Source organism: Kytococcus sp. Marseille-QA3725, assembly GCF_054950055.1.
In genome coordinates, this window is sequence record NZ_JBUCLA010000002.1 from 561864 (window position 1) to 617481 (window position 55618).

53 protein-coding genes and 3 pseudogenes (2 of these 56 only partly in view) are annotated in these 55618 nt (G+C 71.8%); 34 read left to right on the plus strand and 22 right to left on the minus strand.

What is annotated here, in order from left to right; translation table 11 throughout:
• On the minus strand, positions 1 to 186 hold the beginning of the coding sequence (locus tag ACY8FT_RS10735) for an HNH endonuclease signature motif containing protein (protein WP_462418884.1). Its footprint begins 1338 nt before the window's first position; 186 of the gene's 1524 nt are visible here — the first part of the coding sequence; the start codon lies at positions 184 to 186; the stop codon falls past the left edge of the window.
• Positions 187 to 341: 155 nt separating this feature from the next.
• Here ACY8FT_RS10735 and ACY8FT_RS10740 point away from each other — a divergent pair, with 155 nt between their 5' ends.
• The 4 genes from ACY8FT_RS10740 (at position 342) to ACY8FT_RS10755 (ending at position 4958) form a co-directional block, all read left to right on the plus strand.
• A complete protein-coding gene (locus ACY8FT_RS10740) occupies positions 342 to 803 on the plus strand; it encodes a GNAT family N-acetyltransferase (protein ID WP_462418885.1) in 462 nt (153 codons plus the stop codon).
• A 109-nt stretch (positions 804 to 912) separates the two neighbouring features.
• The gene (locus tag ACY8FT_RS10745; protein ID WP_462418886.1) at positions 913 to 1647 is read left to right on the plus strand and encodes a DUF6318 family protein; all 735 of its coding nucleotides are present in this window, start codon (positions 913 to 915) and stop codon (positions 1645 to 1647) included.
• Between the two features lie 298 nt (positions 1648 to 1945).
• Positions 1946 to 2509: a hypothetical protein gene (locus tag ACY8FT_RS10750; protein ID WP_462418887.1), complete on the plus strand. Its 564-nt coding sequence runs from the start codon at positions 1946 to 1948 to the stop codon at positions 2507 to 2509.
• 85 nt (positions 2510 to 2594) lie between these two features.
• Positions 2595 to 4958: an ATP-binding cassette domain-containing protein gene (locus ACY8FT_RS10755; protein ID WP_462418888.1), complete on the plus strand. Its 2364-nt coding sequence runs from the start codon at positions 2595 to 2597 to the stop codon at positions 4956 to 4958.
• A gap of 73 nt (positions 4959 to 5031) precedes the next feature.
• Here the strand turns inward: ACY8FT_RS10755 and ACY8FT_RS10760 are convergent, their stop codons facing one another.
• The gene (locus tag ACY8FT_RS10760) at positions 5032 to 5451 is read right to left on the minus strand and encodes a hypothetical protein (RefSeq protein WP_462418889.1); all 420 of its coding nucleotides are present in this window, start codon (positions 5449 to 5451) and stop codon (positions 5032 to 5034) included.
• A gap of 424 nt (positions 5452 to 5875) precedes the next feature.
• A complete protein-coding gene (locus tag ACY8FT_RS10765) occupies positions 5876 to 6676 on the minus strand; it encodes a VOC family protein (RefSeq protein WP_462418890.1) in 801 nt (266 codons plus the stop codon).
• 75 nt (positions 6677 to 6751) lie between these two features.
• On the opposite strand from ACY8FT_RS10765, the gene ACY8FT_RS10770 reads away from it, so the two are divergent.
• The 7 genes from ACY8FT_RS10770 to ACY8FT_RS10800 all read left to right on the plus strand — a co-directional run bounded on the left by ACY8FT_RS10770 (position 6752) and on the right by ACY8FT_RS10800 (position 12872).
• Positions 6752 to 7423, plus strand: coding sequence for a TetR/AcrR family transcriptional regulator (locus ACY8FT_RS10770; RefSeq protein WP_462418891.1), 672 nt, complete (start codon positions 6752 to 6754; stop codon positions 7421 to 7423).
• Positions 7424 to 7583: 160 nt separating this feature from the next.
• On the plus strand, positions 7584 to 8537 hold the full coding sequence (locus ACY8FT_RS10775; protein ID WP_462418892.1) for a GNAT family N-acetyltransferase: 954 nt from the start codon (positions 7584 to 7586) through the stop codon (positions 8535 to 8537).
• Positions 8538 to 8634: 97 nt separating this feature from the next.
• Complete coding sequence (locus ACY8FT_RS10780; RefSeq protein ID WP_462418893.1) at positions 8635 to 9906, plus strand: NAD(P)/FAD-dependent oxidoreductase; 1272 nt, start codon at positions 8635 to 8637, stop codon at positions 9904 to 9906.
• Positions 9907 to 9973: 67 nt separating this feature from the next.
• Positions 9974 to 10789, plus strand: coding sequence for an alpha/beta hydrolase family protein (locus tag ACY8FT_RS10785; RefSeq protein WP_462418894.1), 816 nt, complete (start codon positions 9974 to 9976; stop codon positions 10787 to 10789).
• Positions 10789 to 11259, plus strand: a complete 471-nt coding sequence (locus ACY8FT_RS10790) for a hypothetical protein (protein WP_462418895.1) — start codon at positions 10789 to 10791, stop codon at positions 11257 to 11259. The genes ACY8FT_RS10785 and ACY8FT_RS10790 overlap by 1 nt, the downstream gene beginning before the upstream one ends.
• Positions 11260 to 11358: 99 nt before the next feature.
• The gene (locus tag ACY8FT_RS10795; RefSeq protein WP_462418896.1) at positions 11359 to 11667 is read left to right on the plus strand and encodes a helix-turn-helix domain-containing protein; all 309 of its coding nucleotides are present in this window, start codon (positions 11359 to 11361) and stop codon (positions 11665 to 11667) included.
• On the plus strand, positions 11664 to 12872 hold the full coding sequence (locus ACY8FT_RS10800) for a type II toxin-antitoxin system HipA family toxin (protein ID WP_462418897.1): 1209 nt from the start codon (positions 11664 to 11666) through the stop codon (positions 12870 to 12872). The genes ACY8FT_RS10795 and ACY8FT_RS10800 overlap by 4 nt, the downstream gene beginning before the upstream one ends.
• A gap of 9 nt (positions 12873 to 12881) precedes the next feature.
• Here ACY8FT_RS10800 and ACY8FT_RS10805 read toward each other — a convergent pair whose 3' ends face one another.
• The 7 genes from ACY8FT_RS10805 to ACY8FT_RS10835 form a co-directional block, all read right to left on the minus strand.
• Positions 12882 to 14162 (minus strand): kynureninase, encoded by a 1281-nt coding sequence (locus ACY8FT_RS10805; protein WP_462418898.1) that lies wholly within the window; start codon positions 14160 to 14162, stop codon positions 12882 to 12884.
• Positions 14163 to 14229: 67 nt separating this feature from the next.
• Complete coding sequence (locus ACY8FT_RS10810; RefSeq protein WP_234994284.1) at positions 14230 to 14649, minus strand: type II toxin-antitoxin system VapC family toxin; 420 nt, start codon at positions 14647 to 14649, stop codon at positions 14230 to 14232.
• The gene (locus ACY8FT_RS10815; RefSeq protein ID WP_088818001.1) at positions 14646 to 14927 is read right to left on the minus strand and encodes an antitoxin; all 282 of its coding nucleotides are present in this window, start codon (positions 14925 to 14927) and stop codon (positions 14646 to 14648) included. The genes ACY8FT_RS10810 and ACY8FT_RS10815 overlap by 4 nt, the downstream gene beginning before the upstream one ends.
• Before the next feature lie 103 nt (positions 14928 to 15030).
• Positions 15031 to 15597: a hypothetical protein gene (locus ACY8FT_RS10820; RefSeq protein WP_088818000.1), complete on the minus strand. Its 567-nt coding sequence runs from the start codon at positions 15595 to 15597 to the stop codon at positions 15031 to 15033.
• Between the two features lie 94 nt (positions 15598 to 15691).
• Positions 15692 to 16678 (minus strand): IS481 family transposase, encoded by a 987-nt coding sequence (locus ACY8FT_RS10825; RefSeq protein ID WP_462418899.1) that lies wholly within the window; start codon positions 16676 to 16678, stop codon positions 15692 to 15694.
• An 86-nt stretch (positions 16679 to 16764) separates the two neighbouring features.
• Positions 16765 to 17418, minus strand: coding sequence for an NAD(P)-dependent oxidoreductase (locus ACY8FT_RS10830; protein WP_088817998.1), 654 nt, complete (start codon positions 17416 to 17418; stop codon positions 16765 to 16767).
• Complete coding sequence (locus ACY8FT_RS10835; RefSeq protein WP_031943896.1) at positions 17415 to 18314, minus strand: EamA family transporter; 900 nt, start codon at positions 18312 to 18314, stop codon at positions 17415 to 17417. Before ACY8FT_RS10835 ends, ACY8FT_RS10830 begins: the two co-directional genes overlap by 4 nt.
• 58 nt (positions 18315 to 18372) lie before the next feature.
• Here ACY8FT_RS10835 and ACY8FT_RS10840 point away from each other — a divergent pair.
• Both ACY8FT_RS10840 and ACY8FT_RS10845 read left to right on the plus strand, forming a co-directional pair.
• A pseudogene (locus ACY8FT_RS10840) lies at positions 18373 to 19176 on the plus strand (LysR family transcriptional regulator); the annotation flags it as partial.
• A 133-nt stretch (positions 19177 to 19309) separates the two neighbouring features.
• A pseudogene (locus ACY8FT_RS10845) lies at positions 19310 to 20573 on the plus strand (IS3 family transposase).
• Between the two features lie 181 nt (positions 20574 to 20754).
• Here the strand turns inward: ACY8FT_RS10845 and kynA are convergent.
• Entirely contained in the window at positions 20755 to 21600 is an 846-nt protein-coding gene (gene kynA, locus ACY8FT_RS10850) for a tryptophan 2,3-dioxygenase (RefSeq protein ID WP_462418900.1), read from the minus strand.
• Positions 21601 to 21995: 395 nt separating this feature from the next.
• Here kynA and ACY8FT_RS10855 point away from each other — a divergent pair, with 395 nt between their 5' ends.
• The 5 genes from ACY8FT_RS10855 (at position 21996) to ACY8FT_RS10875 (ending at position 26538) form a co-directional block, all read left to right on the plus strand.
• Complete coding sequence (locus tag ACY8FT_RS10855) at positions 21996 to 23009, plus strand: M50 family metallopeptidase (protein WP_462418901.1); 1014 nt, start codon at positions 21996 to 21998, stop codon at positions 23007 to 23009.
• A gap of 144 nt (positions 23010 to 23153) precedes the next feature.
• A complete protein-coding gene (locus tag ACY8FT_RS10860; protein ID WP_462418902.1) occupies positions 23154 to 24326 on the plus strand; it encodes a CE1758 family FMN-dependent luciferase-like monooxygenase in 1173 nt (390 codons plus the stop codon).
• On the plus strand, positions 24323 to 25012 hold the full coding sequence (locus ACY8FT_RS10865; RefSeq protein WP_462418903.1) for a CE1759 family FMN reductase: 690 nt from the start codon (positions 24323 to 24325) through the stop codon (positions 25010 to 25012). Before ACY8FT_RS10860 ends, ACY8FT_RS10865 begins: the two co-directional genes overlap by 4 nt.
• A gap of 135 nt (positions 25013 to 25147) precedes the next feature.
• A complete protein-coding gene (locus ACY8FT_RS10870; RefSeq protein ID WP_462418904.1) occupies positions 25148 to 25657 on the plus strand; it encodes a low molecular weight protein-tyrosine-phosphatase in 510 nt (169 codons plus the stop codon).
• Positions 25654 to 26538 (plus strand): fructosamine kinase family protein, encoded by an 885-nt coding sequence (locus ACY8FT_RS10875; protein ID WP_462418905.1) that lies wholly within the window; start codon positions 25654 to 25656, stop codon positions 26536 to 26538. The genes ACY8FT_RS10870 and ACY8FT_RS10875 overlap by 4 nt, the downstream gene beginning before the upstream one ends.
• A 131-nt stretch (positions 26539 to 26669) precedes the next feature.
• Here ACY8FT_RS10875 and ACY8FT_RS10880 read toward each other — a convergent pair whose 3' ends face one another.
• The 6 genes and pseudogenes from ACY8FT_RS10880 to ACY8FT_RS10905 all read right to left on the minus strand — a co-directional run.
• The gene (locus tag ACY8FT_RS10880) at positions 26670 to 28148 is read right to left on the minus strand and encodes a hypothetical protein (protein ID WP_462418906.1); all 1479 of its coding nucleotides are present in this window, start codon (positions 28146 to 28148) and stop codon (positions 26670 to 26672) included.
• A gap of 299 nt (positions 28149 to 28447) precedes the next feature.
• Complete coding sequence (locus tag ACY8FT_RS10885; RefSeq protein ID WP_462418907.1) at positions 28448 to 30271, minus strand: S8 family serine peptidase; 1824 nt, start codon at positions 30269 to 30271, stop codon at positions 28448 to 28450.
• A gap of 155 nt (positions 30272 to 30426) precedes the next feature.
• On the minus strand, positions 30427 to 32034 hold the full coding sequence (locus ACY8FT_RS10890; protein ID WP_462418908.1) for an alkaline phosphatase D family protein: 1608 nt from the start codon (positions 32032 to 32034) through the stop codon (positions 30427 to 30429).
• 102 nt (positions 32035 to 32136) lie between these two features.
• A complete protein-coding gene (locus ACY8FT_RS10895) occupies positions 32137 to 32553 on the minus strand; it encodes a phage holin family protein (RefSeq protein ID WP_462418909.1) in 417 nt (138 codons plus the stop codon).
• Positions 32554 to 32605: 52 nt separating this feature from the next.
• The gene (locus ACY8FT_RS10900) at positions 32606 to 32815 is read right to left on the minus strand and encodes a hypothetical protein (protein WP_462419100.1); all 210 of its coding nucleotides are present in this window, start codon (positions 32813 to 32815) and stop codon (positions 32606 to 32608) included.
• A gap of 40 nt (positions 32816 to 32855) precedes the next feature.
• Positions 32856 to 33263, minus strand: a pseudogene (locus ACY8FT_RS10905) (LysR substrate-binding domain-containing protein); the annotation flags it as partial.
• Here ACY8FT_RS10905 and hisC point away from each other — a divergent pair.
• From hisC to ACY8FT_RS10935, 6 genes are all read left to right on the plus strand, one after another.
• Entirely contained in the window at positions 33206 to 34315 is a 1110-nt protein-coding gene (hisC, locus tag ACY8FT_RS10910) for a histidinol-phosphate transaminase (protein WP_462418910.1), read from the plus strand. The pseudogene ACY8FT_RS10905 and the gene hisC sit on opposite strands and share 58 nt — an antisense overlap.
• Positions 34316 to 34433: 118 nt before the next feature.
• Positions 34434 to 35639, plus strand: a complete 1206-nt coding sequence (gene pdhA / locus ACY8FT_RS10915; RefSeq protein ID WP_462418911.1) for a pyruvate dehydrogenase (acetyl-transferring) E1 component subunit alpha — start codon at positions 34434 to 34436, stop codon at positions 35637 to 35639.
• Between the two features lie 4 nt (positions 35640 to 35643).
• On the plus strand, positions 35644 to 36633 hold the full coding sequence (locus ACY8FT_RS10920) for an alpha-ketoacid dehydrogenase subunit beta (RefSeq protein WP_462418912.1): 990 nt from the start codon (positions 35644 to 35646) through the stop codon (positions 36631 to 36633).
• A gap of 20 nt (positions 36634 to 36653) precedes the next feature.
• Positions 36654 to 38468, plus strand: a complete 1815-nt coding sequence (locus ACY8FT_RS10925; RefSeq protein ID WP_462418913.1) for a 2-oxo acid dehydrogenase subunit E2 — start codon at positions 36654 to 36656, stop codon at positions 38466 to 38468.
• 100 nt (positions 38469 to 38568) lie between these two features.
• Positions 38569 to 39054, plus strand: coding sequence for an NUDIX domain-containing protein (locus ACY8FT_RS10930; protein WP_462418914.1), 486 nt, complete (start codon positions 38569 to 38571; stop codon positions 39052 to 39054).
• Between the two features lie 43 nt (positions 39055 to 39097).
• Positions 39098 to 40330: an MFS transporter gene (locus ACY8FT_RS10935; protein ID WP_462418915.1), complete on the plus strand. Its 1233-nt coding sequence runs from the start codon at positions 39098 to 39100 to the stop codon at positions 40328 to 40330.
• A 399-nt stretch (positions 40331 to 40729) separates the two neighbouring features.
• On the opposite strand, the gene ACY8FT_RS10940 is transcribed toward ACY8FT_RS10935, so the two are convergent.
• The gene (locus ACY8FT_RS10940) at positions 40730 to 42079 is read right to left on the minus strand and encodes an MATE family efflux transporter (RefSeq protein ID WP_462418916.1); all 1350 of its coding nucleotides are present in this window, start codon (positions 42077 to 42079) and stop codon (positions 40730 to 40732) included.
• A 166-nt stretch (positions 42080 to 42245) separates the two neighbouring features.
• On the opposite strand from ACY8FT_RS10940, the gene ACY8FT_RS10945 reads away from it, so the two are divergent.
• From ACY8FT_RS10945 to ACY8FT_RS10960, 4 genes are read left to right on the plus strand one after another with little or no spacing between them, the layout of a single operon-like run.
• Positions 42246 to 43886, plus strand: coding sequence for a phenylacetate--CoA ligase family protein (locus tag ACY8FT_RS10945; RefSeq protein ID WP_462418917.1), 1641 nt, complete (start codon positions 42246 to 42248; stop codon positions 43884 to 43886).
• A complete protein-coding gene (locus tag ACY8FT_RS10950) occupies positions 43883 to 44362 on the plus strand; it encodes a DUF4188 domain-containing protein (RefSeq protein WP_462418918.1) in 480 nt (159 codons plus the stop codon). The genes ACY8FT_RS10945 and ACY8FT_RS10950 overlap by 4 nt, the downstream gene beginning before the upstream one ends.
• Entirely contained in the window at positions 44359 to 45471 is a 1113-nt protein-coding gene (locus ACY8FT_RS10955; RefSeq protein ID WP_462418919.1) for a hypothetical protein, read from the plus strand. The genes ACY8FT_RS10950 and ACY8FT_RS10955 overlap by 4 nt, the downstream gene beginning before the upstream one ends.
• Positions 45468 to 46487, plus strand: a complete 1020-nt coding sequence (locus ACY8FT_RS10960) for a nitroreductase family protein (protein WP_462418920.1) — start codon at positions 45468 to 45470, stop codon at positions 46485 to 46487. Before ACY8FT_RS10955 ends, ACY8FT_RS10960 begins: the two co-directional genes overlap by 4 nt.
• A 12-nt stretch (positions 46488 to 46499) precedes the next feature.
• On the opposite strand, the gene ACY8FT_RS10965 is transcribed toward ACY8FT_RS10960, so the two are convergent.
• Genes ACY8FT_RS10965 through ACY8FT_RS10975 form a run of 3 tightly spaced genes read right to left on the minus strand, consistent with a single transcriptional unit; the run spans position 46500 to position 48994 of the window.
• Positions 46500 to 47516: a sucrase ferredoxin gene (locus ACY8FT_RS10965; protein ID WP_462418921.1), complete on the minus strand. Its 1017-nt coding sequence runs from the start codon at positions 47514 to 47516 to the stop codon at positions 46500 to 46502.
• The gene (locus ACY8FT_RS10970) at positions 47513 to 48757 is read right to left on the minus strand and encodes a cupin domain-containing protein (RefSeq protein ID WP_462418922.1); all 1245 of its coding nucleotides are present in this window, start codon (positions 48755 to 48757) and stop codon (positions 47513 to 47515) included. The genes ACY8FT_RS10965 and ACY8FT_RS10970 overlap by 4 nt, the downstream gene beginning before the upstream one ends.
• Positions 48758 to 48994, minus strand: coding sequence for a hypothetical protein (locus tag ACY8FT_RS10975; RefSeq protein ID WP_462418923.1), 237 nt, complete (start codon positions 48992 to 48994; stop codon positions 48758 to 48760).
• Positions 48995 to 49402: 408 nt separating this feature from the next.
• Between ACY8FT_RS10975 and dnaB the strand changes: the two genes are divergently transcribed.
• The 5 genes from dnaB to ACY8FT_RS11000 all read left to right on the plus strand — a co-directional run bounded on the left by dnaB (position 49403) and on the right by ACY8FT_RS11000 (position 54055).
• Positions 49403 to 51751: a replicative DNA helicase gene (gene dnaB, locus ACY8FT_RS10980; RefSeq protein ID WP_462418924.1), complete on the plus strand. Its 2349-nt coding sequence runs from the start codon at positions 49403 to 49405 to the stop codon at positions 51749 to 51751.
• Positions 51752 to 51816: 65 nt separating this feature from the next.
• Entirely contained in the window at positions 51817 to 52050 is a 234-nt protein-coding gene (locus ACY8FT_RS10985) for a FitA-like ribbon-helix-helix domain-containing protein (protein ID WP_462418925.1), read from the plus strand.
• A complete protein-coding gene (locus tag ACY8FT_RS10990; protein ID WP_462418926.1) occupies positions 52047 to 52463 on the plus strand; it encodes a PIN domain-containing protein in 417 nt (138 codons plus the stop codon). The genes ACY8FT_RS10985 and ACY8FT_RS10990 overlap by 4 nt, the downstream gene beginning before the upstream one ends.
• Before the next feature lie 316 nt (positions 52464 to 52779).
• Positions 52780 to 52935 (plus strand): hypothetical protein, encoded by a 156-nt coding sequence (locus tag ACY8FT_RS10995; protein WP_462418927.1) that lies wholly within the window; start codon positions 52780 to 52782, stop codon positions 52933 to 52935.
• 22 nt (positions 52936 to 52957) lie between these two features.
• Positions 52958 to 54055, plus strand: coding sequence for a flavin-containing monooxygenase (locus tag ACY8FT_RS11000; protein WP_462418928.1), 1098 nt, complete (start codon positions 52958 to 52960; stop codon positions 54053 to 54055).
• Positions 54056 to 54061: 6 nt separating this feature from the next.
• Here ACY8FT_RS11000 and ACY8FT_RS11005 read toward each other — a convergent pair whose 3' ends face one another.
• Positions 54062 to 54910, minus strand: coding sequence for a spermidine synthase (locus ACY8FT_RS11005; RefSeq protein WP_462418929.1), 849 nt, complete (start codon positions 54908 to 54910; stop codon positions 54062 to 54064).
• Between the two features lie 122 nt (positions 54911 to 55032).
• On the opposite strand from ACY8FT_RS11005, the gene ACY8FT_RS11010 reads away from it, so the two are divergent.
• On the plus strand, positions 55033 to 55618 hold the beginning of the coding sequence (locus ACY8FT_RS11010; RefSeq protein ID WP_462418930.1) for a YncE family protein. It continues 728 nt past the right edge of the window; the window shows 586 of its 1314 coding nt (coding positions 1–586); the start codon lies at positions 55033 to 55035; its stop codon lies off the right edge, out of view.

Sequence of the window (55618 nt, forward strand, 5' to 3'; positions counted from 1 at the left end):
GGCCAGCACCTTGCTCTGTTCGACCAGCCATGTGAGCCCCTCGCGATCCAGCGCAGGGCCCTGGGCGCCCAACGCGGCGATGCCCCGCATCACCTCGTCCGTGGCCGCCTGGGCTGCGGCGAAGGCGGTTGCCAGCTCGGACAGAGCAGCGTCGGGCGCCGTCATCTCCCGCATCGCCGTGGTCATCGGGCCCCCCTCCCCGCTTGCGCCAGTTCCTTCCCCGCGATCAAGATAGTACACATGATCTATATCGGTGTCAACAAAGCTAGAACGTGTGAACTATGTGAGGAGGCGGGGGTCAAGCGTGCCCACGCTGTGGACAGGTCGCGACAATGGGTGCCATGCCCAGTGATCTGCCCCATCTCCCGCCCGGCTATCGCGTCGATCGCGCCGTGCTCGAGGACGTGTCGGCCATCGTCGCCCTCCTGTGCGATGACCCCCTGGGGGCCACGCGCGAGGGGGATGACATGGCGCCCTATGTGTCGGCGTTCCGGGCCATCGATGCCGATCCGGCGCACTTCCTCGCCGTCGTCCGTTCGGCAGGAGGCTCAGTGGTGGGCACCATGCAGCTGACGCTGGTCCCGGGGCTGTCGCGAGGTGGTCTGCTGCGGTTGCAGATCGAAGGGGTTCGGATCGCCGAAGGTGAGCGCGGTGGGGGCCTGGGTGCCGTGATGATGCGCTGGGCGCACGCCTGGGGGCCCGTAGGAGCGCGAGCATGGTGCAGCTCACGTCGGATCGTTCACGGCGCGATGCGCACCGCTTCTACGAGCGACTGGGGCACGAGGCCACGCACGTCGGGATGAAACGCCGACTTCCCTGATTTCTTGAGCAAGTCTTTACCGGAGCCTGTGGAGAACCTCGACCGACGGGTTCGGGTCCGTGCCATGGTGCCCATGTCGGGGTCGGTCATGGATGACGAGGCGGGTCAGGGTGTCTGTTCGGTCGTGGATCAAGCTGTCTGCGCTCACGTTGGTGGGTGCGCTGTCGGTGAGTGCGTGTGCTGCGGATGCGGAGGAGTCGAGCAGGCCCGAAGGGGCCTCGTCTCCCGTGGAGAGTGGTACGGAAGGGGGCTCCTCGCCCGCTCGGTCGGAGTCGACGGCACCCTCGGGGGCATCGTCCTCGGCTAGCCAGGAGGCGTCGCCGTCGGCAGGTCGCGGGTCCTCGTCCGAGGCGTCCGGCGGTGAGGCCGAGGACCCCGGGCTGCCGAAGATGCCTGCCGTGGCGAAGGAGAACTCCGAAGCCGGCGCGGAGGCTTTCGCGCTCTGGTATGTGGAGACGTGGGCCCATCTCTTTGAGCATCCTGCTGCTGGGATCCTCGATGAGCACTCTGGTGATGGGTGCAAGACATGTGGGCGCTGGATCAAGCAGTTCGCGGAAGCTGAGTCCACGGGGGAACATGCGGCTTCACCTGCCGTGCGAGTCCGTGATGTGGATATTCGCCCCCTGGGCGATGGGAAGTATGAAGCCTCGGTTAGGTTCCAGCAATTGTCATACGACATTGTTGATCGGCAGGGTGCGGTCGTGCAATCTATGTCCCCCGATGGGGTCACCGGTTTCATCCCCACTCTTGAATACCGAGATGGGTGGGTTGTGACCGATATGCCCGTGCGTGGTGATGGGTCCCACGGGGGCGCCAGTGCTTATTGATCTCTTCCTCTTCGCTACAGGTGATGAGTGTGGGTGGGAGGGGTATTGCGACGAGGGTGATGACGGCTTTGTTTTGGGGCTACGCGAGCAAGAAGTCAAAGACCTCGCCGACGAATTCCCCCCGAACTCCAAACCGCCCCGCCCCAAGGATCCGCCCACGCTGTACTACGAGTACACGGCCCAGCCGGCTTGTGGATATCCGCCCGGTCCTTCGGAGGGCGACATGTGCACAAGGGCTGCCGAGGGGTGCAAGGGCCACCCGGGTGACGGCCCCTTGATGGACATCTCCCGTCGGGTCATGCGCACCGAGGACGACACCGAGGTCCAGTGGTGGGAGCACCTCGACGTGACCTGCTTCCCCGCAGCCCTCCCCGCCCGATCCGGGCAGGTCGCCGACGAGCGCATCGCGAAGGCCTTCAAGGTCACGAAGTTCGCGGCGCCCGTTCCCGAGTGGGACCCTCCTCGCACCGATCCCCTGGTCAACAAGCCGGTGTACTTCATGACCGGATTCGCCCAGGAGGGCTACGAGCCGTACGAGCTCCGAGCCGTTGCCCCCGAGGAGATGCTCGGCCACGACCTGCAGATCATGCCGGAGCTGAAGTCCGTGACCTACGACTTCGGCGACGGCACCACCAAGGGCCCGACGACGGACACCGGCAACACCTATCCCGACGGGGAGATCACGCACACCTACACCTCGACGGACCCGGTGAAGCCGAGGATCACCGCCATCTACACGGGGCGCTACCAGCTCGACGGCGGGGAGTGGCACCCGCTCGGCCTCGAGGTGGAGGTCGAGGGGGAGCCACTCACCCTGACCCCGTCGGAGCTGACCACAGAGCTCGTCGCTCCGCCGGAGTGACCGAGCGTCAACCCTGCCCTCGCCAAAGGGCCTCTCCCGCAAGACTCCACCGAGGTTGTCCCCGCCTCGCCCTACGCTCACCCCTGTGAGCCCGGAGCAGATCGCCGCAGACCCCCACACCGCCGACCGCCACGACACCATCCGCGTCCGCGGGGCGCGCGTGAACAACCTGAAGGACGTCGACGTCGACATCCCAAAGCGGCGCTTCACCGCCGTCACGGGGCTCTCGGGCTCCGGCAAGTCCTCCCTCGTGTTCGGCACCCTGGCGGCCGAGTCCCGCCGCCTCATCGACGAGACCTACCCGTCCTTCGTGCAGCAGTTCATGCCCGCCAATCCGCGGCCAGACGTCGACTCGCTGGAGAACCTGTCGGCCGCCGTCATCGTCGACCAGGAGCGCATCGGTGCCAACTCCCGCTCCACCGTCGGCACCGCCACCGATGCCGCGGCCATGCTCCGCATCGTCTGGAGCCACCTCTCCGAGCCGCACGTGGGCGGCGCCCAGGCCTTCAGCTTCAACGTGGCCTCCGCCTCCGGGTCGGGAATCCTGAAGGTGGACAAGAAGAACGCCAAGGGTGAGGCGAGGAAGGGCGAGAAGGCCACGTTCGAGGTCATCGGCGGGATGTGTCCCGAGTGCGAGGGGATGGGGATCGTCGCGAGCCTCGACGAGGACCTCATCGTCGACCGCGACCTCTCGCTGAACGACGGCGCGATCCTCGTCCCCGGTTACCCGGTCGACTCGTGGGGATGGCGCAACTACGCCGAGTCCGGCGGCCTGGACCCGGCCAAGAGGGTGGCCGACTACTCCGCGAAGGAGTGGGACTGGCTCATGTTCCAGGACGCCACCAAGGTGAAGATCGGCGACATCAACATGACCTACGAGGGGTTGATCGTCCGCATCCGCCGCACCTGGTTCGGTGACCGCGAGCCCAAGCAGGCCCACATCAAGGCCTACCGCGACAAGATCTCCACCACCGCCCCCTGTCCGGAGTGCCACGGCACCCGCCTGAACAAGGCCGCACGCACTGCGACCGTGGACGGCAAGACGCTGCCGGAGGCCACCTCGATGCAGGTGGACGAGCTGGCGCAGTGGGTCAAGGGTTTGGACGAGCCCGGCCTCAAGCCGACCCTGACGAAGCTCGGCAGCATGCTCGACGCGATGACCGAGATCGGTCTCGGCTACCTGTCCCTGGATCGCACCTCGGCCACCCTGTCCGGCGGCGAGGCGCAGCGCATCAAGATGGTGCGGCACCTCGGGTCGTCCCTGACTGACATCAGCTACGTCTTCGACGAGCCGACCGTCGGCCTGCACCCGCACGACATCGAGCAGATGGTGGGGCTCCTGCGCTCCTTGCGCGATGCGGGCAACACCGTGCTCGTCGTCGAGCACAAGCCCGCGGTCATCACCGCCGCCGACCACATCATCGACATCGGACCCGGCTCGGGCACCGCCGGCGGCGAGGTGGTCTACGCCGGTCCGTTCGAGGGGCTGGCCGATGCGGGGACCGTCACCGCCGAGCACCTGGCGCACCGCCCCGAGCTGCGCGACGAGCTCCGCGAGCCCACCGGCGCGCTGGAGATCCGCGGGGCGAGCACGAACAACCTCAAGGGCGTGGACGTCGACGTGCCGACCGGCGTGCTCGTGGCGGTCACCGGGGTGGCGGGATCGGGCAAGAGCTCGCTCATCCACGGCAGCCTCGGGAAGCGGGACGACGTGCTGGTCATCGACCAGTCGCCGATCAAGGGCTCGCGCCGGTCCAACCCGGCCACGTACACCGGCCTGCTCGATCCGATCCGCACGCTGTTCGCCAAGGCCAACGACGTGAAGCCGGCCCTGTTCAGCCCCAACTCCGAGGGAGGCTGCCCCGAGTGCAACGGTGCGGGCGTCATCTACCCGGAGGTGGCCCTGCAGAATGCCGCCCCGACCCCGTGCGAGGTCTGCGGTGGGCGCCGCTTCCGGGAGGACGTGCTCGTGCACACCTACGAGGGGCTGAGCATCGCGGACGTCTTCGGCCTCTCGGTGGCCCAGGCTGCCGAGATCTTCACGACGGGCAAGGCCAAGACCCTGCTGGCGCGGATGCTCGACGTGGGCCTGGGCTACGTGCGCCTCGGGCAGCCGCTGCCGACGCTGTCCGGCGGGGAGCGCCAGCGCCTCAAGCTCGCCGCCCAGATGAAGGACTCCGAGATCTTCGTGCTCGACGAGCCCAGCGCCGGGCTGCACATGGCGGACACGGCGAACCTCGTGGCGGTGCTGCAGCGCCTCGTCGAGGGGGGCTCGACGGTCATCGCCATCGAGCACAACCTCGACGTGGTGAGCCAGGCCGACCACGTCATCGACGTGGGGCCGGGTGCCGGCCACGAGGGTGGGCAGGTGGTCTTCACTGGCACCCCCGCCGAGCTCACGCAGGCCGACACCGCCACCGGTCGCGCGCTGAAGGCCGCCACGGCCTGATGCGGTGACCGTGGCCACCGAGGCCCGGTCTCCCTGGTGGGGGCCGGGCCTCGTCGGTCGATGGGGTCGCCGCTCAGCGGGGGATGTCCTCGTCGTGGGGCTGCACGACGTAACGGTCGCCGTCCTCGCTGACGTCCCACACGGTCACCGTCGCGACGGGGCCGTCGGCGGTGCTGACCTGCACCTGGTGGTTGCGGGCCATCTGCTCCCCGGTCAGCTCGCGGACCGTGAGACCGGAGGCCGCCTCAGCGCCCCCCGCCTGCTCCCGCACGGCGTTCAACCAGTCGCTGGTCTTGGACTCGAACCCCTCGCCGGAGTACTCACAGACCGACTCCACCGTGGCCTCGGGCCCCGTCTCGGTCAGCAGCGCGGAGACCACCTCCGTGGGGGTCTCCCTCCCGGCCTGGCAGTCGTCCTGCGAGCACCCTGCCAGGACCGCTGTCGTCACGACCCCCAGCGCCAACAGATCTCTCACACCGGTCTTGCGGCTCATGCGCACCATCCTTCATGTCGATCCTCGGGGTGGAGCGCCCATCGCGACGTTTGCTCCACCTGATGTTGCTGGGGAGGGTGAGGGTCGCCGTGAGGCGCAGGAGTGTCGTATGAGTGGGCCCCAGTCAGCGCAGCATAGAGCCACGCGAGGGGGGCAAGTGGGGTGGCGGATGTCCTGGGAGTGCACCACCACCTCACCCAGCCAGGCTCCGAGATCACCCGTGGGGGCGACGGTGGCGTCGATCACCTGCCGGAAGCGGTCCAGCGTCTCGGTCGGGGACCCACCGAGGTGCTCACGCAGTCGGCGTTCGTTGTGGACGTCCGGGCGGAAGCGCGCGGCGGCGACGCAGCGCAGGCACGCCCAGCGCCCGGCCTTTCACCTCGTCGTACCCGCCGGCGCCGTGGGCGAAGAGCATGCGCATGGCTCAGCCCTGCTCGGCCTGCTCGCGCATCTCCTCCGAGCCCTCGAACAGCCCGAACGCCGCACCGGCGGGCGTGGTCAGGTGCGCCGAGCGACCGAACCCGAGCTCCATCACCTCACCCACCTGGCTGGCGCCCAGCTCCTTCGCCTTCGCCAGCACCGGGTCGAGCTGCGGAACCAGCGTGTACTGCACCCACAGCGCCTCCTCGCCGGCCTCCAGCGGGCCGATGCCGAAGATCCCGTCCTGACCCAGCTGCGCCACCGAGTAGGGCGCCATCTGGTGGTCGAAGGTGAACCCGAACAGCTCGCCGTAGAACGCCTCGGCGGCCGCCACGTCCGGGGTCAGCAGGTCCTGCCAGCAGGGGAAGCCCAGCTCGTCGACCGCGCCGTAGCCCAGCATCCCGCGGCTCTCGTGGAAGGCCACCAGCGCACCGGCCGGGTCCACCACGGCGGAGAACCGTCCATGGTCCGGCACCGTGGTGGGCGCGATCTCCTCGGTCGCCCCCAGCTCCAGGGCCTTCGCGTGCGTGCCGTCGGCATCGTCGGTGGCCAGGAAGACCGCGGACACGTCGACACCGCACGGCATCGCGGGCCCGATGCCGAACACATGGCGCCCGTCGATCTGGGCCGTGGTGTATCCGCCCAGATCTGGGTCACCGGCGGGGATGTCCACGGCGATCAGCCCGGGCTCGACCTCTCGCGCGAACAGTGCACGGAAGAACGCGGCCGTGCCGTCGGGGTCGGTGGTCCAGAAGTCCCGCCAGATGGGCGTTCCGGGTCGCTGGGTGCTGGTGCGTGCAGTCATGGTGCAGGTCCCTTCAGAGGAATGTGGACGGTGTCCACATGTAGGATGTGTTCACCGTACACATCAAGGAGGCCCGTGCCAACCCCCCCGATCGATCCCGCCGACGCACCCCGCGAGAACCCGGCCACCCGTGAGGGCTACCACCACGGCGACCTGCGCGCCGCGCTCGTTGACGCTGCGGAGGCTGCCATTCGCGAGCAGGGGCCAGAGGCCATCTCGATGCGGGGCCTGGCGCGGGCGGCGGGCGTCACCCCGAGCGCCGCCTACCGCCACTTCGCCAGTCGCGACGAGCTTGTCCAGCAGGTGACCTTCCGCGCCCAGGCCGCCTCCGCGGCCTGCATGGACGCCCGTCGCGCTGAGCTCCCGGAGGGTGCCGCCGGGGCCGCGCACCTCACTGCCGTCGGGTTGGCCTATATCGACTACGCGCGGTCCGAGCCGGGCATGTTCCGGGCGGCCTTCCTGGAGCCCGAGCACCTCGACCTGGCGCGCGACCCCCGCTCCGCCGGTCCGTCCGGGCTCACGCCGTACCAGCACCTGGAGGACGCGCTCGACCGGATGCAGGCCGAGGGTGCCCTGCCCGCTGCGCTCCGGGAGGGCGCCGAGGCGCCGTGCTGGTCGGCCGTCCACGGGTTCTCGATGCTCGCGGTCCAGGGGCCCTTCCGCGGCTTCCCGCCGGAGGTGCTCGACCTCCTCGCTGCCCGCACGGTGACCGCCGCGGTCCGCGGCGTCACCCTCCCGCCGGGCTGAGGGGTGGGCCGGGCCCACGGCCCTCCCCACCGGCCCACCGCTTCCCCGGCAGGTCCACGGTGTTCGTTCAGGATCACCGTGAGTGAACGGTGATCCTGAACGAACACCGTGGATCTGGCGTAGGGCCCGGGCCGCCGACGCCCCCGTTAGCCTCACGCCCATGTGGGAGACCGAGCGCCTCGTCCTGGCACGCCTCGAGCAGCGGGACCTCGACCCGCTCTTCGCGATCCACGCCGACCCGCGCACCTGGGAGCACCGCCCCGACCTCGTGATGACCGACCGCGCCGAGGCCGAGCGTGACCTGGCCGCCTGGCGGGCCCACTGGCAGGCCCACGGCTTCGGTTACGCCGCGGTCCGCCGGCGCGACGGGGCCCGCCCCGAGGGTGAGGTCATCGGCTTCTGCGGCCTGCGCTGGACGCACCTGGGCCAGCGCCTCGTGCTCAACCTGTACTACCGCTTCTCGCCCGAGGCCCAGGGAGCCGGATGCGCCACCGAGGCGGCTCGCGCCGTCGTGGACTGGGCTCGCGCGACCCACCCGGACACCCCCGTGGTGGCGGTGGCCTCGGTGAACAACCCGGCCTCGCGGCAAGTGGCCGAGAAGGCCGGCCTGCACCTCGTCCGCGAGCTGCCGCCCACCGATGCCGAGCTGGCCCGCACCGTCCTGGCCACCTCCGACCCGTGGGAGCTGCCGATCGTCGTCACCGGCCTCGTCGTCCGCGACGACACCGGCCGCGTCCTGACCGTCCGCAAGCGCGGCACCGAGCGCTTCATGCTCCCCGGCGGCAAGCCCGAGCCAGGGGAGGACGCTGCTGCCGCGGGTGCCCGGGAGCTCGCCGAAGAGGTCGGCCTCACCGTTGACCCCGCGGCGATGGAGCTGCTCGGCCGCTACTCGGGACGCGCGGCCAATGAGCCCGACACCGCGTTGGAGAGCACCGTCTTCCTCGCCCCGCTGACGGGCGACCCGGTCCCGGCCGCCGAGATCGCGGAGATGTGCTGGATCGCCCCGGCCGAGGGCATCGGCGGCGCCGAGACCCCGGTCGCGGCGGCGGGTGGTCGCCTCCTGGCCCCGCTGCTGGCTGAGCACGTGCTGCCGGTGCTCCGGGCCCACGGCTGAGCGGCCCGAGGACGATTCGCCGACCCAGTGCGGGAGGGATAGCGTCGAGGGACGATCCCCTCGACCGAGGGGCGGCTGCGAGTGGGAGGAGGACGCCGTGGGTGAGCACACGGACGAGATCGTGGTGGTCGGCGCGGGGGCAGTGGGGGCCACCATCGCCTACGAGCTGGGGCGGGCGGGCCTGAGCGTGCGGCTCGTCGACTCCGGGGAGGGTCCGGGCGGTGGCTGCTCGTATGCCAACGCCGGGTTGCTCACCCCGAACTACGTGGAGCCCCTGGCGACCCTGGAGAACGTCCGGCTGGGGCTGCGTTACCTCTTCGCCCCGAAGAGCCCCTTCCGGCTCTCCCCGCACCCCTCGCTGGTGCCCTGGCTGGCCTCCTTCGTGGCCTCGGCCCGGCCTGGTCGAGCGGCGCTCATGACCGAGCGGCTGCAGGCGATGGCCCGGTACAGCCTGGCCCTGCACCTCGCCTACCCCGAGCAGGGCGTGGAGACCGGCGTCGTGCGGACCGGTTCGCTGGACGCCTGGACGACCCCCGAGGGCTGGGAGAAGGCCCGTGACGACCTGCCCGAGGACACCCGCATGGACGCCGAGCAGGTCGCCGAGGTCTTCCCCGGCCTGCACGGGGTGCAGGGCGGCGTGTTCCACGAGGAGGACGCCACCTGCAACACGCTGCAGTACGTGACGGCCATGGTCGAGGCCGCGCAGGCCCACGGGGTGACCGTCCAGTGGGGCACCCGGGTCGAGCAGGTCCGGGAGGAGGGCGGGCGCGTCGCCGAGGTGACCCTCTCCGACGGCACCCGCTGCCAGCCGCGCCAGCTGGTCCTCGCCGCGGGCCTCGGCACGGGCGCGCTGTGCGAGCAGCTCGGGCTGCGGATGCCGCTGAAGCCCGCCACCGGCTACGTCGTCGACGTGCCGCACGGGCCGAGCACGCCCCCGTACCCGGTCATGCTCAAGGAGCTCAAGGTGGTGCTCACCCCGCTGGCGGACCGGATGCGGGCGGCCGGCACCCTCGACCTCTCCGCGCAGCCCGGACGGTCCAAGGCCGACCGGCTCGAGTCGGTGCGGGAGGTGGCCCAGGAGGCCATGCCGGACTTCGCCTGGGACGACCCGATCGACACCTGGGCCGGCGACCGCCCCTGCACGAGCGACGGCATGCCGGTCATCGGCGCCAGCCGCCACGTGGAGGGCCTCGTTGTCGCGGCGGGCCACGGCATGTGGGGGATGATGCTGGCCCCCATCACCGCCGAGTGGGTGCTGCGCGGCCTGACGGGTGACCCCTCGGCGCTCAGCGACCCGGCGATGTCGCCGGACCGGTTCACCCACTTCCGTCGCCGCCCCACCTCGCGCGGCGGCGACCGGGCGGCCTGAGGGGCGTCGCCGGGGCGGGCGGCCGGTCACCCGCCCCGGCGGGCCCGTCCCCGCTAGCGTGCCGGGCATGAGTCAGAACACCGAGGAGATCGCCGCCCGCGAGGACGAGGTCATCGCCCGCTTGGTAGCCGAGGCGCCCGCACCGGGCGTGGACATCGGCACCGCCGCCACGGGGCAGCCCGGCCCCAGTGGCGATCCCTTGGTGGTGGAGACCTTCGGCGACGAGCCCCACGCCACGCCGGTGGTGCTCGTGCACGGCGGGTTCTGGCGGCCGACCATCGACCGCACGCACCTGCGGGCCGCGGCGGTGGTGCTGGGGAAGCACGGCCACCGGGTGGCGCTGCCGGAGTACCGCCGCGTGCTCGGCGACCCGCGCGTCAGCCTGACGGACCTGCTCGCCGTGGACGACCTCCTGGCCGCGGCTGGCTGGTACGACGGGCCCGCGCGCCCGATCTGGGTCGGCCACTCCGCTGGTGGCACGCTCGCCCTGCTCCGGGCGATGCAGTCCGACCGGCCCGCGGTGCCGGTGGTGTCGCTGGCCGGGGTCACCGACCTGCCGCGCGGTCACGCCGAGCAGCTGGGGAAGGGCGCGGTCACCGACTGGATGGGCGGGGGGCCCGAGGACCTGCCGGAGCTGTACGCCGAGCTGGACCCGCAGGGCGGCTGGACCGGGCGTGGCACGCCGCATGCGCGGCTCCTCCACGGGCAGCAGGACGCCACGGTGCCCGCGGCCTACTCGGCCGACCACCCGGCGCTGCACCGCATCGTGCCCGGGGCACACCACGCCGACCTGGTGGACCCGGCCTCGCCCCACTGGCACCACGTCCACACCGCGATGCTCCAGGCCCACGGGAGCCTCTGGCAGGACCTGCACCGGTCGTGATGTCTCCCCGCAGGCCGGTCAGGGGCGCCGGGCGGCGCCTCGTCCAGGCGCTCGTGGCGTTGCCCGGAATCATTCTCCTGGCTGCGTGCATCGCCCCGGACGACCCGAAGCCCATCAACCTGCCGGCTGCGCTCGCGGAGGCTGAGGCGGAGGGGCCGGTGCTCGTGCCCGCAGAGGTCCCGGACGATGCCTTCGTCTCCTGGGCCTCACAGGTGGAGGAGAACGGGGTCACCCACTTCGTGATGACGCTCAATCGGAGCCCGTCAGGCCTCGCCCAATGGTGTGCGGCTCCGCAGGAGCACGCGGACGTCTGTGGCGAGGGGGTCAGTTCCGGGACCGTGGACGGGTTCTTCTGGAGCGTGTCGGGCGACGTCCCGGCCGAGGGACCGCTGCGCGACGGCGAACCGACCTCCGAGTGGCAGGACCTGGAATGGGTGCGCGAGAACGGCACCCATGCCGGCCGGGGGTGAGGACTCGGGAGTTGGGCACTGGAAGCCCGTGGATGGTCAGATCTGGGCCATTTCATTCGATAGTGGCTCACATCTGACCACTCCCGCTAGAGTGGGGACATGTCGACCGCGACCCCCCGCCCCGTTGTCAGAGCGATGCGCTCGATGGGGGAGGACCTTCACCGGTGGCGTCGTCTCCAGGGCCTCTCGCGCGAGGTGGTGGCCGACCGCGCCGGTGTCTCGCTGAGCACGGTCAAGCGCATCGAGGCCGGTCAGGGGGCGTCGCTCGAGCACGTCCTGCGGGTTGCGCGTGCCTTGGGAGTCATGGATTCCCTGGCCGAGTCCGTGGACCCCTTGGCCTCGGACGTGGGGCGCATGCGGGCGGTCGAGCTGCTCGACGGAACCGCCGCAGGGGGACGGCGACGATGAGTGCGGTGGAGGTCTGGCTCGACCCGGACATCCGGGTCGGCACGCTGTTCAGCCACCGGGGGCGGAGTGCTGAGAGCTGTACCTTCACGTACTCCGCCGAGTACCTCGCCCATCCGGAGGCCTATCCCCTCGACCCGTCGCTGCCCCTGGACGCTCACCCCTTTCACTCGGTGAGGCCGCTCTTCGGGGCCATGGCGGACAGCAGCCCGGACCGGTGGGGCCGCACTCTGGTGCAGCGGACGCTGGCCGAGGAGGCGCGCGCTGCTGGCGGGGCCCCGCGTCAGCCGAGTGAGCTGGACTTCCTGCTGGGCGTGCGGGACGACCTCCGCCAGGGCGCCCTGCGCTATCGCCTTCCGCAGGACGACCCGGGCTCCTTCCGGGCCACGGCTCAGGACGGAGTGCCCGTGCTCGCGGATCTGGGGGACCTGCTGGTGGCAGCCGACCGGGTGGGAGCTGACGAGGCGGGCCTGGCCGAGCTGCGTCGGCTGGTGGGGGCAGGGTCCTCCCTCGGGGGAGCGCGACCCAAGGCCCACGTCCGGTTGCCCGGCGGAGCGATCGGCCTCGCCAAGTTCCCCGCAGCCGCAGTCGACGACTGGAATGTCATGGCGTGGGAGCACGTGGCGCTGGGCCTGGCCGAGCGGGCGGGCATCCGAGTGCCCCCGAACCGGCTGGTCCCGGTGTCCGGTCGTGACGTCCTCGTCGTCGAGCGCTTCGACCGTCGATCCGAGCAGCGCGTCGGCTATGTCAGTGCGATGACGATGCTGGAGCTCGCGGACGGCGACCGCGGCTCCTATCTCGACATCGCCGAGGTGGTCGAGGAGGCCTCTCCGTGCGCCACGGCCGACCTGGAAGAGCTGTGGCGCCGGATCGTCCTGGGTGCGTTGATCAACAACCGGGACGACCACCTGCGGAATCACGGCTTCCTCCGGGAACCCAGCGGGTGGCGGCTCTCGCCGGCCTTCGACCTGAACCCCGTGCCGATGGCAGGTGACTTCGCGACCGACGTCGAGAGCCCGGGGGAGGCGGATCGCCTGGACGCGGCGCTGCGTCATGCGGAGTTCTTCCGCCTCACCGACACTCGGGCTGGCGAGGTCCTGGCCGAGGTGCGAGAAGCAGTCAGCGGGTGGCGTGACCTGGCCCGTGCAGCTGGCCTCTCCGAGGGGGAGATCCGCCGGATGGAGCCGGCCTTCGACGACGCCGCCTGAGGCCGACCCTCAGCCTTGCTCGGCGCCCTCCAGCAGCCTGTCGAGGACGAGCAGTCCCTCGGCGACCTCGGCGAAGGAGGTGCTCAGCGGGGACATCCCGATGCGGATGCCGTCCGGCTCGCGGAAGTCGGGGATGACGCCGGCCTCCCACAGGCGGGCGGTGAGCTCCCGGGAGGAGGGGTGCCCGAGGGTGACGTGCCCGCCGCGTCGAGCCGGGTCGGTGGGGGAGTCGACCCGCACCCCGTGGCGGGCGAGCAGCCCCTCGGCCACCTCCACCACGAAGTCCGTGAGCTGCCCGGCCTTGGTGGTCACAGCGGGCAGCCCGGCCTCGGCGAGCAGCTCCACCATCTCGCCCAGCGGCACCATGCCCAGGATCGGCGGCGTGCCGGAGATGAACCGCCGCATGCCCGGGGACGGCTCGTAGCCGGGGCCCATGACGAAGGGCACGGCGTGGCCCATCCACCCCTGGATCGGCTGGCGCATCGTGCCCTGGTGGCGGGCGGCCACGTACCCGAAGGCCGGCGCCCCCGGCCCGCCGTTGAGGTATTTGTAGGTGCACCCGACGGCCAGGTCGACCTCGTGGGCGTCGAGCTCCACCGGCACCACGCCGGCCGAGTGGCACAGGTCCCAGAGCACCAGGGCCCCGGCCTCGTGCACGATGCGGGTGATCTCCGGCAGGTCGGCGATCCACGCGGACTTGTAGGCCACGTGGCTCAGCAGCACCACCGCGGTGGTCGGCCCCACGGCCTCGCGGACCTGCTCGACGGTGACGCCGGTGGCCGGGTCGGGCTCGATCCACACCAGCTCGGCCTCGCACTCGGCGGCGATCCCCTCGGCGACGTACCGGTCGGTGGGGAAGTTCTCGGTGTCCACCACGATCTGGCGCCGGGCGGGGTCGGCGGTGCGGGCGGCGTCCAGTCCGGCGCGGAGCAGCTTGTAGAGCATCACCGTCGTCGAGTCGGCCACCACCACCTGGCCGGCGGCGGCGCCGAGTGCCACCTCACCGACGCGGTCGCCGAGACGCAGCGGCAGCTCCATCCACTGCTCGTCCCAGGAGCGGATCAGCCGGGTTCCCCACGCGCCGGCCACGATGTCCTGCAGCGCCTCGCCGGCGGCCTTCAGCGGCCGCCCGAGGGAGTTGCCGTCGAGATAGGCGAACACCTCGCCGGCCTCGGCGCCCTGCCCCTCGCCCATCGGGACGAAGCGCTCGCGGTACCCGGCCAGCGGGTCGGCGGCGTCGAGCTCCGCGGCGCGGGCGCGCACGGCATCGGGGGTGGTCAGCGAGGTCATGGCATCTCCAGGGCGGGTGGGCGGCGGGTGGGCCTCAGGCTAGGTGCCCGCCGGCCCGGCCGGCAGGTCAGGCCCCGGGCAGGTCGGTCGGGTGCCGCAGCGTCAGGCCGGGAACACTCTCGAAGTCACGGTCGGCCGAGACGATCTCGCTGAACCCCGCCTCGAGCGCGGTGGCGGCGTGCACGGCATCGCGGCCACCGATGGGGCAGCGCACCGTGAGCTCGGCTGAGCGACGCAGCACCTGGGCGTCGAACGCGTGCCAGACCAGGAACCCGTCCAGAGCCTCGAACTCGAGGGCCGCCTGCGCGCGTCCCACCCGCCGCATGCGGTGGAACAGGAACTCCTGGCCGGCCTCCACGCTGGCCTCGAGCTGCACGATCCCCTCGGTGGCGGCGGTCAGCCACCGGTGGCAGGGCTCTCGCAGAGGGTGCTCCTCGCCCACGGCGTACAACAGGGTGGAGGAGTCCAGGAGGTGGCGGGTCGTCACAGACGCTCCAGCTTGGCGATGAGCTCGGCATCCATGTCCTCGTGGAGGCGGCTGATGTCCTCGGGTTCGTCGGTGATCGGCGTGGCCTTGGCCGTCAGCTCGAGGAAGCGTGCCGCAGCCTCGGCCCGTCGCACCGCGGCGTCTTCCTCGAGGGCGACGTCGATGGCGTCGCGCACCACGGTCGAGACCGACACCCCCCGCTCGGCCGCTCGCTGGCGCAGCAGGGTGATGCGCCGCTCGTCGAGCAGCAGCTGCATCCGATGCTCCAAGGTGCTCATGCACCCAACCTACACATGCCCATGTGTAGGTTCGGCTCGCCCGGACCCACCCTGTGGATGGTGGGCTGCGGCGCCGCTGGTTGCGACCTCGCCGCGCGCTCCCTCAGTCGGTGGCCGGGCTCAGCTCGCCGTGGACCCAGAGGAAGCGGTCGATCGTCGTCGGGTCGATGTCGCACTTCTTCACGTAGTCCTCGGCCTGGTCAAGGGTTCCCATGTCGGCCACGGCAGGGCCCTCGTCGGAGCCGCCGTCGCGCTCCTCCCAGCCGCCGCTGTGGAAGGGCTCGCCCAGGGCGATGGAGGTCCCGTCCGGCAGGGTGACGCCGTCGGCATCGACCGTGGAGCCCACCGGGATCGAGACCGGGTAGCGCTCGTCGGTGTCGGGGTCGACGCTGGTCAGGCACCCGTCGCGGTAGTCGAAGGTCCCGCTCATCCGGACGTCGGGGGCCTCGTCCGGCAGCTCGTGGTACAGGACGCCACCCTCCGCGGTCGGCGCCAGGAGATCGCTCTCGCTCGGACCGTCGGTCGACCTGGCGGCCTGCTCTGACGGGCTGGGCGATGTCGCGCTCGTGGTGCTGTCGCTCGATGTCGGCTGGTCCTCGGCATCGTTGTCGCAGCCGGCCACGGTGAGAGCCGCTCCCACCATCACCAGTGCTGAGAATCGCGTGAACATGGCTTCCCCTCCGAGTGGATGCGTGATTCAACGATCACACGTCGCTGAGGCTCTGTGCCTCCACCCTGGGGGGTGCGTCCAGCGCCTTGGAGTGCTAGGTGTACTGACCGGGTACGTTGGTCAAGCGTGAGAAGGGCGGCTGGTTCCCGCAAGCGGTGTGGGGCCGGTGGTGGTTGTAGTAGTGCAGCCAGCCGTCGAGTTCTCCGCGACGTTCGGTCTCGCTGGTGTAGCAGCGGGCGTAGGCCCAGCCGTCGGCCAGAGTGCGGTGGAAGCGCTCGATCTTGCCGTTGGTCTGCGGCCGATAGGGCCTGGTGCGCTTGTGCTTGATGCCGAGCTCTGCGCAGGTGTCTCGCCACATGTGCGACCGGTAAGCGCCACCGTTGTCGGACAGGACCCGCTCGACCGTGACACCGCGCGCATTGAACCACTCGACCGCCCGGACCAGGACAGCGGTGGCGGTAAGGGCGGTTTCGTCGTCGTGGATCTCGGCGTAGGCGACGCGGGAGTGGTCGTCGATGACGGTGTGGACGTAGGCCTTGCCCATCAACGGGTCCCGGTGCTTGTTCCTGGGCCTGTCAGGTGTGGTAGCGCGGTTGCGGTCGCCTTGTTGTCGACCGACGTAGCGCCAGCCTCCGCCGTCGGGGATGTTGCCGAGCTTCTTCACATCGACGTGGATCATCGCACCGGGGTGGTCGTGCTCGTAGTGACGGACGGGCTCTCCGGTGGCGCGATCGACGTGCGACAGCCGGTTCAGGTGCACGTCGGCCAGGATCCGGTGGGCCGTCGATGGCGCGATGCCGAGCCGGCATGCGAGCTGGACCGGGCCCTCGCGGAGGCGCAGGCGAAGTTGGATGCAACGTTTCGTCGTGGCCTGGCTGGTCTTGTTCGGTGACCGGCGGGGCCTTGAGGAGCGGTCCTGCATGGACTGGCCGGCGCGGTAGCGGTCGGCCCAGCGCTTCACAGTGGGCCAGGAAACCTGGAACCGGGCCGCGACCTCGCTGATCGGCCAGCCCTGGTCGACCACGAGCTGGCCGACGATCAAGCGGTGGCGCGGGGTCAGTGCTGCGTTGGCGTGGAGCAAGAGCGTCCCCTTGGAATAGACGGAGGGGGCCGATAGCTCGACCCCCTCACGGTTGTTAGCGTGGATTCCTCTGTGGACCGCTGGCTCTAGGCCAGACCCTTTGCCAGCTCGATGGCGGTGAAGTGATGTACGGCGCTGGGCTGCTCGAGCTCGTCGAGCACCGCTAGGGCCAGGTCCGCAGGGGTGATCCGCGACGTGCCATCGTGGTTGATGAGGAGCGTGTCACCGCCACGGCGATAGGCGCCGGTTCCCTGTCCGGGCTCGAAGACTGCCGACGGACTCAGGTAGATCCAGTTCTGGTTCGGATGTTCGGTGCACGCGTTGAACTGGTCGAGGCTGGCCGACGCGACGTCACGCCACTGGGTCGGCACGAAGGCGGGGTCGTCCAGGACGAGCAACTCTCGATCGTGAGGTGAGCGCAAGGGCGCTGCTCCTCCCACGACCAGGACCCGGACCCCCGCGACGGCGGCGTGGTCGAGGACACGGCTGGTCAGCGGAGCCACACGGCTTTCGTCGCCGGGGGCCATGCGCACGGCGAGCACGACGGCGTCTGCGTCGTTCAGGACGGGCTGCAGGGGTGCCTCGAGGTCTGTCAGATCGAGACGAGTGACGGTGGTACGCGGGTCGTTGGTCTCCTGTGGGTTCCGCGATACGGCAGTGACGTGGTGGCCGCGGCGTGTGGCCTCCTGCGCGATCGCTGCGCCGGCCATGCCGGTGGCTCCGAGAACCGTGATGTTCATGAATTGTCCTTTCGACGATGGGTGGGTGCGGGGAGCTGGCCACAGACCATGGCGGCCAGGGCGATCGCGAAGCCGAGGTACTGCTCGGCTCCGAGGTGTTCGTGCGCGATCAGGGCGCCGAGCAGGGCGGCGACCAACGGCGAGAGAAGTCCCAGGAGGGCTGTGGACGTGACGGGCAGGCGTCGGATGCCGGTGAACCAGAGGCTGTAAGAGACCAGTGCCCCGACCAGGCCGAGCCAGGCGTACCCAAGCCAGCCACGACCGGAAATCACTGCCGGTGGCCCCTCCACCAGCAGCGCCGGGATCGCCAGCAGAAGGCCGGCGGCCGTCAGCTGCCAACCGGCCAATGCGATGGGCGAGACACCTTGGGGGAGCTTCCACTTCTTGGTCAGGACCACGCCCGTGGCCATGGCCCCTGCGCCACCGAGTCCTGCAGCCACACCCACCGGGTCCAGGGCGGCGCTCGGCCCAAGGACCACGAGAGCCACCCCCACGACACCCACGACACCCCATCCCAGGCGCCAGCCGGAGAGTTGCTCGTGGAGGACAGCCACGGCCAGCAGGGCAACGATGATGGGCTGCACCGCACCCAGCGTGGCCGCGACCCCGCCCGGAAGACGCTGCGCGGACAAGAACAACAGGGGGAAGAACGCGGCCATGTTCAGACCGCCCAACACGAAGCTCTTCCACCACCACGAGCCGCGCGGCAGCTGCCTCGACAGGCCCACCGCGATGATCCCTGCCGGCAGCGTCCTCATGAACGCGGCGAACAAGGGGTGTCCGGCTGGGAGGAGGTGGGTGGTCACGATGTACGTCGTCCCCCACGTAGCGGGGGCCAGCGCCGTCAGACAGGTCCACAGCAACGAACTGCGGGCCCCATGGGAAGAAGTGTTCACCGATCCATCGTCAGTCGCCCACCAGCGGTGAGTCCAACACATTGTTCTCACCCAAACAATGACCTGCAATCATGGTTTAGTGGAACTCCAACAGCTCAGGTACGTCGTGGCGATCGCCGAGGAGCGCAACTTCACGCGAGCAGCAGAACGCTGCTTCGTCGTGCAATCAGCACTGAGCCACCAGATCAAGGCCCTCGAACAGGAACTCGGCACGGCACTGTTCGTGCGCTCATCCCGTCGGGTGGAGCTGACCCCCGCCGGCGAAGCCTTCCTCACGGAAGCACGCGCCAGCCTCGCAGCCGCCGACCGTGCCGTGGCGGTCGCTGCCGAGGCCGTGGGCCAGGTCCGCGGAAGCCTATCGGTAGGTGTCATCCCGACGGTCACAGCCGTCAGCGTGCCCGACATCATCGCGGCCTTCCACGCCAGCCACCCCCACGTGGACCTCACCGTGCGGGGCGGGGGAAGCAATGAGTTCATGCGCGACCTCGGCAGCGGGAGACTCGACGTGGCCTTTCTCGGCGTGGACGCCGACGTCGCCCCAGCGTCCGGACTCACCGCGCACGAGATCGCCCGAGGGCGTCTCGTCGCCGTCATGGCGTCACAGCACCGGCTAGCGCACACGGGCACCCTGGCCCTGGCTGACTTGGTCGACGAGACGTTCATCGACTTCCCGGCCGGGTCACCAGGCAGACTCCAAGGCGATCGGGCATTCGCTGCCGCAGGCCTTCAGCGCCGCGTGGGCTTCGAGGCGATGTCGACCGAGTTCATGCTCGCCCTCGTCGAACGCGGGTTGGGCGTCTGCCTGCTGCCCGTCGAATGTGTGCCGGCTAACCCAGCGCTGCGAGCAGTTCCCGTGGCCGATGGCCCCTGCCGGGCTGAACTGCTCCCCGGGAGTTGGACTGAGAAATCAGTTCCGACTCCCGGGGAGTTCGTGATGGAGGCCAAGAGTTCGTTGTCATCGCAGGAGCGGTTGACGGCCGTAGAGTTCTTCGAGTCTGGTTGGGGCTCTCGCGCCGTGGCCACGCGGCTGGGCAAGAGCCGCTGGGCGGTGCGAAGTCTCTACCGACGCTGGAAACTGTCAGGCCGAGGAGCGTTGGTGGAGCCACCGAAGAAGTCCTACCCGTTCGAGGTCAAGCTTGAGGCCGCCCAGCGCTACCTGGCCGGTGAATCCAAGGTGGCACTGGCCGGCGAGTTCGGGGTGCCCTCACCGCCCCTGATCGCGACCTGGGCCAGAGTCCTGAAAGCCGAGGGGCCTGACGGGCTGCGCCCCAGACCCAGGGGCCGCCCGGCCAGGCCTTCGGAGCCGGTCTCGGAGCTCGAGGCGTTGCGCCGGGAGAACCAGCGCTTGCGGGCGCAGAACGCCTACCTGGGAAAATTGCAGGCCTTGATGGAGCAGCAACGTCGGCCAAGGTGAAGGCCGTCGTTTCCCTCAAGGCGCAGCACCGTCTGGGTGACCTGCTGGCCGCGGCCGGTCTGGCGCGCTCGACGTTCTTCTACCACCAGGCACGCCTCTTGGAGCCGGACCCGCAGGCCGAGCTGAAGACCGCGATCACCGAGGTGTTCACGGCCAGTCGCAAGCGTTTCGGGCACCGCCGGGTCTGGGCGCAACTACGCGCCGACGGGTGGGTCGTTTCCCGCAAGACGGTGTGGAAGCTGATGCGCGAGCTCGATCTGCGCTGCCCGATCCGCAGGCGCCGGTTCCGGTCCTACCGGGGTACCACCAGTCGCACCGCGCCCAACGTGCTGGACCGTGACTTCACCGTCACCGGGCCGAACCAGAAGTGGGTCACCGACGTCACCGAGTTCCACATCGGCCCGGACAAGGTGTTCCTCTCAGCGGTGATGGACCTGTTCGACCGACAGGTCATCGGCGCCACCATCGGCCCTTCCCCGACCCTGACGCTGACGAACTCCTCCCTGCAGCAGGCCCTGACCACCTTGGAACCGGGCCAGCACCCGATCGTGCACTCCGACCAGGGATTCCAGTACCAGCACGCCACCTGGCAGGAATTACTCGCACGGGTCGGTGCGACCGCGTCGATGTCCCGCAAGGGCAACTGCCTGGACAACGCCGTCATCGAGAGCTTCTTCGGTCACCTCAAGGACGAGTTGTACTGCGACACGTCCTTCACCACACCCACCCAGCTCACGACGGCCCTGCGGGACTACCTGGCCTGGTTCAACCACGACCGCCCCCACAGCAGCAACGAGGGCCTGGCCCCGGTGCAGTACCGGAACCAGACCCTCGCTGCCGCGTGAGACCCCGTACGCTCAAACCAGTCCAACTTCAGGGGGACAGTTCAGGCCGAGTACGTCGCGTGGGGCTCTTTCAATCCGAGCCCCGCGTCTCGGGCGTTCATCGAACAGGTCAAGGAATCAATCGCCCTGCACATGGTCGGCTGATGCCGGTCCCATCGATCAACGTCTCCGGTCAGTACAGCTACGCCCCGATCTGCGTCCGCACGCTGAACAGCTCGGGGAAGAAGGTCAGGTCCAGGGCGCGCTGCAGGAAGCCCACGCCCGAGGAGCCGCCGGTGCCGGTCTTCATGCCGATGACGCGCTGCACGGTGCGCAGGTGGCGGAAGCGCCAGACCTGGAAGTTCTCCTCCAGGTCCACCAGCTCCTCGCAGGCCTCGTAGATGTCCCAGTGCTCGCCGGCGTTCTCGTAGATGCGGGTGAAGACGGCGGTGAGCTCCGGGTCCTCCTCGTGGGCCACGGTCACGTCGCGCTCCAGCACGCGGGTAGGCATCTCGATGCCGCGGCGGTGCAGGCAGCGGATGAACTCGTCGTAGAGGCTGGGTGCCTCGAGCAGCTCGGTGAGCAGCGCGTGGGCCGCGGGGTCGGCCTCGTGCACCGGCAGCATCGCGGCGTTCTTGTTGCCCAGGGCGAACTCCACGGCCCGGTACTGCCAGGACTGGAAACCGCTGGAGTGGCCCAGGGAGTCGCGGAACTCCACGTACTCGCTGGGGGTCAGGGTCGCCAGCACGCTCCACTGCTCGGTGAGCGTCTTCTGGATGTGCTTCACCCGGGCGATCCGCTTGAGCGACATGCGCATCTCGTCGGCGGCCAGCAGCTCCATCGCCGAACGGATCTCGTGCAGCACCAGCTTCAGCCACAGCTCGGAGGTCTGGTGCTGGATGATGAACAGCATCTCGTCGTGGTGCGGCGGCTGGCTCACCGGGTGCTGGGCGGAGAGCAGCCGGTCGAGGTTCAGGTAGGAGCCGTAGCTCATGTCCTCGCGGAAGTCGGTGTGGATGCCGGCCTCGACGTCGCGCGTGTTCTCCACGGGTCCTCCTGCTGGGTGCCGGCACCGCGGGTCCGATGCCGTGTGGGCGCGGTCACCCTAGCCCGGCCGGCAGGCGCCCCGGGCGGGGAAGGCGGTCCGGTGGTCTCCAGGACGTTCCCGAGGGTGCGGCGGCGCGTGCCCGCATCGCGTCCGCCACCTAGCACCTGGCCCTGCGCCACTGGGCTGGTCGCGACGCAGTGTGCCTGCTGTACGGCGCGCAGACGAGGAGCGCGGTTGAGGATTAGGTCGGGGAACTGGCGGGACGATGGACTTTGCGCGGTCGGCCATGGCCAAGATCGCATCAGGCCCTCCCTCCGAGGAGCCGTCGGTTCCAGGGCGGGCGAGGAGGGATCCATGAGGATCGCCAGTGTTCTGCTCAGCACGGCATCCCGGGCGTGCTGCCGCTGCTGGGCGTCTCCGCCCTGCGCACCACCGTGTTCATGGGGCAGCTGGCCTACGCCGCCGTCTGGTACCACGACCGCTTCGGCCTGGACTCGGTCGCCTTCGCCCAGGCGGTGCTCTTCCTCGCCGGGGCCGCCTGGGTGGCGGTGGCCTGCACGGTCCTCGTGGCACTGGGCCACTCGGTGGTGGCCGCCGGGCTGGCGCTCGGGGGCTGGCGGGGTGTGGCCGTGGCTCGCCGTCACGATGCTCGCCTGCCTGCCGTGCCTGGCGCGGGCCCGTGGCACCCTGCGGGGGTGATCGACGCGCTCTGGGCCCGGGTGACCGCCACCCAGCCGCCGCTGCACCCGGTGGCCTCCCTGGCCCTGGTGGGCCTGGCGCTGGCCGTCACCTGGAGCCCGGCCGGCCACCACGTGGTGCGCCACCTGGTGACCGTGGTGCACGAGGCGGCGCACGCCCTGGTGGCGCTGTCGGTGGGGCGCCGGCTCTCCGGCATCACCCTGCACCGCGACACCTCGGGGGTGACCGTCTCCCGCGGCCGCCCGCGCGGGCCCGGCATGGTGGCCACCCTGGCGGCGGGCTACCCGGCGCCGGCGCTGCTCGGGCTGGCCGGCGCCGCGGTGCTCGGGGCGGGGTACGCCGCGGCCTGGCTGTGGGCGCTGGTGGCGCTCTGCGTGGCGATGCTGCTGCTGGTCCGCAACGGGTACGGAGTGCTCACGGTGGTCGGCATCGGTGGGGTGGTCGGGGCGCTCTCGTGGTGGGCGCCGGGGTGGCTCGTCACCGCTGCGGCGCACGTGACCGTGTGGGGGTTGCTGCTGGCCGCGCCGCGGGCGGTGCTCTCGCTGCAGGAGGGGCGCTCGCGGGCCCGGCGTCGAGGGCGACGGGGCACCGACGACGCCGAGCAGCTGGCCGGGCTCACCGGTATCCCGGGAGGGGTGTGGGTGGGGTTCTTCGGGCTGGCGTGCCTGGCCTGCCTCGGCCTGGCGCTGTGGTGGACCGGCCCCCGCTGACCGCTCGCCGCTGCCCCGTACGGAGGATCCTTCCCGCCAGTCGGTGGTCATGCGCCAACGTGCCGGGGTGCCTCGACTGGGAACAACGCACAGGCCCCCGTTGTTGATGTGTCACGAACTCCCGCTGCGGACCCAGGAGGAACCATGCAGTTCGGCATCTTCACGATCGGTGACCTCACCACCGACCCGACCACCGGCCGCACGCCCGCGGAGCACGAGAAGATCACGAACACCGTGGCCCTGGCGCAGAAGGCCGAGGAGCTCGGGTTCGACGTCTTCGCCACCGGCGAGCACCACAACCCGCCGTTCGCGGCGCCGGCCAACCCCGCCGTGCTCATGGCCCACCTGGCGGCGACCACCGAGCGCATCCAGCTCTCGACGGCCACCACCCTCATCACCACCAACGACCCGGTGCGCCTGGCCGAGGACTACGCCTACGCCCAGCACCTGGCCGGCGGCCGCATCGACCTGATCATGGGCCGCGGCAACACCGGCCCGGTCTATCCGTGGTTCGGTCAGGACATCCGCGAGGGCATCCCGCTGGCGCTGGAGAACTACCAGCTGCTGCGCCGCCTGTGGCGCGAGGACGTCGTCGACTGGCAGGGCCGTTTCCGCACCCCGCTGCGCGGCTTCACCGCCACGCCCCGCCCGCTGGACGGCATCGCGCCGTTCGTCTGGCACGGGTCCATCCGTAGTCCTGAGATCGCCGAGCAGGCCGCGTTCTACGGCGATGGCTTCTTCCACAACCACATCTTCTGGAACATCGAGCACACCCAGCAGATGGTGAACCTGTACCGCCGCCGCTTCGAGCACTACGGCCACGGCGCCGCCGACCAGGCGATCGTCGGGCTGGGCGGTCAGGTGTTCATGGCCGAGACCGAGGTCGAGGCCAAGCGCGTCTTCCGCCCCTACTTCGACGTGGCCCCGGTGTACGGCCACGGCCCGAGCCTGGAGGAGTTCACCGCTGCCACGCCGCTGACCGTGGGCACGCCCGAGCAGGTCATCGAGCGCTACCTCTCCTACGCCGACGCCGTGGGCGACTACCAGCGCCAGATGTTCCTCGTCGACCACGCCGGGCTGCCCTTCGACACCGTGATGGAGCAGCTCGAGATCCTGGGCCGCGAGGTCGTGCCGGTGCTGCGCCGCGAGTTCGAGGCCCGTCGCCCGGCGCACGTGCCCAGCGACCCGCCCACCCACGCGAGCCTGCGCGCCCGCGTCGAGGCCGGAGAGACCGACCTGCCCCACCTGCAGGTCCAGCCCGGGCGCGCCCCGGTCGCGTCCGACGGCCCGACCACGGACCAGGAGGTGTCGCAGTGACCCGTCGCATCGTCGTCGTGACCGCCGGCCTCTCGCAGCCGAGCTCCACGCGCCTGCTCGCCGACCGCATCGCCGACGCGGTGTGCACGCAGGTGAGCGCGCGGGGCGAGGAGGCCGCCGTGGAGTTCGTGGAGCTGCGCGACCTGGCAACCGACCTGGCCGCCGTGTTCACCACCGGGGTGCCGCCGGCGTGGCTGACCACGGCGCAGGAGCAGGTCTCCTCCGCCGACGCCCTGGTGGCCGTGACCCCCGTCTTCTCGGCCAGCTACAGCGGGCTGTTCAAGATGTTCTTCGACGCGCTGGGCACCGACGCGCTCAACGGCATGCCGGTGCTCATCGGCGCCACGGCCGGTACCCCGCGGCACTCGCTGGTGCTCGACTTCGCGATGCGGCCGCTGTTCACCTACCTGCGGGCCGTCGTGGTGCCCACCGGTGTCTTCGCGGCGACGGAGGACCTCGGCGGGCAGGGCGGCGACGGGCTGGCCGGGCGCGTGACGCGGGCCGCTGCCGAGCTCGCGGCCTTGGTGGTGGCCGAGGGCGGCACGGTCGCTGGTCTCGGGGCCTCGCCGGAGGAGGCGGCGGCCGGGCGTGGCGCGGGCGGCACGTCGCCCCGTCGCACGGCCGGCACCGCGGTGGAGCAGGAGGTCACCCCCTTCGAGGAGATGATGCGCGGCCTGGGCCAGTAGGCCCTCCGCCGCGGCCCTTTCTCCGATTTGGTCCCCTGATGTGGTCCACCTCGTCGCGACACGCCGCGTTTCCCGGCAACTCGCAGTCATCAGGGGACCAAATCGGGGAGGGGTGCCCCGTGCGAGGGTGGAGCCATGCGCATCGAGGTCGTCTGCCTGGGGAACATCTGCCGCTCGCCCGCCGCCGAGGCCGTGCTGCTGCACGAGCTCGCGGAGGCCGGCATCGAGGACGTGGAGGTCACCTCGGCGGGCACCGGCGGCTGGCACGTGGGTGACCCGCCGTACCACCTGAGCAGCGCCGAGGGGGAGCGGCGTGGCTACTCCTTCGGGACGGTGGGGCGCCAGCTGCACCCCGAGGACGTCGGCGCCGCCGACCTCGTGGTCGTGATGGACGAGTCGAACCTCGACGACGTCCGCTCCCTCGTGCCGGTCGACGACGACCCGCGCAAGGTCGTGATGCTGGGCGCCTTCGCCTCCGGTGCCGCGGACGAGGGCGCGCGAGCCGTGCCCGACCCGTACGGCCAGGACGCCCCGGCCTTCGCCGAGATGTACGACCAGATCGAACCCGCCGTCCGCGGGCTGGTCGAGGCGATCGAGGCCGACCGGGTGGACGAGGTGCTCGACCGGGAGGCCCCACGCGCATGAGCGGCACCCCGAGCACCGGGACGACCGGCATCGAGGAGCGCGACGGGCAGCGGGTGTTCGTCAAGCGCCACGACGACCCGCCGCACCGGCTGCTGGAGTTCGAAGCGGTCGGCCTGCGGGCACTGCGCGGTGCCGGGGCGCGGGTGCCGGAGGTGCTGGAGACCGCGCCCACCCGGCTGGTGACGCAGCTCGTCCCCGGGCCCGCGGCATCGCGCACGCCGGCACAGGAGGAGCAGTTCGGCCGCGAGCTCGCCGCGCTGCACCGGACGACGCGGCCGGCATCAGACGGAGGCGGAGAAGGGGTTGCCACCGTGCGTGATTCCGCGCGCCCGGGCGGTTCCACGGACGGCGTCACGGTGGAGGGGATCAGCGGCTACGGCGCGATCGACGGCCACCCGGTCGGTTGGCTGGGCGCGTGCGACATCGACCTCACGCCCTGCGACACCTGGGCGGAGTCGCTCATCGAGAAGCGCGTCGTGCCGCTGGCTCGCCAGGCCGCCGGCGCCGGGGCGCTGGACCCCGCCGGTATCGACCTGGCCGAGCGGCTGACGGCGGACGCGCTCGGGCCCGCCGAGCCGCCCACCCTCGTGCACGGGGACCTCTGGGCCGGCAACCGGATGGTCGACGACGCGGGGTGCTCGTGGCTCATCGACCCCTCGGCGCAGTACGGCCACCGCGAGCAGGACCTGGCCATGATGCAGCTCTTCGGCGGCTTCACCGAGCGGGAGCTCGCGGCGTACTGCGAGGCCTTCCCGCCGACCGACGGGTGGCGGGAGCGGATCGGCACCCACCAGCTGGTGCCGCTGCTGGTGCACGCCATCCTCTTCGGTGGCGGCTACGGGTCGCAGGCGATGACGGTGCTCCGCCGCGCCGTGAGGTGATCGCCGCAGGGTCCCCGGGGGAACCTGACGCGGACAGATGCGGGCCAACGCGGCGAAGGGTGGGGCAACGCGCCCTCGACAGCGCGTCACCCCACCCTTGACCGAGTCAGCCAGCGGTTGACCGCGTTGGGTCAGTGGCTGGGTCCCTCGCCTTCGCCGTGGTCGTGGCCCGCGTGACCGTGACCGCCGTGCTCGCCCTCCTCCTGGGCGGCGAGCTCCGGCACCTCCGCGTCCACACCGTTGAGCTCGTTCGGCTCGTGCTCCAGCTTCGCGCTGTCGGTGACCTTCCACTCCTCCAGATCGATGCGGTGCACCTCCTTGGTCTTCGGCTCGGTCACGAAGGCGGTCTCGCCCATCACGTGCAGGGCCGGGCCGGGCTGCTGCCAATCGGCCTTCTCCTTCCACGTGCCGATGACGGGCAGCTTGTCGGTGACCTTGCCGTTCTCCACGTCGATGCGGTGCAGCGCCCCGTCGTAGCCGAGGATCAGGCCGTCACCGTCCGACATCCGCCCCAGCGAGCGGAACCAGTACGAGGTCCCCAGGTCCACCGTCTTCATCTCGGCGGTCCGGGTGTCCACCAGCGCCACCTGCTCGGTGCGCTCCACCGGGTCGGCGTCGGGGTCGGTCTTGAGGTCTGCGAAGGCGATCGGCGAAACCTCGCTGCCGCGCTGGTTGCCCATGCGCGAGTACTCGCCCGGCCCGTCCACCTTGGTGAACTTGCCGTCCTTCCAGATGACCATGCCGTCCTCGCACCCGAAGGTGATGGCGCCCTTCACCTCGGCCTCACCGTGCACGCCGGGGCACTCGTCGGTGGAGGCGATCTCCTTGCCCTTCGCGTCCAGTGCCCGGATGCCGTCGACGCTCTCCTCGGTGCCGTCGGTCACGAGCATGCCGCCGTCCTCGGTGGGCACGGCCACGCCGTGGTGCGGGGCGTCGGCCTTCCAGTCCTTGGTCTTCGGGGTCACGCCGGAGATCAGCGAGGAGGCCTCGAACTCCTTCACCTGCCCGGTGCCGTCGGCCCAGGTGAGGACGCGGCCGTCGTGGTGCGTCACGTGGCCCGGGTGGTCGCCCTCGATGGAGATCTCGGTGCGCACCGGGTCCTTGGCGTAGCTGTGCGAGTGGTCGCCGTGCGGCTGGCTGAAGACGCCCAGGTCGAGCATCTGCCAGTGGCTCGACTCGGACAGGGCCAGGTGGCGGCCGTCGCCGATGTCGCTCAGACGGGTGAAGCCCTCGGCCTCCAGCGGCTCGCCGACCGGCTCCAGGGACTTGGCGTCCAGCACCTGCACACCGCCGTCGAAGGTGTACGCGATGCGGGGCTCGGGGCCCGCGGTCTCGACCGGCTGCGCCTCGGCGGCGTCGTCGGAATCACCGACCTCCTCACCGGAACCGCTCTCGCTGCCTTCACCGGACTCGTCGGATCCGCTGCTCTTCTCGCCCTCGGACCCCTCGCCGTCACCGGACTCGGCACCGCTCTCGGCGGCGCTGGTCTCCGTGTTCTTGTCGGCGTCGGAGGAGTTGTCGTCGGAGCCGCAGGCGGCCAGCAGGGTCGAGCCCGCGAGGCAGGCGGCGAGGGCGATTCGGGGCCGGGAGTGTGTGAGAACGATTCGCATGGGTGGACCCTAGCGGTCTGCGAACTCTTCGCAAGAACGAGCGGCCCGGGGCGTCGGCCCGCCTCGGCGCCCTGTCCGGCACGGCTCCACCAGCAGAAATGTGTCTGCGTTCCAGATCCGTGGGCCCGGGGCCGGTTTCTGGAACGCCGGCACACTTTGCGGGGTGCAGCCACCGCCCGCACCCCGCGCTGCACCCGCCCCGGGCCCGCCACCCCACCCGCACACGGCGGAGGGCCGCCCCGCTCGGGGACGGCCCTCCGTGCGCTGGTCAGGAGCCGCACGGACGCGGCCCCTCCCGGTCAGTGCTTGCCGGGGGTCCTGCTCACGGCCGAGACCGCGTTGATGATGCCGTGACCGTAGAAGCCGTTGAAGGCCTCGTCGCCCTCACACACGGCGGTGTACTCGTCACCCAGACCCGGGTACACGAGGGTCTCGGCGTCGCAGGCGCGCTCGTGGGCCGACTCGGCCACGACCGAGTCCACGCGCTTCGGCTGCATCTTCTTGCCGCCCAGCTTCTTGTCGGGCTGGCCCTTGGCGTCGATCGCCAGGGCGGCCACGCCGGACACGTGCGGGGAGGCCATCGAGGTGCCCTGCATGTACTGGTAGTACGCGATCTCGCCGTCGGGGGTCTCCTCGCGGACGACGAAGTCGCTGGTCGGCATGCCGTCCTCGTCGATCTCGCCCTCCTCGCGCAGCACCTCCTCCGGCGCGGCGGCCAGGATCAGGTTCTCCGGGCGCTCGTTCTTGTCGGTGCCGAAGAAGTCACGGAACGCGCCACCGGGGGCCGCCACGTGGATCTGCTCCAGGCCGTAGTTCGAGTAGTAGGCCTTCATGCCCGAGGGGCCCACGGCCGAGACGCCCTGGGTGCCGTAGCCCTCCACCGGCAGGTCGAGGCAGGAGCTGTCGATGGTGCGCTCCTTCTCGCTGCCCTCGGGGAAGTCCGGGCTGGAGTCGTCCGTGGTCACCTTGCCGAGGTCCAGGGCGGAGTTGCCCAGCGAGCTCACCAGCGTGATGCCGTTGTCCTTGGCGTACTTCAGCGCACGGTTGGTGGCCTCGATGGTGAACTGCTGCTGCGCCTGCTCCTCGGGGCTGTCGGCCTCGTTGTCCGGGCAGTTGAAGGCCCACGGGTCGATGTAGTAGCTCATGTTCACCACGTCGACGCCGGCGCTCGGGGCGTAGGTCAGCGCCTCCAGGGTGGGCTCCAGGAAGAAGTAGCCGCTGTCCTGGCCACCGCGCAGGTTCACCAGCTCCGCCTCGGGCGCGACGCCGACGATGCCGTGGCCGTTGCGGGCCGAGGCGATGGTGCTGGCCACGTGGGTGCCGTGACCGCCCTGATCGATGTCGGCCGGGTCCTTGCAGCCCTCGTGCTCGCACTCGCCGTCGATCTCGGGCAGGTCGGTGGTGAAGTTCCGCGACAGCTCGGCGTTGAAGTTCGCCCGGACGTCCGGGTGGTTGCCGTCGATGCCGGTATCGATCACACCGACGCGCACCCCCTTGCCGGTGGCGGTGCGGTGCGCCTCGGGGGCGTCGATCATGTCCAGGTTCCACTGGCGGTCGCTCAGCGAGTCGCCCTCGGGCACCGGGCCGGGCTTCGGCTTGCCCTTCCCCTTGCCCTGCCCCGGGTTCGCCGGGATGCCGTCGTGGCCCTTGCCGCGGCTCTTCTCCGTGGCCGGGTGGTCGGCGCGCTTCGAGCGCAGGGTCTCCACCTCGTCGGCGCGGGCCACGCGCTCGGCCACGTCGTCACCGGGGGTGTAACCGACGATGCGGTCGTTCATGACACCCGCAACGGCCGGGTTGCCGGCCACGAGCTCCGACAGGTTGGCCGGCGCGTTCACCGTGTAGAGGCCGATGGCGTCGTTCACGTCGGTCACCTCGCCGCCGGCGGCCTCGACGGCCTCGCGGACGGCGGACTCCTTGGCGCCCTCGGCGCCCAGCACCAGCTGGCGGGTGGTCTCCTCGTCCGCGGTGACGCCCGCGGCGGTGGACCAGGGGGAGCCGGCGGCCTGCGGGGCCGCCTGGTCGGAGCCGGTGAGGGGGCCGGCGGAGACGCCGGTGCCACCGAGGGTGCCGGCCATGGCGATGGCGGCGAAAGTGGCGCCGAGGCGGAGCGTGGAACGGGACATGCGTGGTCCTTCCCAGGAGTGTGTGGGTGAACGAACGGTGGGACGACCGTCCGGTGCCCCAGACCGTAGGTCGCCCCACCGTTTCCTGACCCGTTCAGGAAGGTTTCGTTATGCAAGCGTGACGCATCGTCACGCGGTGTCCTCTGCCGCGGCGATCAGGCGCGGGGCGACACCGCCTGCAGGCCGGGCACGCCGTCCTCGATGCGGAAGCTCGCGTCCGTGCGGGCCGCCGCGCCGGGGGTGGAGACCTGGTCCAGCACCCGGAAGTCGGCCGTCATCGCCTCGGGGGTGATGGTGGTGCGCACGTAGCCGCGCAGGTTCCGGTAGTACCGCAGGTGCTCGTTCCACCCCATGATCGGGTCGGTCTCGGTGGCGTCGCCGTTGCCGGTGGAGGTGATGGAGGAGCACACGAGCTCGCTGCCGACGACCTGGTCGGCGTCGACCTCCTCGCCCTCGAAGTCCGCCAGCACGTCGGCCGCCCAGTGCCGGTGCACGTCGCCGGTGAGCACCACCGGGTTGCGCACGCCGGCCTCCATCCAGCCGCGGGTGATGCGGTCGCGGGAGCCGGTGTAGCCGTCCCAGCCGTCCATGGAGTTGTGGTCCAGCTCCGGCTCCACCTTGCCGTCGCGCTCGGCGAAGAAGACCTGTTGGCCGAGCACGTCCCAGCGCTGCGTGGACCTGCGGAAGCCGTCGAGCAGCCAGGCCTCCTGCTCGTCCCCGGTGAGGGTGCGCGAGGGGTCCAGTCGGTCGGCGCAGTTCGTGTCCCAGCCGTCGCCGCAGGCCTGGTCGTCGCGGTACTGGCGGGTGTCGAGCATGTGGAAGTTCGCGAGCTGTCCCCACTGCACCCGGCGGTACAGCTGGGTGTCGATGCCGCGGGGCAGCGAGCGACGGCGCAGCGGCATGTTCTCGTAGTAGGCCCGCATGGCGGCCGCCCGGCGCTCGAGGAAGTTCGGCTGCGGGATGTGCGGCTTCTCGTGGATCTCGTCGGCCCAGTTGTTGTCGACCTCGTGGTCGTCCCAGACCACCAGCCACGGCGCGATGGCGTGGGCGCTCCGGAGGTCCTCGTCGGTCCGGTACTGGGCGTGGCGCTGGCGGTAGTTGGCCAGGGTCTCGGTCTCCGGGCCGGCGTGGTCGCGGACGTTGCCACCGTCGATGACGTAGTCGCCGGAGCGGTACTCGTAGATGTAGTCACCCAGGTGCAGCACCAGGTCCGGGTGGTCCTCGGCCATGCGGCGGTAGGCGCCGAAGTAGCCGTGCTCGTACTGGGAGCAGCTCACGAACGCCATGGTCAGCGCGGCGGGCATCGCACCGGGGGCCGGGGCGGTGAGGGTGCGGCCGGTCTCGGAGACGTGACGGCCGGTCTTGAAGCGGTAGAAGTACTCGCGGCCGGGCTGCAGGCCGTGGAGCTCGACGTGCACCGAGTGGGCCGAGTCGGGCCGGGCCAGCTCGGTGCCGCGTGCGACGACCTTCCGCATGGCGGGGTCCGTGGCCACCTGCCACTGCACCGGGACCGGCCGGTTGGGCATGCCGCCGCGGCCGTCCTCGGCCAGCGGGTCGAGGGCCAGGCGGGTCCACAGCACCATGCCGTCGGGCTCCGGCTCACCGGAGGCGATGCCCAGGGTGAAGGGGTCGCGGTGGCCGGAGCCTGGCCGCGCGGGCCGGGGACCGGCGGCGGCGGTGCCGGTGGTGAGCGTGAGGCCTGTCAGGGTCGCGGCCGCGGTGGACCCGGCGAGGAGGGTGCGGCGGGGCAGGAGTGAGTTCATGCGCGGGACGCTATGGGCCCCAGTTGTTTTCCATGTGTTCACGGGATGTCTGCCGCGTGAACTCGCAGCGTCGGGCCGGTCAACCCCGCCCCGCGCCCCTCCTCAGCGGCGGCGCGTGGAGAGGGCGCGGTCGTCCTCGGCGTCGGGCACGAGCACCTCCAGCAGCATGGCCACGCAGGACACCACCACGGCGCCGAGGATCGCGGCCCAGAAGAAGGTCTCGACGTGGAAGTCCAGGCCCAGCGAGCCCGCTGCCCAGGAGAGCAGCCACAGCATCAGGGCGTTCACCACGAACGAGAACAGGCCCAGCGTCAGCACGATGAGGGGGAAGCTGAAGAACTTCACGATCGGCTTGACCAGGGCGTTGATGACGCCGAACAGCAGGGCCACGAGCAGGATGCTCAGCAGCCGCTCACCCAGCGAGCCGGTGTCGTCACCCAGTGCGATGCCGGGCACGACCAGCGACGCCACCCACAGGGCGACGCCGTTGACCACGATCTTGAGGAAGAAGTTGCTCATGCCCCGATACTCGCAGGACCGGGGCACGAGCAACCGTCTGGCAGGGGATGCCTCACTGGTGCAGCGGGAGGTCCCCCACCAGCTCCTGCAGCTCCTCGGCGGAGGTGCCGAACCGCTCCACCACGTGCAGCCCGTCCTCGCGGACCTCGATCACGGCGCGCTCGGTGTAGACGCGGGCCACGCAGCCCACGCCGGTGAGCGGCATCGTGCACTCGCGGACCAGCTTGGGCGTGCCGTCCTTGGTGGTCAGGTTCAGGAGCACGAAGGTCTGGCGCGCACCGAGCGGCCTGGTTCACCACGCTGGCGGGGCTGGCGAAGGCGACGAAGGGCTCGGTGCGCAGGTCGCCCAGCGAGACCTCCTCGGCCCCGGCGAGCGGGTGGTCGGCCGGCACCGCGAGCACCAGGGGCTCGCTGGCCATGACGTGGGCCTCGATGTCGTCGTCGCCCACCGGCGGGCGCAGGAAGGTCAGGTCGAGCGCCCCGGAGCCCAGCCTGTCCACCTGCTCGCGGGTGAGCAGGTCGGACTGCACCTCGAGCACGACGTCGGGCAGTGCCGCGGCCAGCGCCCGGGCCACGCGGGGCATGAGGGCGGTCCCGGCGAGGCGGTGACCCGGGCGTTCGGTGTGGTCCGGGTCACCGTTAGGTTGAGCCCATGAACGATCGGACCGAGGCCACCTCCACCACCGACCGGGTGCGGCTGCGCGACGCACTGGACGCGCTGCCGGCGTACAAGCCCGGCAAGCCGGCGCCGCGGGTGGAGGGTCTGACCAGCTACAAGATCAGCTCCAACGAGAACCCTTACCCGCCGCTGCCGAGCGTGCAGCAGGCCGTGGCGGACGCCGCGCAGAGCTTCAACCGCTACCCGGACATGGGGGCCACCGCGCTGCTGGAGGGCATCGCCTCCCACTGCGGCACCAGCCCGGCGAACGTCGCCGTCGGAACGGGCTCGGTGGGTCTGCTTCAGCAGCTGGTGCAGATCACCTGCGAGCCGGGGGACGAGGTCGTCTACGCCTGGCGCTCGTTCGAGGCCTACCCGATCGTCATCGGGCTGGCCGGGGCCCGCAGCGTGCAGGTGCCGCTGGACGCCGAGGCGCGGCACGACCTGCCGGCCATGGCCGAGGCGATCACCGACGCCACCCGGCTGGTCATCGTCTGCACGCCGAACAACCCGACCGGCCCGACCCTGCGCTCCGGTGAGCTCGACGACTTCCTGGCTCGCGTCCCGGAGGACGTGCTGGTCGTCATCGACGAGGCCTACCTCGAGTTCACCGACGCCGAGGACGTGCCGGACGCCCTGGCCGTGCAGCGCGCCCACCCGAACGTCGTCGTGCTGCGCACCTTCTCCAAGGCCTACGGCCTGGCCGGCCTGCGCGTCGGCTACGCCGTCGGCAGCGAGCGGGTGGCCGAGGCGCTGCGCAAGGCGGCGGTGCCCTTCGGCGTCAGCCAGCTCGCCCAGGACGCGGTGCTGGCCAGCTTCGGGGCCAAGGACGAGCTCGACGAGCGCGTGGCCCACCTCCGCGAGCAGCGCCGGGTGGTCGTCGACGCCCTGCGGGAGCAGGGCTGGGAGGTCCCGGACGCCCAGGGCAACTTCGTCTGGTTGCCGCTGGGCGACCAGTCGGTGGACTTCGCCGGTGCCGCGGCGCAGCAGGGCCTGGTGGTGCGCCCGTTCGCCGGTGAGGGCGTGCGGGTGTCCATCGGCGAGAACGAGGCGAACGAGCGCTTCGTCGAGCTCTGCCGCGAGTGGATGCAGCGGTCCGCCTGAGACCCCCTGACCGTGGGTGGGGCGTCCCGTCCCACGTAGTAGCGTGACCTGAGCCACAGACTGCCGTCGGGCAGGCCCTGTGCGCGCCGAGGCAACAGCCCAGCACCGAGGAGAGACAGTGAGCGACCCGACCGTCGCGGCCGAGCAGGCTGCCCTGCAGGAGAGCGCCGAGCGCGCCCCCCAGGCGGACCAGCAGGCCCCCGTCGACATCACGGACGGTGGACCCGAGATGGTCCAGTTCCTGACCCCGGAGGGGGAGCGCGTCGAGACCGAGGTGAATGCGCCCTACGCGCAGTACCTCGAGGGCATCGACTCCGAGACCCTCAAGGCGATCTACCGCGACATGGTGCTGGTGCGCCGCGTCGATGCGGAGGGCTTCGCCCTGCAGCGCCAGGGCGAGCTGGGCCTGTGGCCCTCCCTGCTGGGCCAGGAGGCCGCCCAGGTGGGCATGGGCCGGGCCCTCAAGCCGCAGGACTACGTGTTCCCGGGCTACCGCGAGCACGGTCTGGCGTGGACCAAGGGCGTCCAGCCGGAGAACCTGCTGGGCATGTTCCGCGGCGTGAACCACGGTGGCTGGGACTCCAAGGAGAACAACTTCCACCTGTACACGATCGTCATCGGCAACCAGATGCTGCACGCCACCGGCTACGCCCGCGGTGTCCAGCTCGACGGTGCCTGGGCGACCGGCAACCCGGCCAAGGACACCGCCGTCGTGGCCTGCACCGGTGACGGCGGCACCTCGCAGGGTGACTACAACGAGGCGATGGTCTTCGCCGCCGTGGCCAAGTCCCCGACCGTCTTCTTCGTGCAGAACAACCAGTGGGCCATCTCCGAGCCCACGCACCGCAACTTCACCATCGAGCCCTACAAGCGCGCCGCCGGCTTTGGCTTCCCCGGCGTGCGGGTGGACGGCAACGACGTCCTGGCCTCGATCGCGGTGGGTGCCTGGGCGCTCGACCACGCGCGCTCCGGCAAGGGCCCGGTGCTCGTGGAGGCGTTCACCTACCGCATGGGTGCGCACACCACCTCGGACGACCCGACCAAGTACCGCGAGGACGCGCAGGTCGAGGCCTGGCGCAAGAAGGACCCGATCGACCGGCTGAAGAAGCACCTGGTGGCCCGGGGCATCGGGGACGACGCGTTCTTCGAGGCCATCGACAACGAGGCCGACGAGCTGGCAGCGCGCGTCCGCAAGGCGTGCCAGACCATGCCGGACCCCGAGCTGAACACCATGTTCGACCACACCTACGCCGGCGAGCACGCCCCGCTGACCGAAGAGGGTCGCGCGTTCGTCGAGTACCACGCCGGCTTCGAAGGGAACTGAGCACATGAGCGCCAAGAAGATGACGCTGGCCAAGGCACTCAACGCCGGCATGCGCAAGGCCATGGAGGACGACCCGAAGGTGGTCCTGCTCGGTGAGGACATCGGCCGCCTCGGCGGTGTGTTCCGCATCACCGAGGGCCTGATCGACGACTTCGGCGAGGAGCGCGTGATCGACACGCCGCTGGCCGAGGCCGGCATCGTCGGCACCGCGGTCGGCCTCGCCCTGCGCGGCTACCGCCCGGTGGTCGAGATCCAGTTCGACGGCTTCGTGTACCCGGCCTTCGACCAGATCGTCAGCCAGGTCTCCAAGATGCACGCCCGCTCGCTGGGCCACCTGAAGATGCCGATCGTCATCCGCATCCCGTTCGGTGGCGGCATCGGCGCGGTGGAGCACCACAGCGAGTCCAACGAGGCCTACTTCGCCCACACGGCGGGTCTCAAGGTCGTCTGCGCCTCCAACCCGGAGGACGGCTACTGGATGATGCAGCAGGCCATCGCCTCGGACGACCCGGTGGTCTTCTACGAGCCCAAGCGCCGCTACCACGAGAAGGGCGAGGTCGACTTCGCCACGGACGGCCAGGCCGCCCTGGGGATGGACCAGTCCCGCGTCGTGCGCGAGGGCAAGGACGTCACCCTGGTGACCTACGGCCCGATGGTGAAGACCTGCATGCAGGCCGCCGTCGCCGCCGAGGAGGAGGGGCGCTCGCTGGAGGTCATCGACCTGCGCACGCTCAACCCGCTGGACCTCGGCCCGGTCGTCGAGTCGGTCAAGAAGACCGGCCGCGCCGTGGTGGTCCACGAGGCCCCGACCTTCCTGGGCATGGGCTCCGAGGTCGCCGCGCAGATCACTGAGCAGTGCTTCTACCACCTGGAGGCCCCGGTGGCGCGCTGCGGTGGGTACAACATCCCCTACCCGCCCAGCCGTTTCGAGGAGGAGTTCCTCCCCAACCTGGACCGCATCCTGTTCCACGTCGACGAGGTCCTGGCGCACTGACGCCGGGGGGAGGAACGGACATGAGCATTCAGCACTACGTGCTTCCGGACCCGGGTGAGGGTCTGACCGAGGCCGAGATCGTGTCGTGGAAGGTGAAGCCGGGCGACGAGGTCAAGGTGAACGACGTCGTCGTGGAGGTGGAGACCGCCAAGTCGCTGGTGGAGCTGCCGGTGCCCTTCGCGGGCACGGTCGTCGAGCTGCTGGCCCAGGAGGGCCAGGAGGTCGAGGTCGGCGCGCCGATCATCGCCATCGAGGACGGCCAGGGTGGCGGCTCCGCCCCCGCCGGTGGCGTCTCGTCGATGAACGCCGGCGGTGACGCCCCGGCGGCCGAGGCCCCCGCCGAGGCGGCTGCTGCACCGGCGTCGACCGGTGGCGGTGCGGCCGGTGGCGGCATCGAGCACTACGTCCTGCCGGACCCGGGTGAGGGTCTGACCGAGGCCGAGATCGTCTCCTGGAAGGTGAAGCCGGGCGACGAGGTCAAGGTGAACGACGTCGTCGTGGAGGTGGAGACCGCCAAGTCGCTGGTGGAGCTCCCGATCCCGTTCGCGGGCACCGTCGAGGAGCTGCTGGCCCAGGAGGGTCAGGAGGTCCCGGTCGGAGACCCGATCATCGCCGTGCGCACCGGTGCCGGTGCCCCGGCCGGCGGTGCCGACCAGCCCGCCGGTGGCCAGTCCGCCGGTGGTGAGGGCGGTGACGACGGCGAGGAGCGCGTGGCCAACCTTGTCGGCTACGGCGCGGTGGCGGGTTCCACCACGCGCCGTCGCCGCTCGGGCGCCCCGAAGCCCGCGGCCCAGCCGCCGGCCCCGACCCCGTCCGCGGGTTCGGGTCAGAACGCGCCGCAGGCCGCCGCCCCGCTGCACGACTCCGTGGGCCACGCGGCCTCCGGTGGCGAGCGTCCGAAGGCCAAGCCACCGGTGCGCAAGTTCGCCAAGGACAACGGCATCGACCTGCGGACCGTCGCGCCCACCGGGCCGAACGGCATCATCACGCGGCAGGACGTCGAGCAGGCGCTGGCCGGCGGCGGTGCCGCGGGTCAGGCGCAGGCCGCCCCCGCCGCGCAGTCCGCCCCGGCGGCGGCCCCGGCCGCGCCGAAGGCCGCTGCGGCCCCGATCGCCGCGGGCGAGCGCGAGACGCGCACCCCCATCAAGGGCGTGCGCAAGATGACCGCGCAGGCCATGGTGAACAGCGCGTTCACCGCGCCGCACGTCACCGAGTTCATCACCTTCGACATCTCGGCCACCATGGAGATGGTCGAGACGCTGAAGGCCGACCGGGCGTTCAAGGACGTCAAGGTGACGCCGCTGCTGCTGGTGGCCAAGGCCGTGGTGCTCGCCGCCAAGCGGAACCCGGAGATCAACGCCAAGTGGGACGAGGCCAACCAGGAGATCGTCCAGTACCACGACGTGAACCTGGGCATCGCGGCCGCGACGCCGCGCGGCCTCATCGTGCCGAACATCAAGGGCGCGCAGGAGAAGTCGCTGGCCGAGCTGGGGACGGACCTGGGTGAGCTGGTCTCCACGGCCCGCTCCGGCAAGACGCAGCCGGCGGACATGTCCGGCGGCACCATCACCATCACCAACGTCGGTGTGTTCGGGGTGGACTCCGGGACGCCGATCATCAACTCGGGTGAGGCCGCGATCCTGTGCTTCGGCGCGATCAACCGCCGCCCGTGGGTGGTCACCGACGCCGACGGCAACGAGTCGATCGAGCCGCGCTGGGTCACCGAGCTCGCGCTGAGCTTCGACCACCGCCTGGTGAACGGCGACCTGGGCTCCCGCTTCCTGGCCGACGTGGCCGCGCTGCTGGAGGACCCGGGCAAGGCGTTCGTCTGGTGAGCTGACGCGCTCGACCTGCCGCCCCGCCGCACGACCTCGGTCGTCGCGGCGGGGCGGTCGCGTGTCCGGTGCCCCTGCCGCGCCGGCGTAGCCTGCGCCCATGCAGGTGGTCGTGGGTGCGGTGATCGTGGACGAGCTCGAGCGACCCACCCGGGTGCTCTCGGCCCACCGTTCGTCCGAGCGGGATCTCGCCCCGATCCCCGGGGTGACCGGAGAGATCCCGCTGTGGGAGTTCCCCGGCGGCAAGGTGGACCCGGGGGAGGGTCCGCGCGAGGCTCTGCACCGGGAGCTGGCCGAGGAGCTCGGCGTGGTGGTGACGCTGGGGGAGGAGCTGACCCCGCCCGGTGGGGGTGCCTGGCCGGTGAACGACCGCCTGGAGCTGCGGCTCTTCCTCGCCCGCATCGAGCAGGACGATGCGCTGCCCGTGGACGAGTCCGGGCGCCCGGTGCCGGACCCTGCCTCTGCGCCCGACCCCTCCCACGCCGAGGTGCGCTGGCTGGAGCGCGACGAGGTGGTGGACCATCCATGGCTGCCCACCAACCTGCCGGCGGCCCGCGTCGTCGCGGCGCGGATGACGGACGCGTGAGGGGATCCGGGTGCGGCGACGGGTGTCTGGTGGGCCCCGGCAGATGAGGCGGCCGCCCGCCGGGCAGGGCACCCGGTGGTCCACACCGGTCACGCCCGGCGGCCCGACGCTGGGGCAGCTGGCGCTCTCGGCCTACGCGCCGATGCTCCTGTGGTCGGTGGCCCTCGCGGGGGTGCAGCCGGTGATGCCCCTCATCGCGCTGCGCCTGGGTGCGGACACGGGGCAGGCCGCGCTCGTCGTCGCGCTGCAGGGAGTGGCCGCGATGGTGGCGGGGCTGCCGGCCGGCCTGCTCACCGAGCGGATCGGCGAGCGGCGCGCCATGACCGGTGCCGGCGCACTGGGCGCGGCGGCGATGGCGCTGGTGCTCACCACCTCGACGGTGGCGGTGCTGGCGGTCGCCGTCGTGTTGCTGGGCATGGCCACGAGCGTGTTCATGCTGGCCCGGCAGAGCTACCTGACCACGGCCTTCCCGCGGCACCAGCTGGCGCGGGCGATGTCGACGCTCGGGGGCATGGCGCGGATCGGCTTCTTCGTCGGGCCGCTGCTGGGGGCGGTGGTCATCTGGCAGTTCGGCGTGCGGGGGCCGGTGGGGGTGTCGATCGGATTGCTGTGCGTGCTGTCGCTCACGACGCTGGGGCTGCCGCGGCTGCCCGGGGAGGCCACCGCGGGGCCGGCCCGTCCGCCGCGGATGCGGGGCGTCATCGCACAGCACCGCCGGGTGCTGGTGACGCTCGGGCTCGGGGTGGTGCTGTGCTCGGCCGCGCGCAGCTCGCGGACCGTGGTGTTGCCGCTGTGGGGTGACCACATCGGGGTGGACGACGGTGCCATCTCGCTGGTGGTCGGGTTGGCGGGCTTCGTCGAGACGCTCGTGTTCTACCCGGCGGGGCTGCTCATGGACCGGGTGTCGCGGCGGGCGAACGCCATCCCGTCGATGGCGCTGCTCGGGCTCGGCATCGCGCTGGTGCCGCTGACGGGGTCGGCGTGGGCGCTGGCCGCGGCCGCGGTGGTGATCGGCCTGGGGAACGGGCTGGGGTCGGGCCTCGTCATGACGCTCTCCGGGGATGTGGCGCCGCCAGCGGGGCGGACCTCCTTCCTCGCGGTCATGCGGGCGCTCTCCGACGGCGGGACGGCCGCGGGGCCGGTGGCCATCTCGGCGGTGACGGCGGCGATCGGCCTGGCCGGCGCGACCTGGGTGGCGGCGTGCTTCGGGTTCGCCTCGGTGGCGGCGTTCGCGCGCTGGGTGCCGCGGGAGGTGCAGGGAGGGCCCGCGCGGTAGCGGCAGGGGCGTGGCGGGCAGGCGGCTCGCCGTGCCGCCCGGCCGCTGCGAAGAAGCAGCCGCGGCGGTGGCAGGCGGCGTCGGTGGCCGGGGTGCTGCTGTCGACGGGTCCTCGGTGGTGGTGAGGTCATTGTCGTGGGGGCTGCGGTGGTGGTGGGGTCGCTGTCGCGGGGTGGGCAGGGTCCGGTTGTTCAGGGGTGGGTCCGGTTGTCCTGGGTGGGGTCCGCGTGCTTCAGGAGGTACCCCGGGCCAAGTGGATCAACCCCCGGGGTGGTGGAGGTCTCCTCAGTTTGTCCTTGCCGAGCTGTCCTGCCCCGCGCCCCTGCACGCCGTGTCGGCGCACGTCACGCCCCGCCGCGGCCCGGCACACTTCCCGGCCGCAGCCCCACGGCCGTGGCCCTACTCCCCGGTCACCATCCACGCCTCGCCGCGGGCGCGCCAGACGAGGGCGATGCAGCGCATCACCATGAACGCGGCGAAGGCGCCCCAGAGCCACCACATCGCGTCGGGGGCGGACACCCCGGCGGGAACGTAACGCTGCACCACCCAGACCAGCGGCAGGTAGCCCACCAGCACGGCGACCTGGGCCCAGGCGAGCCAGCGCGCGTCCCCGGCGCCGATGAGCACCCCGTCCAGCACGAACACGATGCCGGCCACCGGCTGCACCAGCCCCGCCACCACCAGCGCGGTCACGAGCGCCCGCTGCACGGCGGGGTCCTCGGTGAACAGCGCCGGCAGCACACCCGACAGCGCCACGAGCAGCACTCCGGTCACCACGCCGAACCCGACGCCCCACCAGGTCATCGTGCGGGTGGCCGAGCGCGTGCCGGTCACGTCCCCGGCCCCCAGCGCCCGGCCGGTCAGCGCCTGCGCCGCGATGGCCAGGGCGTCCAGTGCGAAGGCCAGGAAGCCCCACACGGTCATCGCCACCTGGTGGGCGGCCAGTGGCACGTCCCCCAACCCGGCGGCCAGCCAGGTGGTCAGCAGCATCACGCCGCGCAGGGCCAGGGTGCGCACCAGCAGCGGCACCCCGCCCAGCGCCGCGGTCAGCACCCCGGCCGGCGTGAACGAGGTGGGCGCGTCGTGCTGCCGGACGTGGTGCAGGAGCAGCAGCACCAGCCCCGCGGCCATGCCCGCCTGCGCGATGACGGTGCCCCACGCCGCACCGGCGATGCCCCAGCCGAGGACGAAGATGAAGGTCGCGTTGAGCGCGGCGTTGACCGCGAACCCGACCGTCGCCGCCACCAACGGCGAGCGAGTGTCCTGCAGCCCGCGCAGCACGCCGGTCACCGCCAGCACCACCAGCATCGGCGGGATGCCGAGAGCGGAGATGCGCAGGTAGGTCGCCGCCTGCTCGGTGGCGTCCCCCGAGGCGCCGAACAGCCCGGCCAGCGGGTGGGCCAGCAACGCGGTCACCGCCGCGGTGACCGCCCCCAGGAGCACCGCCAGCCACACGCCGTCGACGCCGGCCGCGAGGGCACCGCGCACGTTCCCGGCCCCCAGGCGGCGCGAGACCACCGCGGTGGTGCCGTAGGCGAGGAAGACGAACACCCCCACCGCCGTGCCGAGTGCCGCCGTGGCCACGCCCATCCCGGCCAGGGCGGAGGTGGAGACCCGGCCGACCATGGCCGTGTCCAGCATGAGGAACAGCGGCTCGGCGATGAGGGCGAAGAAGGCCGGCACCGCCAGCGCGAGGATCTCGCGGGACTGGCTCCACGTCCGGGGAGCTGCAGCGGCGGTGGGAGACATGCCCGCATGTTCCCACCCGTGGTCGCAGGCGCCGCCCCTCGCCCCGGACCGCGACTCCACCCACGGACCTGTTGTCCGCCACCCCGCGGCGCACGAGGATCGCCCGACACGGGTCCCAGCGGCTCGGAGACGTGACGGGCCGACCGCCGGCCCGGGGAGGAGACCCATGTCAGTTCGTGATGTCGCTCGCCGAGCGTGGTTCTCCGCGCCGGCGACCGCCGTGCGCCGCGGCACCCTGCGCGCGGGTGCCGCCGCCCTGACCCGTACCTACAGCCTCTACAAGGTGCACCCGTCCACCTGGCGGTTCACGGCCACCAACTACCAGCCGTGGATGGGGGACTTCGCCCGCTTCCACGCCTGGATGGCCTGCCAGACCGGATACCTGCGGGTGCCCGCCTACCAGCAGTACCTGGCCGAGCGCGGTTGGGAGTTCCGCTGGTGGGACCTGGAGAACTACCCGGTGACGGACAAGGACTCCTACGTCGTCCGCTTCGACGAGGCCGCCCGCTGCAAGGACGGCGAGCTCTCCATGACCGGCACCATCGTGGACGAGTCGTCCGGCTCCTCGGGCCGCCCGTTCAACTGGGTGCGTGGCAAGGACGAGCTGTCCGACATCCACCGCAACCTCGCCGGCTTCACCGCGATGATGCACCGGGGCGAGAGGCTCTTCGTCCTCAACGCCTACTCGATGGGCGCCTGGGCCACCGGCACCAACACCGGCATCGCGATGGCGAAGATCGGCATGGTGAAGAACACCGGGCCGGACCTGGATAAAATCGTCGACACCATCGAGCACTTCGGCCCCGGCTACACCTACCTGGTGGCCGCCTACCCGCCCTTCCTCAAGGACCTGCGCGACCGCCTGGACGCCGACGGCTTCGACTGGGACGCCCACACGCTCCACGGGCTCGTCGGCGGGGAGGGCATGACCGAGGGCCTGCGCGACTACTGCGAGGAGCGCTTCGCCACCGTCCGCTCCGGCTACGGCGCGTCGGACCTGACCATCGGCATCGGCGGGGAGACCGACCTGACCGTCTGGCTGCGCCGCACGCTCATCGAGGACCCCGAGCTGCGCGAGGCCGTGCTGGGCCCCGGCGAGGACCGCACGCCGATGATCTTCCAGTACAACCCGCTGGAGACCTACCTGGAGGTCGACGACCGCGGTCACCTGGTCTGCACGCTCACCTCGACGGCCGTGCTCAGCCCCAAACTGCGCTACGACATCGGCGACGAGGCGAGACTGCTGGACTGGCACGACCTGCGCCGCATCCTGCGCCGGCACCCGCGCTGGTCCGAGCCCGCCGGCGCGGCCTTCGAGAAGGCGCCCATGAAGCTGCCGCTGCTGCTGCTCTTCGGCCGGGCCGATTCCACCGTCTCCTTCATGGGGGCCAACATCTACCCGCAGGACGTCGAGAACGGCCTCTACGAGGACTCCGAGCGGGCGGCGGCGATCGCGTCGTTCACCGTGGCGCTGCAGCCCGTGCCCGGCGATGCGGTGGCCCAGCGGCCGGTGCTCCACCTGGAGCTGCGCGAGGGGGCCGACCTGCCCGATGCCGAGCGGCAGGCCCTGGCGGACTCGGCCCGCGCCGGCGTGGTCGGCTACCTGGCCCGGGTGAGCCGCGACTTCGCGGAGTCGCTCGCCGAGAGCCCCCGGGCCGGGGAGATCGCCGTGGAGGTGCACGAGGCCGGCACCGGCCCGTTCGCCGACACCGGCGGCCGCATCAAGCGCCGCTACCTGAGCGCGCCCACCCCGCCCGCGGCAGCGCCCACGACCCAGTCCGCACCCACCCAGGAGGACGACCGATGAGGACCACCGACTTCAGCAGGGCGCCGGCCAGGGCCCGGGCACAGGCGATGTTCGTCGGCGCCACCCGCTACAACGGGCCGCTGTCCTGGGCCCGGCTCACGCCGCACTGGTTCGCGATGGTGCGCACCATGAAGCGCATGCCCGGGTACTGCGGGCACCAGGTCTTCTGGGAGGCGCCGTGGACGCTCGGCACCATCGGCTGGTTCGAGACGCGGGAGGACATGCTGCGCTTCGCCCGGACCGGCACCCACCGGGCGATGATGCAGTGGGCCACCGACGGGACCAACAACGCCACCGGTGGGTGGATCCGCCTCTACACCGCGGACCCGCACGGGTACAGCAACGGTGTCTGGCGCGCGGAGGACGGGCAGATGGACCACATCGAGCGGTTCACCCCGATCGGGACGGAGACGGAGGGGCCCACCGTGGCGAGGCGCCGCCGGACCGTGCTGGGCCGCACCCGGGGCGACCGATGACCGTTCGGGTCACCCCGGCCGCCTCGCGGGCGGACCTGCGGGCCTTCTGCCGCCTGCCGGGCCGGCTGCACCCGCGCAGCCACCACGTCCCGCTGCTGGAGCCCACGATTGCCGACTGGTACCGCGGGCGCGGCCCGGCCGCCGACCACGGCGAGGTCGAGCTGCTCCTGGCCCGGGACGCGATGGGCGCCGTGGTGGGCCGCACCACCGTCCACTCCGACGACCGCATGGACGCCCGCCTCGGGCGGATGACCACCCTGCTGGGCGCCACCGAGTTCGCCACGCCCCAGGTGCTCGATGCGCTCGTCGGGGCCGCGATCGAGCGTGCCGAGGCGGCCGGTCGCACGGCCCTGCTGGGGCCGGTCTCGCTGCTGCCCAACCAGACCGGCGGCGTGGTCACGGCGGGCCACGACGAGCCGGGCTTCCTCGACTCGGCCTGGAACCCGTCCTGGTACCCGGCGGCCTGGGAGGGAGCCGGGTTCGAGCCGCTGTGGCCCGGTGCCACCTGGATCTGTGAGGACCTCGCCTCCCGCGACGCCACGGCCGACCTGGGCCCCGACGAGTCGCTGCCCGAGGGCCTCGAGCTGCACCGGGGGAGCCGCCGCCACCTGGCCGAGCAGCTGCCGCTGCTGCGCACCATGCTCAACGCGAGCTTCGCCGAGCTGCCCTACTACACCCCCATCTCCGCACCGGAGCTCGAGGCTGCCACCGACGGGCTCTCCCACCTGCTCGACGAGGACCTCCTGCTCTATCTCACCGACCACGGGCGACCCGTCGCCTTCGTGCTGGTGGTGCCCGACATCACTGACTTCGTGCGCTCCACCGGGGGCCGGATGGCGCTGTGCGACCAGGCGCGCCTCTGGCTCACCCGGCGGCGCTACCGGCGCGAGGCGGTGCTCATCATCAAGGGCACCGTGCCCTCCGCTCGGGGACGCGGCCTCATGCGCCGTCTCTCCCGACAGCTGCTCGTGAACCTGCAGGCAAGCGGGTACGAGACCCTCCGCGTCACCCAGGTGGGGCAGGAGAACGCGGCGTCGGCCGCGCACTTCGCCGCCATCGGGGGCCGTCCGCTGCACGAGCTGTGCTTCTATCGCAAGGAGCTGGTGTGAACGAGACGCCGCAGACACCCGTCGAGCGCGTCCTGGCCCGCCGCGACGACTGGCAGCGGGCCCCGAGTGCGCACAACACCCAGCCGTGGCTGGTCACCGCCGCCGGGCCCGACCGACTGGTGATCGGGTGGGAGGCCGCCCGCACCCTGCCGATGGGGGACCCCACCCGCCGTGACCTGATGCTCTCGCTGGGCTGCGTGGCCGAGGCGCTGGCGGTCGTGGCCGCCGACGAGGGACTGGCTGCGCAGGTGGACTGGCAGGTCGACCGGGCCACCCGGGTGGCGGGCACGGTGACTCTGCAGACTGCCGGGCCGCCCTCCCGTGCGGGAGCGGAGGACGCTCCGGGCGAGCCGGCCGACGTGGCCGAGCGGGCCGGTGCGGATCTGGCCGCCCTCCGCGAGCGCCGGACCGCCCGGGGGCGGCACGTCGCGGCCCCCGGGCCGGCGGAGGTGCAGGCGCTCGCCGAGCAGGCCGGCGTCGGGGCGGTGCTCCTGCCGCGCGATCTCGTGGACCGCCTGCTGCCGGTCGCGGACCGCTGGAACCTGGAGGGCCCGGCCGCCGACGAGCTGAACGACTGGATGCGGCTCGACCCGCGGGACCCGCGGCACGGGCAGGACGGGCTGAGCGCCGCCGCCCTGGGGCTGGGGCGCCTCGAGGCGGCCGGTCTGCGCCGCGTGCTGCACCCCCGCGTCGCGCCGTGGCTGCGGCGGGCCCGGGTCATGCGGGTGCTCGCGCGCTTCTCCACCGTGCGGCCGGTGGGCACCGTGGTGGGGGTGCTGGGTCCCGCCGGGTCGTCGGACGAGGACGTCGCCGAGCTCGGGCAGGAGTTGCTGCGGTTCTGGCTCGCCGCGCACCGTGCCGGGTGGAGCGCCCACCCGCTGAGTCAGCTGCTGGACTGCCCGCAGACCGCCGCCGAGGTGGAGGGTCTCGTCCCCGGGCAGCGGGTGCTCACCGCCTTCCGGCTGGGTCGGCCGCAGGGGACGCCGGTCCGCAGCGCGCGGCTCACCGACCGCTGAGCGGTACGTGCCTCAGGCGGGCTCGACGGAGGTGACCACCGACAGCGTCATCGGCGCCGGGCCCGCCGCGCGGCAGGTCAGGCGGTGCGGCTCCGTCCGGTGGGTCGTCCCGTGGATCCGCAGCGTGCCCGTCGGGGTGTCCACCTGCACCTGCCAGGCCTCGGCGTCGCCGGTCTGCTCGCGGACGACCGCGTCGTGCCAGCCCATCGGGCCCGCGTGGTCCAGGGCCGCCGCGTGGGCCGCCTGTGCCTGGGAGCTCAGACCGGCGCGGCCGCGCAGTCGGGTGGGGTCCACCTGTCCCTCGAGGTGGGTCGTCACGTCGGCGGCCGCGGTGTCCGGGTCCGTGCCGCCGTAGACCGCGCCGTCGGGCAACAGCACCACGTTGGCGGCGAACCGGTCGCCCCCGGTGTGGGTGCTCTCCCATACGGTCTCGGGCCAGCGCTCGGCCAGTGCGGCGGCGACCGGGCGGCCACGCACCGCGCAGCAGACGTCCTTCAGACCGTGCGTGCACACCAGGATGATCGGGGCGGCGGAGTCCTCCGTCCCGGCGTCTGCCGGGGTGGACCGGTCGCCCGGCTCCGCCTTGCCCGGCTGCGGCTGGCCGGGCTCTGCCGTCAGCTCGGAGAAGGCCGAGGCCGCGCGCACCAGGTCGCCGTCGCAGCGTGCCGTGCCCCAGCGCACCGAGCCGGTGGCGACGTCCACCGCGCACCAGCGTCGCGGCGGCCTGCCGGGTCGCGGGCGGGCACCGTGGCGGCGGATGAGCTGCAGGCGGGCCCCGACGCCCTCGAGCTCGGCGCGCAGCGCCTCCTTGGCCTGGTCGTAGCAGTCCAGGCCGTCCCAGGCGGTGCGCCCCCACGCGCCGTCCTGCTCCACGAGGAACCACCGGCGCGCCGGCGGTGCGGTGCCGACCATCTGGTCGCCCCGCGCCCGCGAGCCGTCCGAGCAGGGGAGCTCCAGTGCGTCGGCCACGGGCTCGTCGCCGGCCGGTGCGCCCACGCCCGTGCCGGTCCGGTCGTTCGACGTGCTCACGGCTCCACCTCCAACAGGCCCCGACGGACCAGATCCCGCGCCACGGCGGGCCCGCCGGGCAGGTCCTCGACCCTACGCGGGCCCTGCCCCACGGCCTGCAGCAGGGCGTGGGCCTCCTCGTCGAGGTCGAACCAGCCCAGCCGGGTGTGCAGACGCTCCGAGTGGTCGGGGTCGCGCGTCGCCTCGAGCCCGCCGCGCAGTCGGACGGAGGTGTTCCCGTCCAGCGCCTCGGCCGCGGCCAGCTGCGCCAGCGGCGGGGCAGGGTCGGGGCGGCGGGTGGTGCGCACCCGGTCGCGGAAGGCGTGGGCGAGCGTCTCTGCATCGAGGGCGTCGACGGCCTCGTGCAGCGCGGCGCGCAGGTCGGGCAGGAGGGCATCGACCGCCTCGGCGTCGTCGGGGCGTGTTCCCACGGGAAGGTTGGCTCGCAGCGCGGGGTCCTCGCGCAGCCGGGCCCGTGCGGCCTCCAGGATCCCGCCGACCAGGTGGTGCGGGGTCCACGTGTGCACGCCGACGGTCAGGTGGGCGCTGATCCCGCCCAGGGCCTGCGCGGCGTGGATCGTGCCGCGGGGCAGGTAGAGGACGTCACCGGGCTCGACGACGGTGTCGACCAGGGGCTCGTCCTGCTCCGCGAGGGCGGCCACCTGCTCGCGGACGGAGTCCCACGGCTGGTCGCGCAGCGGGTGCTCGATGACGGGCTCGTGCAGCGTCCACTGCTTGGTGCCGTGCACCTGGAGCACGAACACGTCGTGCACGTCGTGGTGAGGGGTGAAGCCCTGGTTCTGCGGCGGGGTGACGTAGGCGTTCACCTGCACCGGGTGGCCGAGCTCGTCGCCCAGGGTGCGCGCGAGGTCCGCGACCGGCGGCCAGGTGCGGTGGAGCCCCTGCAGCACGATGGTGGCGCCTGCCGCGAACAGGGAACGCACCCGGTCCTCGTCCACCTGGTCGCTGACGCCGGCGCCCGTGCCGCCGCCACGGGTGAAGCGCGCCTCCGGCAGGGTGTCACCGTCCCGGGCCATGCGCAGGAAGGGCGTCCGCAGGCCGCGGTGGGTGAGCAGCTCGTCGACGGCCTCCAGCGAGAACAGGTCGGTGAAGTCGTCGCCGCCCCTTGCGCCACGGGGCATGTGGAGGGGGCGGGTGCCCCAGGACCGCTCCGCGAACTCGGCCGGCTCGGTGTCGAGCAGCCGCGTGAGTGCGGAGCGGTCCCGGGAGGCCGGGTCGGGCCCGGCAGGAGGGGGCGTCACTCAGCCGGCGCTGCCGTCGGCCGGGCCGTGGGCGCCGCTGTCGGCACCGCCGTCCGCGCCGGCGTCACCAGCGCCGCCATCGGCGCCACCGTCACCGGCCGCACCGTCGCCGGCGGCACCGTCCGCGCCATCGCTAGCGGCACCGTCCGCGCCACCGTCGCCGGCTGCACCGTCGGCACCGCCGTCACCGAGCAGCTGGGCCGGGTCGAGCTCGTCGTTCTTCGGGGCGTCCGTCATGGTTCCTCCTTCTCGACGGCCCCGCCGGTCGGGGCCAGGCGTCCAGTCTGGTGCAGCCCGCTGGCTCCTTCAACAGCGGGATCCTGCGGCCCGTGGGTGAGGTGATGCCCTCCTGGGTGGCTGGGGACGACACCGGGGCGGGCCCTTTCGTTCACGACTTTCCACGCACACGCGGTGGACGGCGTCTCCGCAGGTCAGGACCGCTTTCACTCGTTGGCCGGGCGTGTTGCCCACCGACTTCCCCACAGGCTCGTCCACAGCCTGTGGGGAGAGGCACACCATCGGTCCACAGCGGTTCCCACAGGCTGTCCACAGGGCCGTTTGGGGCTGTCGGTGGTGGGGCCTACCGTGTGCACGCGCGCGCAGGCCGGGGGACCGACGAGGGCGCTTCGAGGAGTGGGAGAGCACATGAGCGATCACGAGTACGAGCCGCCGCCGGACGACGGCCCGGGCATGGACCGCATGCCCCCGCAGGACGTCGACGCGGAGCGCTCCGTCCTGGGCGGCATGCTGTTGAGCAAGGACGCCATCGCCGACGTGCTCGAGCTGGTCCGCGGCGCGGACTACTACCGGCCCGCCCACGAGCTCATCCACGAGGCGATCCTCGACCTCTTCGGGCGCGGGGAGCCGGCCGACGCGATCACGGTGGCCGACGAGCTCACCAAGCGAGGCAACCTGCAGCGTGCCGGTGGGCAGGCCTACCTGCACCAGCTCATGCAGTCGGTGCCCACCGCCGCCAACGCCGGGTACTACGCCGAGATCGTGGCCGAGCGCGCCATCCTGCGCCGCCTGGTGGAGGCCGGCACCCGCATCGTGCAGATGGGCTACGGGCAGGGCGGCGGCGAGGTCGAGGACGTCGTCAACGCCGCCCAGGCCGAGGTCTACGCGGTCTCCGACAAGCGGGGCGCCGAGGACTACCAGGTGATCGGCGAGATCTTCGACGCGACGGTCGACGAGATCGAGCACGCCTCCGGCAGCGCGGGGGAGATGCTCGGCGTGCCCACCGGGTTCGCGGACATGGACGCCTTGACCAACGGTCTGCACGGCGGGCAGATGATCGTCGTCGCGGCGCGACCGGCGATGGGAAAATCGACCCTCGGCCTGGACATCTGCCGCTCGGCCAGCATCGAGCACGGGTTGGCCTCCTGCATCTTCTCCCTGGAGATGAGCAAGACCGAGATCGTCATGCGCATGCTCTCGGCCGAGGCGTCCATCCAGCTGCAGAAGCTGCGCAAGGGCGAGGTCGACGAGGGGGACTGGGCCAAGATCGCCGAGACGCAGGGGCGGCTCAGCGTGGCGCCGCTGTTCATCGACGACAGCCCGAACCTGTCGCTCATGGAGATCCGGGCCAAGGCGCGGCGGCTCAAGCAGCAGCACAACCTCCGCCTGGTGGTCATCGACTACCTGCAGCTGATGACCTCGGGCAAGAAGGTCGAGAGCCGCCAGCAGGAGGTCTCGGAGTTCTCCCGTGCGCTCAAGCTGCTGGCCAAGGAGCTCGAGGTGCCGGTCATCGCCATCTCGCAGCTGAACCGTGGGCCGGAGCAGCGCACGGACAAGAAGCCGCAGATGAGTGATTTGCGCGAGTCGGGCTGCCTGACGGCGGACACCCGTGTGCTCCGGGCCGACACCGGTGCCGAGGTGACGATGGGGCAGCTCCTTGAGGCGGGGGAGCGGGACGTGCCCGTGTGGGCCCTGGACGAGTCGATGCGGTACGTCCGCCGCCATCTGACGCACGTGTTCCCCACCGGGGTGAAGCCGGTGTTCCGGCTGACCACCACCTCAGGGAAGACCGTGCGGGCCACCGCCAACCATCCGTTCCGGACCTACGAGGGGTGGACCGCTCTGGAGGACCTGCGCGAGGGGTCTCGGATCGCCGTGCCGAGACACGTTCCGGCACCCCACGCACTGACCGAGTGGGACGAGGCGGAGGTCGCCGCGGCTGCACGCCGGGCCCGAGGCGGGGCGGTCGTGCCGGACGGTGTGGCGAGCCTGCCCAAGGGTGACATCGCGTCGTTCGTCCGGCAGGTTCTGGCCCCGTCGATGACGGCGGACCTGGCTCGCGAGCGCCTCGTGGTGCAGGGTCTGGCCAGTCACGTGGTGGACGTGGTGAGCCGCCTCCTGCTGCGCTTCGGTATCTCCGTCGACAGGGCCGTTAGCGGGGATCTGATGATCTCCGAGCGGGACTCGGTCCGTCGGTACCTCCTGGAGGTGGCCGTCGGTGGGAACGCCGAGGTCGGTTTGGGGCAGGCGGCATCTGATCTGCTGGGTGTCGTCAGCGGTGGGGGGAGCGGGGCGGACCCCGCTGTCTGGCGGCGTGTGGGTGACGTGCTCGCGCAGCCGGAACGTGAACCCGTGAGCTTGGGTGACGCGCTGGCCGAGATGACGCCGGTGCGCTCCCGCATCGCGGCGGCCGCTGCAGTGCTGGACGAGCAGGACCTGGACCTTTACGCCGTGAATGACGTCCTCTGGGACGAGGTGAAGTCCATTGAGCTGGATGGCGTGGAGCCGGTGTTCGACGCCACCGTCGCCGGCGCGCACAACTTCGTCGCCAACGGCATCGCCGTCCACAACAGCATCGAGCAGGACGCCGACATGGTGATCCTGCTGCATCGCGAGGAGGCCTACGAGAAGGAGTCGCCTCGCGCGGGTGAGGCCGACTTCATCGTGGCCAAGCACCGAAACGGTCCCACCGACACCATCACCGTGGCGTTCCAGGGGCACTTCAGCCGGTTCAAGGACATGGCACAGGGGTTCTGACCGCAGGCTGACGCCTGTCTCGGCCCCGAATGGATTGCTAGCATCTCTGATATCAGGAGGTGGGCATGGCGTCGATCGTGGTGCGGGGGCTGGACCCCGAGGTCAAGGAGCAGCTCGCCGCGCAGGCGAGGGAGCACGGGCGCTCGATGGAGGCCGAGGTGCGGGACATCCTGGGCAAGGCGGCGCGGCGGCCGGGACTGGGAGCCGCTCTGCTGCGCGCCGGGGAGTCCGTCGGGGGGTTCGACGACGTGGAGATCCCTCCGCGTCGGGACGAGGCACGGAGCGTCGACTTCGGATGATCGTGCTGGACACCAACGTCGTCTCCGAGGCGTTGCGAGCCGAACCGGCTCCTGCAGTGGTGGCCTGGCTGGAGAGCGACCCTGACGAGCTCGCCCTCACGGCGATCACGGTGGGTGAGTTGCAGGCCGGCCTCCGTCGCCTGCCGCCGGGGCGGCGTCGGACGCAGTTGCAGACAGCGCTGGAGGCAGCCCTGGAGCCCTATCGGGCGAGCCGGATCCTCCCGTTCGACGCCGACGCGGCCGAGGAGTACGGGCGCGTGGTGGCCGATCGGCTGGGCCGCGGCCTGCCCATCAGCACGGCCGATGCCCAGATCGCGGCGATCTGCCGGGCTCGCGGTGCGTCGTGCGCCACCCGGAACACCAGGGACTTCGTCCACACCGGACTGGACCTCATCGACCCCTGGGAGCAGTGAACCCGGACGCGGGGGCGGCCGTGCTCAGGGCTGGAAGCGCACGGTGACGTCCGGCCCCAGCTCCACTCGCAACCGACGCAGCAGGTTCTCCCCGTCCCGGCGCCAGGCGGCCTCGGCCACCGGATCCGGCGTCCCGCCCTCGAGCGCCGGCAGGGCGTTCCGCTCCCAGTCCTCGTTCCACGCCCCACTCGGCCATGAGGCGCACCGTCCGAGGCGTCCGGCGCGGAATCGCTTCCTCGGAACGTTCGTGGTCCCGGTTCATGTGCTGACGGTATCGGGCTCTCGATCGAGCTCACCCCTCCGGCACCATGGCCCCATGAGCATCCTCTTCCACGGGCGGCTGCGCGCCGTCGAGGGCCGCGGCGCCGACCTGCTGGCCATCCTGTCCGAGCAGGGCGACGCCGTGCCGATCCTGGACATGGACGGCATGACCCACCAGGTGCTCACGCCGGTCGCGGGCCTGCCGGACTGAGCCCGTGCGGCAGGCTGGGCGCATGTCCGACTCCGCACCCCTCGACGTCCTGGTCATCGGCGGCGGGCAGAGCGGCCTGGCCACGGCCCACCACCTCGAGCGGCGCGGCCTCAGCCACCTCGTGCTCGAGGCCGCTGAACACGCCCGCGGCTCGTGGCCGTTGCACTACCGCAGCCTGCGCCTGTTCTCCCCGGCCAAGCACTCCTCCCTGCCGGGCATGCCCTTCCCCGGTGACCCCGAGCACTACCCCGTGCGCGAGGAGGCGGAGACCTACATCGAGGCGTATGCCGCCCGTTTCGCCGACCGGCTGGTGGTCAACAGCCCGGTCGAGGACGTGCGGCGCGAGGACGGCCTGTTCCGCATCACGGTGGCCGGCGGGCGTGAGTACACCGCCCGCTCGGTCATCGTGGCCTCCGGTGCCTTCCGCATCCCGTTCGTGCCCGAGGTCCCCGGCCGCGAGGAGTTCACCGGCACGGTGCTGCACTCGCTGGACTACCAGGTGCCCGAGCCCTTCGCCGGGCAGCGCGTGGTGGTGGTCGGGTCCCGCAACTCCGCGGTGCAGATCGGTGTCGAGCTCGCCCGGATCGCCGACGTCACCCTCGCGGTCCGCCGGCCGGTCCAGCTGCTGCACGAGCGCTTCCTCGGCCGACCGGTGCACGACTGGTTCACCTGGCTGGGCATCGACCAGTTCAACCAGGCCCGATGGGGCGGCGTCCCGCCGGACGTGCGCGTCCTGGACGACGGCCGGCACCGGGCAGCCCTGCGGGCCGGGAAGCCCCCGCAGCGCCCGGTGTTCGAGACGTTCACCACCGACGGCGTCCGTTGGCCCGACGGCACGACCGAGCCCGTCGACACGGTGCTGTTCGCCACCGGCTTCCGGTCGAGCGTCGGCTTCCTGAGCCTCCCCGGTGCCGTCGACGAGAGCGGTGCGCCCCGCCATCGGATGGGGGTGAGCACCACCGTGCCGGGCCTGTACTTCGTCGGGCTGCCCGGTCAGCTCTCCCGCAGGTCGGCCACCCTCCGCGGGGCCGGGCGGGACGCGCGGCACGTCGTCCGCCACCTTCAGCGGTGGCTGCGACGCTCCGGCAGGTGTCGCGGACGTCGTCGCTCCGCCCGCTGATCCGGCTCAGCCCTCGAGACGCTCGGCCAGTGCCGCGGACTCCCCGGGGTCGAGCACCACGCCCGGGTGCGGCCCGGCAGCGGTGAGCGACTCACGCATCCCGTCCAGGAGCGAGCCCGCCACCAGCACCGCGTTGCCGGCCGTGCGCCGCTCCAGCATCCCCGCATCGGCCAGGGTCCACACGCCGTCGTACCCCTCGGCGTCGGCCACCTCGCCCAGCGCCCGCAGCTGGTCGGCCAGGAAGGCCAGCCCGTCGTCGGCGCCGATGTTGGTCATGAGCAGGCCCTGGTCGTCCAGCAGGTCCAGGAGCTCTGCGTGGAAGTCCGGCCCGGCCAGGTGCGCGCACTCCCCGGTGTCGGTGGGCAGGTCCACGACGACCACCGCGAACTCCTCCCCGGCGGCCACCATGCCCTGCACCGCCTCACGGGCATCGGCCACCTCCACGTGCAGGTCCGTGCCCCCGGGCAGCGGCAGCACGGCGGTCACGAACGAGACGAGCTCGCGGTCGATGTCCACCACCACCTGCTCCGACCCCGGACGGGTGGCCTGCAGGTAGCGGGGCAGGGTGAGCGCACCCGCGCCCAGGTGCAGCACGCGCAGCGCGTCCCCGGGGTGGGCCACGGCATCGAGGACATTCGCCATGCGCCGCAGGTACTCGTAGCGCACCTCCAGCGGGTCGGCCGGGTCGATGTGCGACTGGACGTGCCCGCCGACGAACAGCTCGTACCCGCCGCCGTGCTCGGCCGGGGCGATGCGGGCCTGCACACCGGAGGTGGAGAGGTGGACGGTGCGCTGGGCGGAGGGTGTGGCCCGCGTGGTGGTGGGGTCGGTCAGGGGGTGCTCGGAGTGCGTCACGTCCCCAGTCTGCGGGTCCGTCAAGACTCCGTCAGGACACCGTGACGGGCTGTGTTGGGTACCCGTGCTCTGCCCTATCTTGCGAAGGTCCCCCTCGCTCGACCCCCCTCGGAGGCCTGCCCGTGTTCCCTGCCCTCGCGCCCTCGCGCCCTGCTCGCCGCACCCCCGTCGCGGCCCGCCTCGCCGCCGCCGGCCTGGCCATCGCCACCGTCGCGGCCCCCGCATCCGTCGCCGGTGCCCCCGCTCCGGCCCCGTCGCCCGCCTCCACCACCTCCGCCGAGGGATTGGAGGACGTGCTCTTCGTCGGCAACAACTGGGAGGGGAGCGTCGACGTCGTCGAGGACGACGGCGGACTGCAGAAGATCGGTCGCCTGAACGCCGTGCCGGACTACGACAAGCGCCTGGCCGCGATCGCGCTCAATCCTGTCCACTGGCCGGTGTTCCTGTACATCCGCCACACCGCCGGGGAGGGGCACGACCAGCTCGTCGACGACGTGTACTCCGCGAATGACGGCAAGTCGGTGGTCATCTCGCGCCCCAGCTTCGCCGACGTGGTCTCCATCGACGTCGAGACCAACGAGATCAACTGGCGCTTCCCGATGACCGGCTTCCGTTCCGACCACATGGCCCTCTCGCCCGACGGGAAGCGGGTGGCCGTCTCGGACTCCTCCGCCAATCGGGTGCACGTGCTCGACGTGGCCACCGGCG

Coding starts and splice junctions, on each gene's coding strand:
- ACY8FT_RS10920 (WP_462418912.1), top strand. CDS start 35,644: ATGAGCGCCAAGAAGATGACGCTGGCCAAGGCACTCAACGCCGGCATG.
- ACY8FT_RS10860 (WP_462418902.1), top strand. CDS start 23,154: ATGCAGTTCGGCATCTTCACGATCGGTGACCTCACCACCGACCCGACC.
- ACY8FT_RS10800 (WP_462418897.1), top strand. CDS start 11,664: ATGAGTGCGGTGGAGGTCTGGCTCGACCCGGACATCCGGGTCGGCACG.
- ACY8FT_RS10740 (WP_462418885.1), top strand. CDS start 342: ATGCCCAGTGATCTGCCCCATCTCCCGCCCGGCTATCGCGTCGATCGC.
- ACY8FT_RS10815 (WP_088818001.1), bottom strand. CDS start 14,927: ATGAGCACCTTGGAGCATCGGATGCAGCTGCTGCTCGACGAGCGGCGC.
- ACY8FT_RS10795 (WP_462418896.1), top strand. CDS start 11,359: ATGTCGACCGCGACCCCCCGCCCCGTTGTCAGAGCGATGCGCTCGATG.
- ACY8FT_RS10955 (WP_462418919.1), top strand. CDS start 44,359: ATGACCGTTCGGGTCACCCCGGCCGCCTCGCGGGCGGACCTGCGGGCC.
- ACY8FT_RS10995 (WP_462418927.1), top strand. CDS start 52,780: ATGAGCATCCTCTTCCACGGGCGGCTGCGCGCCGTCGAGGGCCGCGGC.
- ACY8FT_RS10760 (WP_462418889.1), bottom strand. CDS start 5,451: ATGAGCCGCAAGACCGGTGTGAGAGATCTGTTGGCGCTGGGGGTCGTG.
- ACY8FT_RS10805 (WP_462418898.1), bottom strand. CDS start 14,162: ATGACCTCGCTGACCACCCCCGATGCCGTGCGCGCCCGCGCCGCGGAG.
- ACY8FT_RS10930 (WP_462418914.1), top strand. CDS start 38,569: ATGCAGGTGGTCGTGGGTGCGGTGATCGTGGACGAGCTCGAGCGACCC.
- ACY8FT_RS10830 (WP_088817998.1), bottom strand. CDS start 17,418: ATGAACATCACGGTTCTCGGAGCCACCGGCATGGCCGGCGCAGCGATC.
- ACY8FT_RS10990 (WP_462418926.1), top strand. CDS start 52,047: ATGATCGTGCTGGACACCAACGTCGTCTCCGAGGCGTTGCGAGCCGAA.
- ACY8FT_RS10935 (WP_462418915.1), top strand. CDS start 39,098: ATGAGGCGGCCGCCCGCCGGGCAGGGCACCCGGTGGTCCACACCGGTC.
- hisC (WP_462418910.1), top strand. CDS start 33,206: ATGAACGATCGGACCGAGGCCACCTCCACCACCGACCGGGTGCGGCTG.
- ACY8FT_RS10785 (WP_462418894.1), top strand. CDS start 9,974: ATGAGTCAGAACACCGAGGAGATCGCCGCCCGCGAGGACGAGGTCATC.
- ACY8FT_RS10820 (WP_088818000.1), bottom strand. CDS start 15,597: ATGTTCACGCGATTCTCAGCACTGGTGATGGTGGGAGCGGCTCTCACC.
- ACY8FT_RS10925 (WP_462418913.1), top strand. CDS start 36,654: ATGAGCATTCAGCACTACGTGCTTCCGGACCCGGGTGAGGGTCTGACC.
- ACY8FT_RS10945 (WP_462418917.1), top strand. CDS start 42,246: ATGTCAGTTCGTGATGTCGCTCGCCGAGCGTGGTTCTCCGCGCCGGCG.
- ACY8FT_RS10890 (WP_462418908.1), bottom strand. CDS start 32,034: ATGAACTCACTCCTGCCCCGCCGCACCCTCCTCGCCGGGTCCACCGCG.
- dnaB (WP_462418924.1), top strand. CDS start 49,403: ATGAGCGATCACGAGTACGAGCCGCCGCCGGACGACGGCCCGGGCATG.
- ACY8FT_RS11000 (WP_462418928.1), top strand. CDS start 52,958: ATGTCCGACTCCGCACCCCTCGACGTCCTGGTCATCGGCGGCGGGCAG.
- ACY8FT_RS10775 (WP_462418892.1), top strand. CDS start 7,584: ATGTGGGAGACCGAGCGCCTCGTCCTGGCACGCCTCGAGCAGCGGGAC.
- ACY8FT_RS10765 (WP_462418890.1), bottom strand. CDS start 6,676: ATGACTGCACGCACCAGCACCCAGCGACCCGGAACGCCCATCTGGCGG.
- ACY8FT_RS10790 (WP_462418895.1), top strand. CDS start 10,789: ATGTCTCCCCGCAGGCCGGTCAGGGGCGCCGGGCGGCGCCTCGTCCAG.
- ACY8FT_RS10975 (WP_462418923.1), bottom strand. CDS start 48,994: ATGACGGACGCCCCGAAGAACGACGAGCTCGACCCGGCCCAGCTGCTC.
- ACY8FT_RS10745 (WP_462418886.1), top strand. CDS start 913: ATGACGAGGCGGGTCAGGGTGTCTGTTCGGTCGTGGATCAAGCTGTCT.
- ACY8FT_RS10870 (WP_462418904.1), top strand. CDS start 25,148: ATGCGCATCGAGGTCGTCTGCCTGGGGAACATCTGCCGCTCGCCCGCC.
- ACY8FT_RS10895 (WP_462418909.1), bottom strand. CDS start 32,553: ATGAGCAACTTCTTCCTCAAGATCGTGGTCAACGGCGTCGCCCTGTGG.
- ACY8FT_RS10985 (WP_462418925.1), top strand. CDS start 51,817: ATGGCGTCGATCGTGGTGCGGGGGCTGGACCCCGAGGTCAAGGAGCAG.
- ACY8FT_RS10940 (WP_462418916.1), bottom strand. CDS start 42,079: ATGTCTCCCACCGCCGCTGCAGCTCCCCGGACGTGGAGCCAGTCCCGC.
- ACY8FT_RS10885 (WP_462418907.1), bottom strand. CDS start 30,271: ATGTCCCGTTCCACGCTCCGCCTCGGCGCCACTTTCGCCGCCATCGCC.
- ACY8FT_RS10880 (WP_462418906.1), bottom strand. CDS start 28,148: ATGCGAATCGTTCTCACACACTCCCGGCCCCGAATCGCCCTCGCCGCC.
- ACY8FT_RS10875 (WP_462418905.1), top strand. CDS start 25,654: ATGAGCGGCACCCCGAGCACCGGGACGACCGGCATCGAGGAGCGCGAC.
- ACY8FT_RS10950 (WP_462418918.1), top strand. CDS start 43,883: ATGAGGACCACCGACTTCAGCAGGGCGCCGGCCAGGGCCCGGGCACAG.
- ACY8FT_RS10750 (WP_462418887.1), top strand. CDS start 1,946: ATGCGCACCGAGGACGACACCGAGGTCCAGTGGTGGGAGCACCTCGAC.